Annotated in this window: 55 protein-coding genes (2 of these 55 running past the window's edge); 43 read left to right on the top strand and 12 right to left on the bottom strand. The window is 65.8% G+C overall.

The annotated features are described in order from the left end of the window. A protein-coding gene (locus ACOQPH_RS06365) for an IlvD/Edd family dehydratase (protein ID WP_420624318.1) crosses the window boundary here: on the bottom strand, positions 1-1,341 show its 5' portion. Its footprint begins 450 nt before the window's first position; the window shows 1,341 of its 1,791 coding nt (coding positions 1-1,341); its start codon is at positions 1,339-1,341; its stop codon lies beyond the left edge, outside the window. A 213-nt stretch (positions 1,342-1,554) separates the two neighbouring features. Between ACOQPH_RS06365 and ACOQPH_RS06360 the strand changes: the two genes are divergently transcribed. The 4 genes from ACOQPH_RS06360 to ACOQPH_RS06345 are packed head-to-tail and all read left to right on the top strand — an operon-like array spanning position 1,555 to position 6,105. Further along, entirely contained in the window at positions 1,555-2,562 is a 1,008-nt protein-coding gene (locus tag ACOQPH_RS06360) for a thiamine pyrophosphate-dependent dehydrogenase E1 component subunit alpha (protein WP_419553287.1), read from the top strand. Beyond that, positions 2,559-3,572 carry an alpha-ketoacid dehydrogenase subunit beta gene (locus ACOQPH_RS06355; RefSeq protein ID WP_420623875.1) on the top strand — a complete coding sequence of 338 codons (1,014 nt, stop codon included), beginning with the start codon at positions 2,559-2,561 and terminating at the stop codon, positions 3,570-3,572. Before ACOQPH_RS06360 ends, ACOQPH_RS06355 begins: the two co-directional genes overlap by 4 nt. Further along, the gene (locus tag ACOQPH_RS06350) at positions 3,569-4,600 is read left to right on the top strand and encodes an NAD(+)/NADH kinase (protein ID WP_420623874.1); all 1,032 of its coding nucleotides are present in this window, start codon (positions 3,569-3,571) and stop codon (positions 4,598-4,600) included. The genes ACOQPH_RS06355 and ACOQPH_RS06350 overlap by 4 nt, the downstream gene beginning before the upstream one ends. A 14-nt stretch (positions 4,601-4,614) precedes the next feature. Further along, positions 4,615-6,105, top strand: a complete 1,491-nt coding sequence (locus tag ACOQPH_RS06345) for a 2-oxo acid dehydrogenase subunit E2 (protein ID WP_420623873.1) — start codon at positions 4,615-4,617, stop codon at positions 6,103-6,105. Here the strand turns inward: ACOQPH_RS06345 and ACOQPH_RS06340 are convergent. From ACOQPH_RS06340 to ACOQPH_RS06330, 3 genes are all read right to left on the bottom strand, one after another. After that, the gene (locus ACOQPH_RS06340) at positions 6,102-7,262 is read right to left on the bottom strand and encodes an acyl-CoA dehydrogenase family protein (protein ID WP_420623872.1); all 1,161 of its coding nucleotides are present in this window, start codon (positions 7,260-7,262) and stop codon (positions 6,102-6,104) included. The genes ACOQPH_RS06345 and ACOQPH_RS06340 overlap by 4 nt on opposite strands. 4 nt (positions 7,263-7,266) lie before the next feature. Beyond that, positions 7,267-7,803: a VOC family protein gene (locus ACOQPH_RS06335; protein WP_420623871.1), complete on the bottom strand. Its 537-nt coding sequence runs from the start codon at positions 7,801-7,803 to the stop codon at positions 7,267-7,269. Between the two features lie 121 nt (positions 7,804-7,924). After that, positions 7,925-8,155, bottom strand: coding sequence for a hypothetical protein (locus ACOQPH_RS06330; RefSeq protein ID WP_420623870.1), 231 nt, complete (start codon positions 8,153-8,155; stop codon positions 7,925-7,927). Positions 8,156-8,166: 11 nt separating this feature from the next. On the opposite strand from ACOQPH_RS06330, the gene thrH reads away from it, so the two are divergent. From thrH to ACOQPH_RS06280, 10 genes are all read left to right on the top strand, one after another. Continuing rightward, positions 8,167-8,814, top strand: a complete 648-nt coding sequence (gene thrH, locus ACOQPH_RS06325; protein WP_420623869.1) for a bifunctional phosphoserine phosphatase/homoserine phosphotransferase ThrH — start codon at positions 8,167-8,169, stop codon at positions 8,812-8,814. Between the two features lie 90 nt (positions 8,815-8,904). Continuing rightward, on the top strand, positions 8,905-9,387 hold the full coding sequence (locus ACOQPH_RS06320; RefSeq protein WP_420623868.1) for a peroxiredoxin: 483 nt from the start codon (positions 8,905-8,907) through the stop codon (positions 9,385-9,387). A gap of 58 nt (positions 9,388-9,445) precedes the next feature. Beyond that, the gene (locus ACOQPH_RS06315; RefSeq protein ID WP_420623867.1) at positions 9,446-10,447 is read left to right on the top strand and encodes an ROK family protein; all 1,002 of its coding nucleotides are present in this window, start codon (positions 9,446-9,448) and stop codon (positions 10,445-10,447) included. Then, positions 10,407-11,921 (top strand): D-alanyl-D-alanine carboxypeptidase/D-alanyl-D-alanine endopeptidase, encoded by a 1,515-nt coding sequence (dacB, locus tag ACOQPH_RS06310; protein ID WP_420623866.1) that lies wholly within the window; start codon positions 10,407-10,409, stop codon positions 11,919-11,921. Before ACOQPH_RS06315 ends, dacB begins: the two co-directional genes overlap by 41 nt. After that, on the top strand, positions 11,908-12,648 hold the full coding sequence (locus tag ACOQPH_RS06305) for an LON peptidase substrate-binding domain-containing protein (protein WP_420623865.1): 741 nt from the start codon (positions 11,908-11,910) through the stop codon (positions 12,646-12,648). The genes dacB and ACOQPH_RS06305 overlap by 14 nt, the downstream gene beginning before the upstream one ends. Before the next feature lie 108 nt (positions 12,649-12,756). Beyond that, on the top strand, positions 12,757-13,128 hold the full coding sequence (locus ACOQPH_RS06300; RefSeq protein ID WP_420623864.1) for a hypothetical protein: 372 nt from the start codon (positions 12,757-12,759) through the stop codon (positions 13,126-13,128). Positions 13,129-13,135: 7 nt separating this feature from the next. Then, on the top strand, positions 13,136-13,366 hold the full coding sequence (locus tag ACOQPH_RS06295; RefSeq protein WP_420623863.1) for a hypothetical protein: 231 nt from the start codon (positions 13,136-13,138) through the stop codon (positions 13,364-13,366). Positions 13,367-13,397: 31 nt separating this feature from the next. Further along, complete coding sequence (locus ACOQPH_RS06290) at positions 13,398-13,649, top strand: hypothetical protein (protein WP_420623862.1); 252 nt, start codon at positions 13,398-13,400, stop codon at positions 13,647-13,649. After that, positions 13,646-14,524, top strand: a complete 879-nt coding sequence (locus tag ACOQPH_RS06285; protein WP_420623861.1) for a tRNA (adenine-N1)-methyltransferase — start codon at positions 13,646-13,648, stop codon at positions 14,522-14,524. The genes ACOQPH_RS06290 and ACOQPH_RS06285 overlap by 4 nt, the downstream gene beginning before the upstream one ends. Positions 14,525-14,727: 203 nt before the next feature. Next, the gene (locus ACOQPH_RS06280) at positions 14,728-15,429 is read left to right on the top strand and encodes a S1 family peptidase (protein ID WP_420623860.1); all 702 of its coding nucleotides are present in this window, start codon (positions 14,728-14,730) and stop codon (positions 15,427-15,429) included. Positions 15,430-15,507: 78 nt separating this feature from the next. On the opposite strand, the gene ACOQPH_RS06275 is transcribed toward ACOQPH_RS06280, so the two are convergent. Further along, positions 15,508-15,741 (bottom strand): ferredoxin, encoded by a 234-nt coding sequence (locus ACOQPH_RS06275; protein ID WP_419553265.1) that lies wholly within the window; start codon positions 15,739-15,741, stop codon positions 15,508-15,510. A 175-nt stretch (positions 15,742-15,916) separates the two neighbouring features. Between ACOQPH_RS06275 and arc the strand changes: the two genes are divergently transcribed. The 8 genes from arc to lepB all read left to right on the top strand — a co-directional run bounded on the left by arc (position 15,917) and on the right by lepB (position 24,245). Beyond that, entirely contained in the window at positions 15,917-17,680 is a 1,764-nt protein-coding gene (gene arc, locus ACOQPH_RS06270) for a proteasome ATPase (protein ID WP_419553264.1), read from the top strand. A 79-nt stretch (positions 17,681-17,759) separates the two neighbouring features. Further along, positions 17,760-19,268 (top strand): depupylase/deamidase Dop, encoded by a 1,509-nt coding sequence (dop, locus tag ACOQPH_RS06265; protein ID WP_419553263.1) that lies wholly within the window; start codon positions 17,760-17,762, stop codon positions 19,266-19,268. Between the two features lie 97 nt (positions 19,269-19,365). Next, positions 19,366-19,557 carry a ubiquitin-like protein Pup gene (locus ACOQPH_RS06260; RefSeq protein ID WP_420623859.1) on the top strand — a complete coding sequence of 64 codons (192 nt, stop codon included), beginning with the start codon at positions 19,366-19,368 and terminating at the stop codon, positions 19,555-19,557. A gap of 5 nt (positions 19,558-19,562) precedes the next feature. Beyond that, a complete protein-coding gene (gene prcB / locus ACOQPH_RS06255) occupies positions 19,563-20,408 on the top strand; it encodes a proteasome subunit beta (RefSeq protein ID WP_419554868.1) in 846 nt (281 codons plus the stop codon). Then, entirely contained in the window at positions 20,405-21,145 is a 741-nt protein-coding gene (gene prcA / locus ACOQPH_RS06250; RefSeq protein WP_419553261.1) for a proteasome subunit alpha, read from the top strand. Before prcB ends, prcA begins: the two co-directional genes overlap by 4 nt. Positions 21,146-21,166: 21 nt before the next feature. Further along, positions 21,167-22,525, top strand: coding sequence for a Pup--protein ligase (gene pafA, locus ACOQPH_RS06245; RefSeq protein ID WP_420623858.1), 1,359 nt, complete (start codon positions 21,167-21,169; stop codon positions 22,523-22,525). Between the two features lie 137 nt (positions 22,526-22,662). Continuing rightward, positions 22,663-23,637: a DUF3866 family protein gene (locus ACOQPH_RS06240; RefSeq protein WP_420623857.1), complete on the top strand. Its 975-nt coding sequence runs from the start codon at positions 22,663-22,665 to the stop codon at positions 23,635-23,637. A gap of 80 nt (positions 23,638-23,717) precedes the next feature. Continuing rightward, entirely contained in the window at positions 23,718-24,245 is a 528-nt protein-coding gene (gene lepB, locus ACOQPH_RS06235) for a signal peptidase I (RefSeq protein ID WP_420623856.1), read from the top strand. A 47-nt stretch (positions 24,246-24,292) separates the two neighbouring features. Here the strand turns inward: lepB and ACOQPH_RS06230 are convergent, their stop codons facing one another. Continuing rightward, positions 24,293-25,054, bottom strand: a complete 762-nt coding sequence (locus ACOQPH_RS06230; protein ID WP_420623855.1) for a glycerophosphodiester phosphodiesterase — start codon at positions 25,052-25,054, stop codon at positions 24,293-24,295. 114 nt (positions 25,055-25,168) lie between these two features. Between ACOQPH_RS06230 and ACOQPH_RS06225 the strand changes: the two genes are divergently transcribed. The 8 genes from ACOQPH_RS06225 to ACOQPH_RS06190 all read left to right on the top strand — a co-directional run bounded on the left by ACOQPH_RS06225 (position 25,169) and on the right by ACOQPH_RS06190 (position 32,445). Beyond that, positions 25,169-25,438, top strand: a complete 270-nt coding sequence (locus ACOQPH_RS06225) for a hypothetical protein (RefSeq protein WP_419553256.1) — start codon at positions 25,169-25,171, stop codon at positions 25,436-25,438. A gap of 85 nt (positions 25,439-25,523) precedes the next feature. Next, a complete protein-coding gene (locus tag ACOQPH_RS06220; RefSeq protein WP_420623854.1) occupies positions 25,524-25,835 on the top strand; it encodes a twin-arginine translocase TatA/TatE family subunit in 312 nt (103 codons plus the stop codon). Then, a complete protein-coding gene (tatC, locus tag ACOQPH_RS06215) occupies positions 25,832-26,677 on the top strand; it encodes a twin-arginine translocase subunit TatC (RefSeq protein WP_420623853.1) in 846 nt (281 codons plus the stop codon). The genes ACOQPH_RS06220 and tatC overlap by 4 nt, the downstream gene beginning before the upstream one ends. After that, the gene (locus tag ACOQPH_RS06210) at positions 26,674-29,112 is read left to right on the top strand and encodes a DEAD/DEAH box helicase (RefSeq protein WP_420623852.1); all 2,439 of its coding nucleotides are present in this window, start codon (positions 26,674-26,676) and stop codon (positions 29,110-29,112) included. The genes tatC and ACOQPH_RS06210 overlap by 4 nt, the downstream gene beginning before the upstream one ends. After that, on the top strand, positions 29,109-29,738 hold the full coding sequence (locus ACOQPH_RS06205) for a hypothetical protein (RefSeq protein WP_420623851.1): 630 nt from the start codon (positions 29,109-29,111) through the stop codon (positions 29,736-29,738). Before ACOQPH_RS06210 ends, ACOQPH_RS06205 begins: the two co-directional genes overlap by 4 nt. Before the next feature lie 140 nt (positions 29,739-29,878). Next, a complete protein-coding gene (locus tag ACOQPH_RS06200; RefSeq protein ID WP_420623850.1) occupies positions 29,879-31,516 on the top strand; it encodes an FAD-dependent thymidylate synthase in 1,638 nt (545 codons plus the stop codon). Between the two features lie 27 nt (positions 31,517-31,543). Beyond that, positions 31,544-32,041, top strand: coding sequence for a GNAT family N-acetyltransferase (locus tag ACOQPH_RS06195; RefSeq protein ID WP_420623849.1), 498 nt, complete (start codon positions 31,544-31,546; stop codon positions 32,039-32,041). Then, positions 32,041-32,445, top strand: coding sequence for an NUDIX hydrolase (locus tag ACOQPH_RS06190; protein ID WP_420623848.1), 405 nt, complete (start codon positions 32,041-32,043; stop codon positions 32,443-32,445). The genes ACOQPH_RS06195 and ACOQPH_RS06190 overlap by 1 nt, the downstream gene beginning before the upstream one ends. On the opposite strand, the gene ACOQPH_RS06185 is transcribed toward ACOQPH_RS06190, so the two are convergent. Further along, positions 32,398-33,978 (bottom strand): hypothetical protein, encoded by a 1,581-nt coding sequence (locus ACOQPH_RS06185; RefSeq protein ID WP_420623847.1) that lies wholly within the window; start codon positions 33,976-33,978, stop codon positions 32,398-32,400. The two genes, ACOQPH_RS06190 and ACOQPH_RS06185, sit on opposite strands and share 48 nt — an antisense overlap. A 367-nt stretch (positions 33,979-34,345) precedes the next feature. On the opposite strand from ACOQPH_RS06185, the gene ACOQPH_RS06180 reads away from it, so the two are divergent. Both ACOQPH_RS06180 and ACOQPH_RS06175 read left to right on the top strand, forming a co-directional pair. Then, positions 34,346-36,793 (top strand): DNA gyrase/topoisomerase IV subunit A, encoded by a 2,448-nt coding sequence (locus tag ACOQPH_RS06180; protein WP_420623846.1) that lies wholly within the window; start codon positions 34,346-34,348, stop codon positions 36,791-36,793. Between the two features lie 65 nt (positions 36,794-36,858). Beyond that, positions 36,859-38,949 carry a DNA gyrase/topoisomerase IV subunit B gene (locus ACOQPH_RS06175; protein WP_420623845.1) on the top strand — a complete coding sequence of 697 codons (2,091 nt, stop codon included), beginning with the start codon at positions 36,859-36,861 and terminating at the stop codon, positions 38,947-38,949. Between the two features lie 237 nt (positions 38,950-39,186). On the opposite strand, the gene ACOQPH_RS06170 is transcribed toward ACOQPH_RS06175, so the two are convergent. Next, the gene (locus ACOQPH_RS06170) at positions 39,187-39,639 is read right to left on the bottom strand and encodes a transglycosylase SLT domain-containing protein (protein WP_420623844.1); all 453 of its coding nucleotides are present in this window, start codon (positions 39,637-39,639) and stop codon (positions 39,187-39,189) included. Positions 39,640-39,744: 105 nt separating this feature from the next. Between ACOQPH_RS06170 and ACOQPH_RS06165 the strand changes: the two genes are divergently transcribed. From ACOQPH_RS06165 to ACOQPH_RS06155, 3 genes are all read left to right on the top strand, one after another. Continuing rightward, positions 39,745-39,993 (top strand): hypothetical protein, encoded by a 249-nt coding sequence (locus tag ACOQPH_RS06165; RefSeq protein WP_420623843.1) that lies wholly within the window; start codon positions 39,745-39,747, stop codon positions 39,991-39,993. A 214-nt stretch (positions 39,994-40,207) separates the two neighbouring features. Next, positions 40,208-41,944 (top strand): N-acyl-D-amino-acid deacylase family protein, encoded by a 1,737-nt coding sequence (locus ACOQPH_RS06160; RefSeq protein ID WP_420623842.1) that lies wholly within the window; start codon positions 40,208-40,210, stop codon positions 41,942-41,944. An 11-nt stretch (positions 41,945-41,955) separates the two neighbouring features. Further along, positions 41,956-42,678 carry a DsbA family protein gene (locus ACOQPH_RS06155; protein WP_420623841.1) on the top strand — a complete coding sequence of 241 codons (723 nt, stop codon included), beginning with the start codon at positions 41,956-41,958 and terminating at the stop codon, positions 42,676-42,678. A gap of 61 nt (positions 42,679-42,739) precedes the next feature. Here the strand turns inward: ACOQPH_RS06155 and ACOQPH_RS06150 are convergent, their stop codons facing one another. Further along, the gene (locus ACOQPH_RS06150) at positions 42,740-43,150 is read right to left on the bottom strand and encodes a hypothetical protein (RefSeq protein WP_420623840.1); all 411 of its coding nucleotides are present in this window, start codon (positions 43,148-43,150) and stop codon (positions 42,740-42,742) included. After that, positions 43,147-46,719, bottom strand: a complete 3,573-nt coding sequence (locus ACOQPH_RS06145; protein WP_420623839.1) for an SNF2-related protein — start codon at positions 46,717-46,719, stop codon at positions 43,147-43,149. Before ACOQPH_RS06145 ends, ACOQPH_RS06150 begins: the two co-directional genes overlap by 4 nt. Positions 46,720-47,004: 285 nt before the next feature. Here ACOQPH_RS06145 and ACOQPH_RS06140 point away from each other — a divergent pair, with 285 nt between their 5' ends. From ACOQPH_RS06140 to ACOQPH_RS06105, 8 genes are all read left to right on the top strand, one after another. Continuing rightward, complete coding sequence (locus tag ACOQPH_RS06140; RefSeq protein WP_420623838.1) at positions 47,005-48,717, top strand: proline--tRNA ligase; 1,713 nt, start codon at positions 47,005-47,007, stop codon at positions 48,715-48,717. A 229-nt stretch (positions 48,718-48,946) separates the two neighbouring features. Continuing rightward, positions 48,947-49,669 carry a corrinoid protein gene (locus ACOQPH_RS06135; RefSeq protein WP_420623837.1) on the top strand — a complete coding sequence of 241 codons (723 nt, stop codon included), beginning with the start codon at positions 48,947-48,949 and terminating at the stop codon, positions 49,667-49,669. A gap of 1 nt (position 49,670) precedes the next feature. Beyond that, positions 49,671-50,417 (top strand): DUF1638 domain-containing protein, encoded by a 747-nt coding sequence (locus ACOQPH_RS06130; protein ID WP_420623836.1) that lies wholly within the window; start codon positions 49,671-49,673, stop codon positions 50,415-50,417. After that, on the top strand, positions 50,414-51,349 hold the full coding sequence (locus ACOQPH_RS06125; protein WP_420623835.1) for a dihydropteroate synthase: 936 nt from the start codon (positions 50,414-50,416) through the stop codon (positions 51,347-51,349). Before ACOQPH_RS06130 ends, ACOQPH_RS06125 begins: the two co-directional genes overlap by 4 nt. A gap of 10 nt (positions 51,350-51,359) precedes the next feature. Further along, on the top strand, positions 51,360-53,582 hold the full coding sequence (locus tag ACOQPH_RS06120) for an ASKHA domain-containing protein (protein WP_420623834.1): 2,223 nt from the start codon (positions 51,360-51,362) through the stop codon (positions 53,580-53,582). 52 nt (positions 53,583-53,634) lie between these two features. Beyond that, positions 53,635-55,170, top strand: a complete 1,536-nt coding sequence (locus ACOQPH_RS06115) for a trimethylamine methyltransferase family protein (protein WP_420623833.1) — start codon at positions 53,635-53,637, stop codon at positions 55,168-55,170. 158 nt (positions 55,171-55,328) lie between these two features. After that, positions 55,329-55,853: an AAA family ATPase gene (locus ACOQPH_RS06110; RefSeq protein WP_419553233.1), complete on the top strand. Its 525-nt coding sequence runs from the start codon at positions 55,329-55,331 to the stop codon at positions 55,851-55,853. After that, the gene (locus ACOQPH_RS06105; RefSeq protein ID WP_419553232.1) at positions 55,846-56,124 is read left to right on the top strand and encodes a hypothetical protein; all 279 of its coding nucleotides are present in this window, start codon (positions 55,846-55,848) and stop codon (positions 56,122-56,124) included. Before ACOQPH_RS06110 ends, ACOQPH_RS06105 begins: the two co-directional genes overlap by 8 nt. Positions 56,125-56,218: 94 nt before the next feature. On the opposite strand, the gene ACOQPH_RS06100 is transcribed toward ACOQPH_RS06105, so the two are convergent. Both ACOQPH_RS06100 and ACOQPH_RS06095 read right to left on the bottom strand, forming a co-directional pair. Continuing rightward, positions 56,219-57,043 (bottom strand): EamA family transporter, encoded by an 825-nt coding sequence (locus ACOQPH_RS06100; protein ID WP_420623832.1) that lies wholly within the window; start codon positions 57,041-57,043, stop codon positions 56,219-56,221. Between the two features lie 26 nt (positions 57,044-57,069). Beyond that, positions 57,070-57,347: the end of an MFS transporter gene (locus tag ACOQPH_RS06095; protein WP_420623831.1), read on the bottom strand. 1,012 nt of this gene lie beyond the right edge of the window; the window shows 278 of its 1,290 coding nt (coding positions 1,013-1,290); its start codon lies beyond the right edge, outside the window; its stop codon occupies positions 57,070-57,072.

Here is a 57,347-nt window from a genome sequence, read left to right as displayed (position 1 = left end):
CAGCATGCAGTTCTCGTCGATGTCGAGATCGGGGTCGTCGATGTTCGCCCGGTACTCCTCCGGTCCGTCGAAGACGATGGCGCGTCCCTCGAACGCGTCGGGATCGTCAGGATTGGACAGGTAGCGGTGGCGGAACTCGTCGGAGATGACGCTGGTCTTCATGATGGCGCTGTCGAAGAGATTCCCTGACAGATTGATGAAGCCGGCATCAGCCAACAGCGGCTCGCCAGCGCTGCGGATCACGTCAGCGTCCATGATCTTGGCATCGGCACAGTTGTCGCCGATGCTGTTGCCATTGGCTGTCAGCGCATCGGGATGAGGCAGCAGTCCGGCACGCATCAGCTCGCCGACCACGGCAGGCACACCGCCGGCGTGGTGATAGTCCTCACCGAGATAGGACCCGGCGGGCATCAGGTTCACCAGCAGCGGCACTGCGAAACCGTGCTTCTGCCAGTCGTCGTTGTCCAGCGGGACCCCGAGATGCGCGGCGATCGCGTTGAGGTGGATCGGGGCATTGGTGGATCCGCCGATCGCAGAGTTCACGACGATGGCGTTCTCGAATGCCTCGCGGGTCATGATGTCGGACGGACGCAGATCCTCCCGCACCATCTCGACGATGCGCAGCCCGGTGCGGTACGCCATTTGCGCCCTCTCGCGGTACGGGGCTGGGATTGCGGCGGAGCCTGGAAGCTGCATGCCCAGCGCCTCGGCGAGCGAGTTCATGGTGGTGGCGGTGCCCATCGTGGAGCAGTAGCCCACCGACGGGGCCGAGGACGCCACCAGGTCGATGAAGCCCGTGTCGTCGATCTCGCCGGCGGCATAGAGCTCACGGGCCTTCCACACGACGGTGCCCGATCCGGTCCTGCGGCCCTCGTGCCAGCCGTTCAGCATCGGCCCGACAGACAACGCGATGGCCGGCACGTTCACCGTCGCGGCCGCCATCAGGCATGCCGGTGTGGTCTTGTCGCAACCGATGGTAAGCAGCACACCGTCGAGGGGGTATCCCTGCAGCACCTCGACGAGGCCGAGATAGGCCAGGTTGCGGTCGAGCGATGCGGTGGGTCGCTTGCCGGTCTCCTGGATGGGATGCACCCCGAACTCGAAGGCAATTCCGCCGGCTTCGCGGATGCCCTCGCGTACTCGCTTGGCCAACTCGAGGTGATGTCGGTTGCACGGCGACAAATCAGAGCCGGTCTGGGCGATGCCGATGATGGGCTTGCCCGACTGGAGTTCTTCTCGTGTCAGCCCGAAGTTGGCATAGCGCTCGAGGTAGAGCGCCGACATGAGCGGGTCGCCCTCGATGTCGAACCAGGCCGCCGAGCGCAGACCGCCGCGCCCGATGCCGGGATCGGGTCCGCCGACAGGATGGATCGAACGAGGTTCGGAGGATGAGTGTGAATCTGGTTCGGAAGCCACCGGGCCACACTACGCCTCGCTGCGGGTCGCACAGCAGCCGTGCGGACCCCCGCTGGAGCACACGACGCAGCCACCACGGTGGGCTCACAAGCGCGGAACTAGTGTGTGGCGGGCCGATACCGCGCTGAGGGGGCACGCATGGATCCGAGCCCAGAAGTACTGCTGGATATGCACCGACGCATGGTGCGCATCCGTCATTTCGAGGAGTCTGCCGGGCGGCTGGCCGAGCAGAACCGGCTGCCGGGATTCCTGCACCTGTACGTGGGGGAGGAAGCGGTTGCTGCAGGAGTGTGCGCCAACCTCGATGATGATGACCAGATCAGCTCGACCCACCGGGGCCACGGGCACTTGGTGGCAAAGGGTGGCGACTACAGCCAAATGATGGCTGAGCTGATGGGCAAGGCCACCGGCTACTGCGGGGGCAAGGGCGGCTCCATGCACATCTGCGATCTCGACTTGGGAATGCTCGGTGCGAACGGCATCGTCGGCGGCGGTGTGCCCATCGCTGTCGGCGCCGGGTTCGCGAATAAGTACCGGGGCAACGACCGGGTCTCGGTGGTGTTCTTCGGCGACGGCGCCTCGAATATCGGGGCGTTCCATGAGGCTGCAAACATGGCGGCGGCATTGTCGTTGCCGGTGCTGTTCGTCTGCGAGAACAACGAGTACGGCGAGTTCACGCCACGTGAGCGCACGATGGCCATCACCGATGTGGTGGACCGAGCTGCCGGCTACGGGATGCCCGGGGCAATCGTGGACGGCATGGACGTGGTGGCGGTGTGGGAGGCAGCCAACGAGGCCGTCAGCCGGGCCCGTCGGGGTGAAGGGCCCTCGTTCATCGAGGCCAAGACATACCGCTTCTACAACCACCACGGGGTGCAGACGCTCGGCATGAAATACCGCTCCGACGACGAGCTCGCACAATGGAAACAACGAGACCCGATCGAGCTGTTCGAAGATCGCCTGGCGGCGGCCGGCGTGCTCGATGCCGACGGTGCTCAAGCCGTTCATGATGCCGCCGAGGCCGACATCGAAGCGGCGATCGCATTTGCCGAAGAGAGTCCGCTGCCCGACCCGGACAATCTGCTGGCCGACGTCTACACCGGCGCCAACTTGACCGCAGCCGCGTACTCAGGAGCATCATCATGACCGCCACTGCCAATGCCACTGCCGGTGCCTCAGGACGCAGCATCGCCTATGGAGCTGCTTTCGCCGAGGGGCTCGCACAGATGATGGAGGCCGACCCGAATGTGTTCGTGGCCGGTGAGGACGTCGGTCGAGCCGGGGGAGTGTTCGGTTCGTTCCGCGGGCTGAACAAGCGCTTCGGCGATATGCGGGTCGTGGACACGCCGATCAGCGAACAGGCCATCGTGGGTCTCGGCACCGGGGCAGCGGTCAGCGGCCTGAGGCCGGTCGTGGACCTGATGTTCATGGACTTCATGCTCGTTGCCATGGATCAGATCGTGAACCAGGCAGCGAAGCTGAAGTACATGTTCGGCGGCAAGGCCACGCTGCCGCTCACGATCACCACGAGTGCCGGAGCAGGGCTGTCGGCCGCAGCTCAGCACAGTCAGAGCCTCGAGGCCATGTTGTGCCACATCCCGGGCCTCAAGGTGGTCATGCCGTCGAACCCGTACGACGCGAAGGGCCTGCTGATCTCGTGCATTCGTGACGACAACCCGACGGTGTTTGTGAAGCACAAGCGCCTGCTGGGCATCCGTGGGGACGTTCCCCCCGACACCTACGAAGTGCCGTTGGGCTCGGCCAGCATCGTGCGGCCCGGCGACGACATCACCGTGGTGACGTACGGCCGGATGGTGCACGAGGCCACATCGGCTGCTGATGCGCTCGCGGCAGAGGGGATCGAGTGCGACGTGATCGACCTCCGCACGTTGCAACCGCTCGATATCGAGACGGTGATCCGATCGGCGCAGAGGACAAACCGCGTCGCCGTGGTGCACGAGGCGGTCCGATTCGGCGGCCTCGGCGGTGAGATCGCGTCGCAGATTGCTGAGGAGGCATTCGACTATCTCGATGCTCCGATCGAGCGCGTCGGCGCGCCGTTCAGCCCGGTGCCATTCAGTCCCGTGCTCGAGAAGGAATGGGTGCCCAACGCCGAGATGATCGGCGAGCGAATCCGAGCACTCGCGGCCTCGTGACGAAGGCTGCTGGCCCGACGGTCGGCATCGTTGCTAACCCGCTGGCCGGCAAGGACCTAAGAAGGCTCACCTCAGGGGCCACACCGGTGTCGGACGCCGTCAAGATCGGTGCAATCCGCCGTGCCGTGGTGGGCGCATTCGAAGGCGGAGCTGAGCGGGTGCTGGTCAGCGGCGACCGGGCGCGACTGGGAGATCGGGCGCTGGCGGGATTTGATCCCTCGGGACCGGTGGAGGTTTTGGAGCCGCACGGCTGGCATACCGGCCGCGACTCCCAGTTGGCAGCTGCACGCTTCTGTGAGCTGGGCGTGGGGGCGGTGATCGCGCTGGGCGGCGACGGCACCCAGCGAGATGTCGCGAAAGGCTGGCGAAACGTGCCGCTGGTGCCGCTGGCCGTCGGCACCAACAACGTCTTCCCTTCGCAGTTGGACGCCACCGTTGCCGGCTTCGCGGCAGGAGCGGTGGTGAGCGGTCTCGGGGTTGCGGCAGAGGTGGCAGCCCAGGCAAAGATCATTGACATCACGATGGAGTCGAGTGGCGGCTCAGATATCGCGCTCGTCGATGTGTGCCTGGTGCGGGGCGCGTTTGTGGGTGCACGCGCCGTGTGGGAATCGGCGTCGGTGAGCGAGATTGTCGCTGCCATCGCCGAGCCGGCATCGGTAGGACTGTCAGCCATCGCTGCGGCCGTCGCCCCGGTCGGGCGCCACGAAGCCGGCGGAGTCCATGTCCGCTTGGGGTGCGCGTCGCGCAGTGTGCAACACGGCAGACACATCCGGGCAGCAGTGATGCCCGGCAGCTATTCCGACATCAGCATCGAACATTGCGAGAAGCTGCGATTCGACCAACTGGTCACGTTGCGAGGTCCCGGTGTGCTGACGCTGGACGGAGAGCGCGAGATCGTGCTGGCCCGAGGCGAGAGGGCAGAGGTCACCGTCAATTCCAACGGCCCACAGGTGATCGACGTGGGCGCAGCGGTTGCGGCGGCACAGCGACGGCGCTACCCCGTCGGGCCTGCGGTTGCGAGCGGCTGAGCGAGGGGGCGCCGATGGCCACCGAGTTTGCGATGCCGAAGCTGGGTCTGACGATGGAGTCAGGCACGATCTTGCAGTGGCTGGTACCCGACGGTGCCCAAGTCCGCAGCGGCCAAGCGGTGTTGATCGTCGAGACCGACAAGGTCGAAACCGCGATCGAGGCGTCCGGCAGTGGCGTGCTGGCTCAGACGGGGGATGTCGGCGAGGAATACGCCTGCGGCGTGAGGATCGGTTGGTTCTTGGAACCGGGGGAGTCCCCGCCCGAAGCAGCAGCCGGACCTCGTCAGGCACCAGCGCAGGCTTCCACGGCGCCGCTGTCGCACACGCAGCCGGCAGCCGCCGCTGCGCCGTCTGCAGCACCGGCACGGGTTCCCGGGGAACGTGTCCTGGCGTCGCCTGCAGCCAAGCGTTTGGCGAGGGAACTCGGCGTGGAGTTGGCGGTCATCGCCGGGACAGGTCCCAAAGGCCGCATCACCGAGCGTGACGTGCGAGCAGCGTTGGACGCATCATCTGCTCCGGCCTTGGGCGAAGCAACTCCAATGGCAACAACTGCGCCGGACCTCAGCGCGGCAGTGTCACCGCCAGCAACTCTGGCGGCCCGGCAGCTCGCGGACCTGCTCGGCGTAGACCTACGTATTGTTCGAGCCAGCGCTGCCGATGGCCGTATCTCGCGCGCAGACGTCGCTGTCCACGTACGCGAAGTGCTGGCCCGGCTGAGCCCACCCGTCGAGCCGGCCCGGCCCGCCCCGCCGAGTGCGGCTCCCGAGACGAAGCCCGCCGCAGCGGACGCGGCACCACCACTTGCCCAGACGCCCACGGAGGAGATCCCCTTGCGAGGCATGCGCGGTGTCATCGCGGATCGGATGAGCGCGTCGCTGCGATCAATGGCCCAGCTCACGCTCACGATGGACGTTGACATGAGCGCAGTGGTGGCGGAACGGGCAGCGCTGGCTGAAGCTGACCGCAGCGACAACGGCGTTGGCACCGCCGATGCTGCAGTGCCCGGCTACACCGACTACGTCGTGGCCGCAACTGCCGCTGCGCTGCGTGCCCACCCGCGCATCAATTCCCAGGTCACCGCCGATGCGGTTGCGCTGTTGGGGGACATCCACGTTGGTCTCGCTGTCGCACTCGACGACGGCTTGCTAGTTCCGGTCATCCGCCACACCGACCGATTGAGCCTGAGCGAAATCGCAGCAGAGACGAAGCGCCTCGCCGGCGGCGCGCGCTCCGGAACGCTGGGCTACGACGACTTCCAGGGCGCCACGTTTACGGTCACCGCACTTGGCATGTTCGGCGTCGACGCATTCACGCCGGTCATCAACCCACCGAACACCGCCATCTTGGGCGTGGGCCGTATCCGTAACGAGACCGACTGGTCAGGCGACGCCCCCGCAGCCCGCCCGATGCTCACCCTCTCGCTGACCTGGGATCACCGAGCCTTCGATGGCGCCCCAGCCGCCCGTTTCGCCGGCGCAGTGCGCGACTGGCTCGAATCCCGCTAAGTGTCGATGTAGCTGCGCTTCGCGACCTCTTCGAGCATGACTTCTGTGGCGCCGCCGCCGATGGGCAGCAGGCGCGCATCGCGGCACATCCGCTCGATGGTCGACTCGCGCATGTAGCCGATGCCGCCGTGGAACTGCATGCAGTCGTACATGACCTGATTCACGACTTCGGCGCCGAGCGCCTTGACGCCTGACATCTCTTTGATGGCGTCGATGCCTTGTTCGGTCAGCCAGGCCGCGTGGTACATCGAGGCGCGCACTGCGTCGACCTTGGCCTGGTTCATTGCCATGCGCTGGCGGATTGCACCCAGGTCGTACAGCGTGGCGTCGAAGGCCTTGCGCTGCTGGGTGTACGCGTTGGTCAGGTCGATGGCGACCTGTGCTGCGCCGATGCCCATGCCGACGATCACCATCCGCTCGTTCTGGAAGTTCGCCATGGTGGCGTAGAAGCCCCGGTGCAATTCGCCGAGCAGGTGGTCGTCAGACAGCCACACATCGCGTAGCACGAGTTCGGCGGTGTCCGAGCAGCGCCAGCCGTGCTTGTCGAGCTTGCGAGCCACTTCGAAGCCCTCGGTGTGCGCAGGGACCAGGAACATCGAGATCCCGTAACGGTCATCGGGGTCGGTTCGAGCCGCCAGCACCGTCATGTCGCCGTACACGGCTCCGGTGATGAATGTCTTGGCGCCATTCAGCCGCCACCCGTCACCGTCGTGGACCGCCGTGGTGCGCAGCCCTGCCACGTCGGAACCGGCATCGGGCTCGGTCACCCCGATCGACAGCATGGTGTCGCCGGACTGAATCGAACCCAGCCAGCGCTCAAGCTGTTCGTCGGACCCCGCATTGAGCAGATGGGGCAGCGCCATGTCGGTGTGCACCAGCACATTTGCTTCGAAGCCCGCGTACGTAGAAGTGCCGAGCGCCTCGGAAAATACGGCCGAGGCGAGCGGACCGAGGCCCAATCCACCCCACCGTTCAGGCACCCGCAGCGAGAACATCCCCAGCTCGCCCATCTGTTTGTAGATCTCACGCGGAACTTGGCCGGCTTCCTCCCAGGCATCGCCGACCGGGGTGACCTCGTTGGCGACGAAGGCGACGGTTTGCTCGTAGATCGCCTGCAGTTCGTCGCTCATGTAGATGTTGCGATGGACGGTGCTCACTGATTCAGCTGGCAGATACTGGGGCGGAACCCTGCTTGACCAGTTCTTCGAGCGGGTCGCCGCGGCGGAACCGCTCGACCAGCAGGTCGGCGTCGAAATCCACGCCGATGGGGTTCGCCTCGAAGGTCTCCGAGCGCATGAAGTCCATGCACTCATCCATTGTCGGGTAGTTCTCGATCTGGAACTCCACACCGTTGCCGTCGGGGTCGGCGTAGTACATCGAGGTGGTGGGGCCGTGGTTGATGGTCCGCACCGGCATGATGTCCGCCGCCTTGAGGCGTTCGTAGAGGTCGAGGAGGTCGCCGAAGCTGCCCATTGAGTAGGCGATGTGCTCAAGGGTCCCCTTGCGAGAGTCGTAGCGACCGGGCTGGCCACGGTTCACGAATGCCAGCCGGTGATGCTCGTCGTCGTAGGAGATGAACGAGATGAACCCGCCGTTGTGGACGACCTTGGCGTCGAGCACCGTGCACCACCACGACTGGAGGCGCTCGATGTCGTCGGTGCGAAAGACGGCGTGCGCCATCTTGATCGGCTTTGCCATGTCCAGCCTCCCCGCGGTGGTCGGTATTCGGGGGCGACGCTTCACTCTTGCCGGCAGTGATACCTCTGCATCGCCCTGCCGCTCAGCTTAGGTCGATGCCCTCGAGGTGACCGGTCGAGCGCTACTCGTCCAGTATGCGGAAGAACTTGATCGGGCCGGCGCCATACATAGCAGTGAAGAATCCGTCCGGGTTCCCGAGCTTGCCTTCGAAGTTTCCTCCCGTGTAGTCGTAGTCCCAGCGGCTGGTGTGAAACGTGTGCCCCTCGTAGGAGTCGATGCCACCGATGCCTGGCAGCTTGGTACGCCAAACCGGACACGTCCTGGCACCGACAGGGCAATGGTTCGTGGACAATCGTCCACGGCATGAGAGAATCGGCGCTCGTGCAGAGGGTCATCGCCTTGGACATGGAGGGTGTGCTGACGCCCGAGATCTGGATCGCGGTGGCCGAGCGCACCGGGATCGCCGAGTTGCGACGCACGACCCGCGACGAGCCGGACTACGACACCCTGATGCAGTACCGAATCGACTTGCTCAACTCCCATGAAGTGACGCTGAGTCAGATCCGGCAGGTGATCGCTGAGCTGCCGCTGCTGGAAGGGGCCCGAGAATTCCTCGACGAACTCCGGCGCCAGTGGGTCGTCCTGCTGTTGTCCGACACGTTTGAGCAGTTCGACGACCACTTCCTGGAGCTGATGGGTTACCCACATCTGCTTTGTCACCGGCTCGACGTGGCTGATGGACGCCTGCTGGGATGGCGCCGCCGTGTCGAAGACGCAAAACAACGCGCCGTCGTCGCGTACCGGGAGCTCAACTATCACGTGACCGCGGTCGGAGATTCCTACAACGACCTGACGATGCTGCGAGCAGCAGACGTCGCGAGCCTGTTCAGATGCCCCGCAGCGGTAGCCGAGGCGAATCCGGACCTGCCCGCGGCATCCGACTACGGCGAACTGCTGCGCTGGATCGAGAGTGTGCACGTGCCGACCGAGCAGAGCGACTGGGACGGCTGAGAAGTCCGGAACAGTTCGGGTCGGACCGGACACGCGGATACGCTGCGAGCCACATTTTCCCCGCAAGAAGAACAGGGACGGAGCAGAGCAATGGCGATTGAGGTCGGCGATCAGATTCCCGATGTGACACTGCGTGTACTGGACGAGACCGGCATGCCAGCGCCCGTGCAGTCCAGCGAGATGCTGGGCAGCGGCAAGGTGGTGCTGTTCGCTGTGCCGGGCGCGTTTACGCCCGGGTGCACCAACGTGCATCTCCCCGGCTATGTCGAAGGTGCCTCCGAACTTGCCGGCAAGGGTGTTGACAAGGTCGTGTGCGTCTCGGTGAATGATGCCTGGACGATGCACGCCTGGGCCGAGGCCAACGGTGCGCAGGGCATCGAAATGGCCGCCGACGGCAACGGCGAGTTCGCCGAGGCCATGGGCCTTGTCATGGACGGCTCCGGCTTTGGCTTGGGCTCTCGCTCGCGCCGCTACGCAGCGGTTGTCGAGGACGGAACCGTGACGGCGCTCCAGGTCGAGCCCGGGGGTGGAATCGACGTCTCGAGCTGCTCGTCGATCTTGGGAAAGCTCTGATCCCAGCCGGACGCATGGGGGACTGCGACGCCGCCGCCAGGCCGACGTCGCAGCGCTCATGACAACCGACGCGCCGGCATCTGTCGACGCGTCAATGGTTGCGACATCGAAGTTGCATCTCGGTTTCGACGTCGGCGGGACGAAGATCTTCGGCGTCGCGACCGATGGCGCTGGCACGCTTCAGCGGACGGTGCGCGAGCCCACACCCAGAGGTGCCGGAGCGCTCGTGGAGTGTCTGGTTCAGATGGTCGGCGCGCTGGCGCCCGATCAGGGCCCTGCGTCGGTCGGTGTCGGCATAGCAGGGCTGATCACCAACTCCGGGCGGGTGACAGTCTCGCCCAATCTCGTCGGCGTGGACGGTGCAGACATCGGGGCTCGGCTCAGCGACGAGCTGGGCATGCCAGTTGCCTTGGACAACGAAGTGAATTGCGCCGCTCGTTGGGAATTGGCGGCCGGGGCGGCGCGAGGCGTACGTAATGGCGTCATGGTGGCCGTCGGTACTGGAATCGGCGGGGCCTTCATGCTTGGCGGCGAGGTACTTCGCGGTGCGGTGGGACTCGCTGGCGAGCCGGGGCACATGATTGTGGCCGCTGGCGGGCGCGAATGTGCCTGCGGGCGGAAGGGTTGCTGGGAGGCCTACGCGTCGGGTTCCGCACTGGATCGGATGGCCAGCGAGCGTCTCGGCGATGGCGCGCGTGGCCCGGACGTGACCGAGGCTGCCCGGCAGGGAGACACCATTGCGCTCGGAGTGCTGGACGAGTTCGCATACTGGCTCGCGCTGGGCATATCGAATCTCTGCATCCTGACGGACCCTGAAATGGTGGTGATCGGCGGGGGACTCAGCGAGGACTGGGACCTGCTCGCCGGATCGCTGGATGTGCTGCTGACCGAGATGCTCATTGGTCGATCGGACACCTTGCACCCCAAGGTGGTTCCCTCACAAGCCGGCGAACTCTCAGCGGCTCTGGGTGCCGCCCTTGGTGGCGCCCGTGCGGACAGTGCCGCCCTTGGTGGCGCCCGTGCGGATTCCGGTTCGTGCGTGGCTGCCCCTCGCGAGTGATGTGAGACCACTGCGCGCAGCCGTGCTGGCGTTGTTGACGGCAGCAGCCGGCCTGCTGCCCACGCTGGCGGCCGTGCGCATGAACGCCTCAGCCGATGAAGCCGCCGTCTACGCCGCTGCGCTTCGCACTCCGGTGTTCGCTCCCGCGGACCCTCTCGACCCCGACGATCCCGATGGCGGGAACGAGGCGTTGGCGTCGGCAGTGCCGCTCCTGCGGGCCGAACGCGCACCGGACGCGTTGTGGCGGGCGGCGCAGGAACACCACATCGGGACCGAGATGACGGCGTTCAGCTTGGACTGGCCCGAGCCGCACTGCCTCGCGATCTGGATCGACGGCACCGAAGTGTTCTCGAGCGATGTCGAAGTGGTGATTCCCGCTTCGGTTCAAAAGCTCATTACTGCCGCAGCGGCGCTTGCAGTGGTTGACCCTGCCGAGCAACTGGTCACCCAGGTGCTCACCGATGCCGAGATCGTCGACGGCGTACTCGACGGCACGGTCTGGGTCGTCGGCGGCGGCGATCCGCTGATCATGACTCAGTCGTACGCGGATTCGCATCGTCGCCAGCCGCAATTGCGCACGCCGATGGAGGATCTCGCAGACGAACTCGTCGGCCTGGGCATCCGATCGTTGCGCGGCAAGCTCATCGCCGATGAGTCGCGCTATGACGCGAACCGCTTTCCCGAGACATGGCCTCAGCGATACGTCACCCAGCTGCACAGCGGGCCGCTCTCGGCACTGAGCCTCAATGACGGCATCACGGGCTTCACGACCGCCTTGACCGCGGCCGTACACCCGGCGCGCTGGTTCGTGTCCACGCTGGCGGACCTGCTGACCGTGCGTGGCGTCTCGGTGGATGTCGAAATCGACGTCTCAGCCGCGCCGAGCGGCATGACCGAGATAGCGCGGCTGAAGTCACCGCCGCTCATCGAGATCATCCAGCAGATGCTGCGGGAGAGCGACAACACGACTGCGGAGCTCATGCTGCGCGAGATCGGTCTGCGAAGTGCCGGTGAGGGCTCGACCCCAGCCGGCGCTGCCGCCGCGGCGAGGATCGTGTCGGAGATGCTGCCTCAACAGTCACCACCGGTTGTGGTGGACGGCTCAGGATTGGATCGTCAGAACCAGTTGTCGTGCAGCTTGCTGACAGCTCTGCTCGACAGCTTCGGCACCGACTCGGCCGTGGCAGCGGGGCTCCCGATCGCAGCGCGCACCGGGACGTTGTCGCATCGATTTGCCGAGCACCCGGTGGCGGGCCGGCTGCATGCCAAGACCGGTTTGCTGACGGGGGTCAACTCGTTGGCAGGGTTCGTCCATACAGACAGCGGTACGGTCATGTTCGCCCAGATCCTCAATGGTGTGCCTGTCGATTCCCGGCTGGGTTTGGAACTGCAGGAGTCGTTAGTGGGTCAGCTGTTGCGATACCCAGTGGGTGATGCGGCAGCCCTGCGAGGATTGACGCGTGGCCCCGCCTGAACAAGACCCGGACCCCGGCCAAGGGCGACACGAGGCTCGCGAACGAACCGAGTCCGATGTCGCGCGCGAGTGGGCTGAGTCCGATGTCGCTCGCGAACGAGCGATGTTCCCTCTTGGTTCCCCGCTGCTGCCTGGTGCCGTGCTGCCGCTCCACATTTTTGAGCCCCGCTACCGGGCCCTTGCACGGCGGTGTACCAGCAACGATGAACCGTTCGGCGTCGTCATGATCGAGCGTGGCAGCGAAGTCGGCGGCGGGGATGTCCGTTCCGACGTGGGCTGCTTGGCATCCGTCGCGCAGCACCAAGAACTGCCCGACGGGCGATGGGTGATGCTCGCCACCGGTGGTCCGCGGATCCGCATCGCCGAATGGCTGCCGGACGATCCCTACCCGCGTGCTATGACGATCATCTGGCCCGACGAGCCTTCCGAGGTGGATTCGCAGACGCGCAGAGCGACGGTGGCGCGGCTCCGGCGGTTGCGAGCATTGGCCTCGGAAATCGGTGCCATGGGAGTCACCGCGGCTGAGTCAGCAGCGATCGACGACCACCTGGCGCAACTTGGGGAGGCCACGACGGACGCGACGGACTGGTCGTTCCAATTGGCGGCACTCGTACCTGCAGGTCCCTTCGATCGCTACGCCATGCTCAGCGCACCCGATCCGGCTGACCGTGTCGAGGTGATCGCAGGGGTGCTTGACGGCGTGGAAGAACTGCTGGGCGGCCGGTAGCGTCGCCACACGGGCCTGGGCGGCCCGCTCATGTCCAGCGGCGGACAATGTGCCTGAGCAGGCTGCACTCTCGCAGTCTGTGCCCAGCGGATGGTGCCTGAGCGAGTAATGCCACGACGAGACGTCGGCCTGCGAGCCGAGCTTTCCGAATTGGCCGCCATGTTGCGGGCCTACGTCGTTCAGGAAACGGTGGGCCCGCTGCGTGGGATCGGCCGCTATCTGTTGTTCGGATTTCTCGGTGGGGTCGGAGTGAGCCTCTCGGTCGTGCTTGGCGCATTGGCGCTGGTGCGCGTCCTGCAGACCGAGACCACCGTCTTCGGTGCCAACTGGTCATTCGTGCCGCACTTGGCTGGCGCCGCCGTGCTGATCGTGGCGATTGTCACCATGGCGCGGGCGATTCGGCCCAAGGACGACGCCGCCAGACTGGCGCCGGACATCGAACGGTTCGATGACGGGGCGACCGAACGCGGAGAAGGCTGAGAACGACGTGGCCGAAACTTTCGAATCCAGCACCGACGGGCAGCGCATCACACCTCAGGACATTTCCGATCGCGTACGGCAGCTCATCGGTGGAGCCGGCAATGCTGCAGAGCAAGTGTCGAGTGCCGCCGTCGCGGTGGCCGCCGCGATCGGGACGGGTCTTGTGCTGGCCGCATTCCTGTTCGGTCGGCGCCGTGGGCGCCGCCGCAACACGATCGTCGAAGTCGTCCGGGTGTAGTCCGGGTTCACGACATGCGGTGGGCGTGAACATGGCAGCAAAGCGACGCATCGGAGGGCTGAAGGCTCGGACCATGGATGTCCTGTGGCGGCGAGCGCGGTCGGGCAACGGCAAGTGGCTGGCAGCGGCGATCGTCGTCAGTGGGCTCCGGCTGCTCGTGCGAATATCGAGGCGCAAGCGCGAGGTGGTGTTCAGCGGCGAGCTGGCGCCGGGTGAAGAACTCGCGATCCGGCACACCACACGCAGCTACGGCGAGGACAATTCGTCGGCGGATCAGATGTGAGCCACTCCGAAGCCGCGCCCGAGCACACGGCGCGCGACGACGCCGGCGAACAGCGAGGGGGCGAGCTGCGACCGGGTGAGACCGTGCTCATGATCGATAGTCGCCAGCGGCGATACCTCGTGTCGCTCAGCGAAGGCGGCGAGTTTCACACCCACGCCGGAGTGGTGTCTCACGACGAGATCATCGGATCGCCCGAGGGCTCGCAATATCGCAGTGGCTCGGGAGCCCGGTTCATAGCCATGCGACCGACGCTCGCCGACAGAGTGTTGAAGATGCCGCGCGGGGCCCAAGTCATCTATCCCAAGGATCTTGGCGCCATCTGGATGTTGGCCGATCTTGGAGCGGGCATGCAGGTGTTCGAAACCGGTGTGGGCTCGGGTGCGCTGTCGGCGACCCTGCTTCGCGCGGGTGCAATCGTCACCGGCTACGAGTTGCGGGACGATTTCGCCGAACGGGCTGCGGTCAATGTGGCGAGTGCAGAGGGGTCAGAGGCGCTCGACCGCTACGACGTTCAACTGCGCGACGCCTACGAATCAGTCGATCCCCCTCGACTTGGTTCCAGTTCCCAAGCTCGTGCCCCGGGCTCTGGCAGCGCCCAGTACGACCGGGCAGTCCTGGACATCCCTGAGCCTTGGCGGGTGGCGGTGCATCTGCCCGGTCGGCTGCGGCTTGGCGGAATCCTCGTCGCCTACAACCCGTCGGTGACCCAGGTGCAACAACTTCGCCGAACGCTTGACGACGGTCCATGGGCGTTCGTCGAGACCATCGAGGTGCTGCATCGCAGCTGGCACGTGCAGGGGGCCTCGGTACGACCTGACCATCGCATGGTTGCCCACACCGGTTTCTTGACACACGCCCGATTGATCGAGGAGTGACGCGCCCCATCGCCTCCCGCACACGAACCGAACCCCGGCGCCAGGCACGAACACCCCAACGCGCCGCAGCGTGGCTAACGCGGACGCTGTGCGCAGCTCTGCTGGCTGCCCCAGTGGGAGGCTGCGCTCGAGAACCCGACGATGCCGGACGGGAAGGGTCCCTGGTCCAACCGGTTGCTCGGATCGAGAGCAGCGAGGGACCGTTGTGGCTGGGCGCTCCGCCGGCATCATCGCCGGTCGACGACGATGTGCTCGCCGCGGCGGCTCGGGGAGTTGTTGCCGTGCGGGCGAGAGGCTGCGGGCCAGTGTCGAACGGCACGGCGTTCGCCGTCGCGCCGGGGGTCCTGGTGGGTGCTGCCCATGTGATTGCAGGGGCATCTGCCATCGAGATCGAATGGTCCCCGAGGGGTGCCACTGATCCGAGCACGTACCCAGCGGTCGTGGTGGGCTACGAGGAGGGACGAGACCTGGCATTGCTGCTGATCGACGCCGCGGTGCCGCCACTCGGCATCGATCAGGCACGGCTGGGCGCATCGGGGGTGGTGCTCGGATACCCCGAAGGCGGAGGGGTCGTGGCCTCACCAGCACGCATCGAGCACTACGTGAGCGCAACCGGGCTGTGGGGTGACGGGACTGCTAGAAGCGTGTACGTGGTTGCTGCCGACATCCGAACCGGACAGTCCGGCGCTCCGTTGGTCGATCAGGGGGGAAACGTTGTCGGTGTGGCATTCGGCACGGTGCGAGGCCCCTCGGAGATCGGATTCGCTCTCAGCCGGGCTGAGTTGGTGGGGTTCCTCGTCTCGGCGGGGGTCGATGCCCGAGTGGACACCCTTGGCCGCACTGTGATCAGGGCGAGACCTGGAGACCTCAGCGAAGTCCCCAACGGCGAATGCGGCGGCGGGTAACGAGGCTTACGCCTCGATCTGCGGCGTTTTCCTCATCTCGGCTTACGCCTCAATCTGCGCTTCTTGCTTCATCTCGGCTTACGCCTCAATGAAGATGCACTCCCCGGGGCACTCTTCGGCGGATTCGATCACGGCGTCGAGCTGGGAGTCGGAAAACTCGGCGAGACCTTCGACACCGCCCGGTTCGGCGAAGACCTTGTCGCCTTCCTTCACGTAGGCCAAGCCGTCGTCGAGCAGTGTGAATACATCAGGTGCGATCTCTTCGCAGAGCCCGTCACCGGTGCACAGATCCTGATCGATCCAGACCTTCATCGTGTAGCGACCCTTCCTCCGCGACGGCCCGATAGGCGAGCCCGCGCCACTAATGAAATCTACCGAGTCGGCGCACGTACCGCACGGCACCCGCGAGCGCTCCCGCCGCGGCCCGTCGGCCATCCATACTGCGCGTCACGTCTTCACAGTAGTGCGCGGGTAGTGTCAGCCGCGCATGGACCAGAGCGAATCCGAACCTCAGCGCAGCAGCGCAGCCGATGCGGGGGTCCTCCGCAGTCGCCTGCGCGCGCTCGAGGAAGAGGTCGCTCTGCTCCGACGCAAACTGGCCGACACGCCTGCGCGCGTCAGCACCCTCGAGGAGCGTTTGCTCGAAGCGAAGGGGCAACTGTCGGCGGCGGTCTCACAGAACGAAAAGCTGACCTACACCCTGCGCGAGGCACGCGAGCACATCGCGGCGCTGCGCGAAGAGGTCGACAAGCTGACCCAACCGCCCTCGGCGTACGGAACGTTCTTGTCCCGCAACGACGACGGCACGGCTGACGTGCACGCGAGCGGTCGCAAGATGCGAGTCGCCCTGCACCCGGACCTGGCCGAGACTGAACTGGTCGAGGGCAGCGAAGTCGTTCTCAACGAGTCCTACAACATCGTGCTGGCGCGTGGGCCCGAGATCTCCGGTGAAGTCGTCACGCTGAATGAGGTACTCGAAGACGGTTTCCGTGCCCTGGTCACTGGCCGCGCCGACGAGGAACGCATCGTGGAGTTGGCGGGCGACCTGCGAGGTCAGCCGCTGCGGTCGGGCGACAACCTGCTGCTCGACGTGCGCTCCAACATCGTGCTGGAACGCCTGCCTCGGCCCGAGGTGGACGATCTGCTGCTCGAGGAGGTGCCTGACGTCACCTATGACGACATCGGCGGGCTCGATACCCAGATCGAGCTGATCACTGATGCGGTCGAACTGCCGTACTTGCACCAGGACTTGTTCCGCACCTACGACCTGCCGGCACCCAAGGGCATCTTGTTGTATGGCCCGCCCGGCTGCGGGAAGACCCTGATTGCCAAGGCAGTGGCCAACTCCCTTGCCGCCAAGGTCGGCGAGGTCTCCGGCCAGCAGGGCGCGCGCAGCTTCTTCATCAACATCAAGGGCCCCGAGCTTTTGAACAAGTACGTGGGCGAGACCGAGCGACAGATCCGGCGCATCTTCGAACGGGCCAGAGAGAAGGCCTCCGAGGGTTGGCCGGTGATCGTGTTCTTCGACGAGATGGAGTCGTTGTTCCGCACCCGCGGCAGCGGCATCAGCTCCGACATGGAGTCCACAGTGGTGCCGCAGTTGCTTGCGGAGATCGATGGCGTTGAGGGCCTGCGCAATGTCATTGTGATCGGCGCCTCGAACCGTGAAGACCTCATCGATCCGGCGATCCTGCGTCCCGGTCGCCTCGACGTGAAGATCAAGATCAACCGACCTGACGAGCAGGCGGCGCTCTCCATCTTCAGCACCTACCTCACGCCGAAGTTGCCGATCGACCCGATGGAGGTGGCCGATATCGGCGGCGGAGACCCCCACAAGGCCGTTCGGATCATGACCGAGCGCACGGTCGACGAGATGTACCGCCCCGACGACTTCAATCGCTTCTTGGAAGTCACCTACCAGAACGGCGACAAGGAAGTCATGTACTTCAAGGACTTTGCATCCGGGGCGATGATCGAAAACATCGTGCGCCGGGCTAAGAAGAACGCCATCAAGCGGTCGCTCGCAACCGGCAGCAGCGGCATCCGTCTCGACGATCTCATGGGCTCGATCCGTCAGGAGTTCCGCGAACACGAAGACCTGCCCAACACGACGAACCCGGACGACTGGGCCAAGATCTCTGGCAAGAAGGGCGAGCGGATCGTGTTCATCCGCACGCTCGTCGACCCCGACGACAGCGATGCACTGGGCGGCCGGGCGATCGAGCGGGTCCAGACCAGCCAATACCTCTGAGTGCTGAGGCTCCCGCGGGCGCCGTGCGGGTGAGTCCCGTTTGTCCTGTTCGCGGGCCTGACAGCTAGGGTCCGGGGCGGTGGCGGTTCACAAGGTCGTTGGCATCGAGACCGAGTTCGGCATTATCCATCGCTGCAACGGCGACTCGAATCCGGTAGCGGCGTCGTCGATGATCATCAACGCCTACGTCAACGGATTCCTGTGCCAGCGCGTCAGCTGGGACTTCGAGGACGAGCAGCCGGGCACCGATGCGAGGGGCTTCAACGAGTTCGATGCCCTCGCGCCCGAGATCGAGACGCATCTCGTCAACGCTGTGTTGACCAACGGCGCTCGCTACTACGTCGACCACGCGCACCCGGAACTGTCGACACCGGAGTGCTCGGACGCACGCCAGTGCGTCATCTACGACCGGGCCGCTGAGGAAATCCTGATCCGCTCCATGGAGGCTGCGAACAACCTCCTGCCTGACGGCGAGGAACTGGTAATCCACAAGAACAACAGCGACGGCAAAGGCAACAGCTACGGCTGCCACGAGAATTACCTGCTGGACCGCGACGTTCCCTTCGGCCGCATCGTGACGTACATCTTGCCCTTCTTCGTGACCCGCCAGATTTTCTGCGGGGCCGGCAAGCTGGGCATGGAAGTGCCGATGGGTGACCGGTCCCCGACCCCATTTGGGGACAGGCCATTCCAGATCAGCCAACGTGCTGACTTCTTCGAGGAGGAAGTCGGGCTAGAGACCACGCTCAAGCGGCCGATCGTCAACACCCGCGACGAGCCCCATGCGGATACGCGCAAGTACCGACGCCTGCACGTGATCATCGGCGACGCCAACATGAGCGAGGTCCAGACATACCTCAAGCTGGGCACGACATCACTGGTGCTGGCGATGATCGACGACGACTTCATGTCCGAGCCGCTGACGCCTCTCGTGCCGGTTGCAGCACTGCGCCAGGTGAGCTTCGACACCTCCCTGTCGGGATTGATCGAACTTGTCGACGGCCGACACATACGGGCCATCGAGATCCAGTGGGAGTACTTGGATCTGGCCCGCAAATACGCTCAAAGCCAGGGATTGGAGGCAGTCGGCGGTGACGACATCGGCAACGACATCCTGGATCGTTGGGAATCGGTGCTCGGCGTACTCGAGTCTGATCCAATGAGCCTTGCGACACAGTTGGACTGGGTTGCCAAGCTGCGTCTGTACCAGGGTTTCGCACAGCGGCACGACCTCGATTGGGATGATCCGAAGCTGGCCGCATTGGACCTGCAATATCACGACCTGCGGCCGTCCAAGTCGCTGGCGCGACGCGTCGGTCTTGAACGGATCACCACTGACGACGAAGTCAATGAAGCAGTCTCAGTGCCGCCTTCGACGACACGTGCATACTTCCGAGGCCGCTGCCTCGAAAAATTCGGGGACGAGATCGTCGCGGCGAACTGGGACTCGATGGTCTTCGACATCGGGACGGATCCACTGCGTCGAGTGCCGATGCTGGAACCGCTGCGAGGAACCCGGAACCACGTGGGTAACTTGTTGGACGAATGCCGCGACGCAGCCGAGTTGCTGCGCCGGCTGGGCAACTAGCCGGCCACCAAGAAGGCAGACTCGGCGCATCCGCAGGCGGCAATCGGAACGTCCACGCATTCGAGACCCAGGCAATCGAAACCGGAGGAAGCCCGAGATGGCAGAACGCTCCCAGATGCGACGATCGGCTCCGAGGGAGACTGAGAGCACCGCGCCCGAGGGCGCATCGGCCGAAGGGGCGACCGAGCTCAAGGCGGAGCTCGACGACCTGCTCGACGAGATCGACGACGTGCTCGAGACCAACGCCGAGGAATTCGTGAAGAACTACGTGCAGAAGGGCGGCGAGTGACTCCCATGCCGTTCTTCGCCCCAGGAGAAGATCCAGGGGCGAGCTTCCTCGAACTGCTGCGACGCACCGGCAGCGAACCGTTCGCCGGGTTCGCCCCGGTCTCTGCCGCTGAGGGCGGCTTCGGGTCCTTCGAGGGGTCCCACGCCACCACCGTGCTCGCAGTGCGCAGCGCCACCGGTGTGGTGGTGGCAGGCGACCGGCGCGCCACCAGCGGTCATCTCATCAGCCATCGCGACATGCGCAAGGTGTTTCCCGCTGATTCCTATTCGGCGGTGGCCATTGCCGGCGCTGCGGGCCCGGCGGTGCAGATGGTCCGCCTCTTCCAGCTGCAGCTGGAGTATTACGAGAAGATCGAAGGCAAGCCGCTGAGTCTGGAAGGCAAGGCGAACCAGCTGGCGGAAATGCTCAGAGCACACCTGCCCCAAGCGATGCGCGGCCTCCCAGTGGTGCCGATCTTCGCCGGCTACGACCCCAGCGATGGGCGCGGCAGGCTGTTCCAGTACGACGTGACCGGAGGCCGTTACGAGGAACAGGACTACGCCACGGCCGGCTCGGGAAGCCTGCACGCGGGGACAGTGCTGAAGCTCGGCTTCCGTGACGACTTGAGCGAGCCCGATGCACTGGCGCTGAGCGTTCAGGCCTTGTGGCATGCGGCTGATTCCGACAGTGCCACCGGAGGGCCCGATCCGGTGCGCGGCATCTACCCGGTGCTTGCTGCAATCGGTCCCAGTGGCTTCCGCCAGCTGAGCGATGCCGACTCAGGGGCGGTCTTCGCAGAACTGCAAGCTGATCTCACTGGTGGCACAAGCGGGGGAGCGGCAAACGCCAATCCAGGCGAGGCACCGCGATGAGCATGCCCGGGCTGTACGTCAGCCCCGAACAGCTCATGCAGGATCGGGCGGATTATGCCCGCAAGGGCATCGCCCGGGGTCGCTCGCTGGTGACGCTGGAATACGACCGTGGCATTGCGCTGGTGGCCGAGAACGCCAGCGCGACGCTCCGCAAGGTGTCCGAAATTTATGATCGGATCGCATTCGGCGGTGTAGGCCGGTACATCGAGTTCGATCAGCTGCGCGTCGCCGGAGTTCGCCACGCCGAGCTGAAGGGCTACCAGTACTCGCGCTCGGACGTCGAGGCCCGCAGCCTTGCCAACCAGTACGCGCAGATGCTGGGGCAGTTCTTCACTCACGAGCTCAAGCCGCTTGAAGTTGAGATCGTGGTGGTCGAAGTGGGGATCGGCGACGAGGCCAACCAGCTCTACCGGATCCAGTACGACGGGACCGTCATGGACGAGGAGGCCTATTGCTGTATCGGAGGCGATGCCGATGCAGTTCGCGAGCGGGTCGCGGAGGGCTACGACCGCGAACTCGATGCCGACGCCGCCATCGGGTTGGCTCGAGGAGCGCTGGCAGGTCCTGAACGCGAGGTGTTTGCAGCGGATCTCGAAGTGGCACTGCTTGAGGCGATCGTGCCCGATGGCACCCATCGTCGGCGTTGCTTCCGGCGCCTGGACGATGCCGAGGTGGAAGTTGCCCTCGGCGACGATGCAGAACAGCCCCAGGATGGTTCTGAGCAGGAAGATTCCTAGATCGGAACTACGGTGAGCGCCGTGCAGCGGCGCATCATGGGTCTCGAGAACGAGTACGGGGTGACGTGCACGCTGCGAGGGCAGCGTCGGCTCAGCCCCGACGAAGTGGCGCGCTACCTGTTTCGCAGGGTTGTCTCGTGGGGGCGATCCAGCAATGTGTTCCTCGCGAACGGGGCGCGCCTGTATCTCGACGTCGGCAGCCATCCCGAGTACGCCACACCCGAGTGCGACTCCGTCTATGACGTGGTGTGCCACGACCGCGCGGGCGAGCGCATCCTCGAACAGCTCGTCGCCAGCGCGACCGAGCGGCTGGCCGAGGAAGCCTTCAACGGCACGATTTTCCTGTTCAAGAACAACACCGACTCGGCCGGGAACAGTTACGGGTGCCACGAGAACTACCTGACCAGCCGCGCGGATGACTTCTCGAACTACGCCGAGGTGCTGATTCCGTTCCTCGTGACCCGCCAGATCTACGTCGGTGCGGGCAAGGTGCTCAACACCGCCAAGGGCGCCCGGTACTGCATCACCCAGCGCGCCGAGCACATCTGGGAGAGCGTGTCGAGCGCGACCACGCGCAGCCGCCCGATCATCAACACTCGTGACGAGCCGCACGCCGACGCCGAGCGCTTTCGACGCTTGCATGTCATTGTCGGCGACTCGAACATGAGCGAATACACGTCATTCCTCAAGATCGGTGCCGCTGCGCTGATGCTGCGCATGCTCGAAGACCCGGCGGTGGTGCTGCGGGACATGACGCTCGAGAACCCGATCCGTGCGATCCGCGAGATCAGCCACGACATCACCTGCCGTCGCAAGGTGCGCCTCGCCAACGGGCGTGAAGTGAGCGCCTTCGACATCCAATCGGAGTATCTCGAGCGGGCACTGCGTTTTGCCGAGACGAACGACCTCACTGCAGAAGAATCGCGGGCGTTGGGTATGTGGGAGCACGCCATGACGGTGATCGGTGACGATCCGCTGCTGCTCGACCGCGAGGTGGACTGGGTCATCAAGCACAAACTGCTCACCAGCTACGCCGACCGCGCCGAAGTTGGCTTCGACGACCCCCACATCGCACTGCTGGACCTGCAGTACCACCATGTCCATTCGACGCGCGGCGTCTTCTATCTGATGCAGCGACGGGGACTCATCGAGCGAGTTCTCGATGACGCCGACGTCCGCCGAGCCACTGAGGAGGCCCCGCAGACGACCAGGGCGCGCCTGAGGGGGGCGTTCGTCCGCGAGGCCAAGGCCCGTCGCCGGGACTACACCGTCGACTGGGTGCACCTGAAGCTCAACGACCAGGCTCAGCGAACCGTCTTGTGCAAAGACCCGTTCCGTTCCCACGACGAACGCGTCGACAAGCTGATCGAATCGCTGTGATGAGCGCTGTCGCCCGCCAGAATCCGCGCTGCAACGCAGTCCCGCGCCGACACGCAACTGGCTGACGGCAGCCGATGCCGCGCTTTGCGCGCCTGCGAGCCACCGAGGTGCGTGATGTGAGGCCCGGGCTGGCGCGAATGACCCTGTCAGACGGCAGCGAGGCGTATGCCCTCACTGATCTGTGCGGACCGGTGGGGGTCGGCGATGAACTGCTCGTGAATGCCTCGGCGCTGGAGCTGGACCTCGGCAGCGGGGGGGCACATGTCGTCCATACGAATCTGAGCGCGCCCTATGCCGGTGATGATGTTCCGGGACGGGTCATGAAGGCCCGGTATCTCGCCGAGCAGTTGCCGGTCGATGCTTTCGAGGAGGCTGCGGGCACTGGCTCCGATCACCTTGACGTGTCCGTGCTGCCGTCGCTGGCTGGCGTCCGGGTCGTGCTGTGCGTGCTGCACAGCCATGCACTGGCGCTGGCCGCCACGGTGCGCGATGCCGTCGGCGTTGCACCGGGCTATGTCATGACCGACGGCGGGGCGCTGCCGTTCGTTCTGAGCGATCTTGCGGCCGTGAGCCTTGAGCGGGGCACGATCGCGACAGCTGTGAGCGCCGGGCAGGCCTTCGGTGCGCCGATCGAGTCGGTCACGGTCGCCTCCGGAGTCGCAGCATTGGCGCGCCAGAACATCGACCGTGTCGTCGTCGCGCCTGGACTTGGACACCTCGGCACCGCGAGCCCCCTGGGCTTCTCGGCGCTGGATCTCGTTGGCCACGCCGCCGTGCTGGACGGTCTCGGTGCAGCTACCGCGCTGGCAGTGCGCGCATCGTCGGACGATGAGCGAGAACGACACCGCGGTGTCAGCCATCACACCCGCTCCATGGCCGCGCTGGCCCCCGAACGCACTGTCGTGCCGGTTCCGGCGCGCCGTGCGAAACGTGATGCCGCATGGGTTGAGACTCTGGGAAAGCGGGCGATCCACATGGAGCCGGCCGCGGTCGGTGAAGCGCTTGCCCGCAGCGGGCTGAGCGTCACTTCCATGGGTCGTCCATTGGAACGCGACCAGCAAGCGTGTGAGTGGCTGGGGGCAGCGGCAGCCTGGCTGGCGGCGTCACCATGAGCGTTGCGGGCGAAGGCGGCGATTGCGACCCGGCTGACGGCCGGAGGCCATTAGGTCGCCAGCCGCGTATCGCGCGGGCCATGAGCCGGCGAACACGCAACCTGCTGTCGTGGGCGTGGGTCCTGCTGGCTGCGGTGACGCTCGCATTGCTGATGCGGATGTTTCTGATCGCCGCCTTCTCCATCCCCTCCGAGTCGATGGAGCCAGTGCTCCAGATCGGAGACCGCTTGCTGGTCTCCAAGCTCAGCTACCGCATCGGGGATCCCGACCCGGGTGACATCGTCGTGTTCCGGACGCCTGATGCGCTGAAGCCGTCGAAAACCTCTGAGCTCGTCAAGCGAGTCGTCGCCATCGGCGGTCAGACGGTCGAGGCCGAAGGCGGACAGCTCATCGTTGACGGCGTTCCGGTGCCAGAGGACTACCTCCCGGCCGATACGTACACCAGCAGCTTCACGCAGCAGCTGATTCCGGCCGGGTACGTGTTCGTCATGGGCGACAACCGGCTCTCGAGCCAGGACAGTCGCTTCTTCGGGCCGATCCCCGAGAATGAAATCGTCGGGCGGGCGTTCGCGCGTTTCTGGCCGCCCAATCGGCTCGGTGGTCTGTAGGACCGCCTGTGCAGGGTTGAGGGGGGCCGATCCGGCAGAGCGGCTGTTCAGGCGGGTTGTGCCTCGCAGATGTCGCCGTCCGGTGCCGGTTCGGCTGGTTCGCTCGGTGAAGTGACACCGGCGATCAGCCGGTCGACGTGGTCGCCGTACAAGCCGTCGAGGCCCATGTCGCGCAGTGCTGCGGCCAACCGGATGTGCTGGACATCCCACCCGAAGCAAAGACGTCCGAAGCGGTGGAAGAGCGCTGCGAGTCCTCCGGTCCAGTCCTTGGCGGGGAGGTTGACTGCGTCGATGCCGCTGTCGGCCATCGCCGCCGCCCGGCGCTCCGGACCTTCCTTCATTCGTCGTACGCGGGTCGAGTCGACAATGTGTGCAGTGGTGCGATTACGCAACTCGGCGAGCAGCTCCCAGTCCGCGTGGCACAGCCACAGGCGGTCTTCTGCCCCGGCGGATCGGGCGGCCTCGATGACTGCGTCAGCCGCCGCGGGGTCTTTCACGTCAACCGAGAGTTCGAAGTCGGTACCGCAGGACTGATACACGTCTGCAAGCGTTCCGACGTCGGGACCGATGCGTTCACGGGTGAATGAGCTGAAAGGACGGCGAACGCCCCGGTGCCAGACAACTCCGTCGTGGTCCAGCATCGGATGACCATCTCTGCTCAGCCAGACATCGGTCTCGAGGCCCGTTGCTCCCAAGTCCAAGGCCACGGCGAACGTCTCAAGCGCGTTGTCAGGGCCATGAGCACGCCCGCCCCGATGCGCGAATGTGATCGGTGGCGTGCACAATGACGGCAGCGGCTGCGGGGGCACGGCTCTATCGTGCCAATTTGGATGCCGCGTGCCGCGGAATTCACCAGATGTGGCCGATGTACTGCGGTTTACGACGGACGTTTCGGTCGTCTGTCGCGCCGTAGGGTTCGGCTCATGGGGGCGATCTGGCTGCTGCCGACTGTCGCGTTCGGCGTACTCGTCGTTGTCAGCACGCTCATGATTCGGCGGCTGGCCGTCGAGTTGCGGGCTACGGCTGAGGGGCTGGCATCCATCACTGAAACAACTGCTTCGGTGCGCGCCGACGTCGTTCGGGCTCGAGCCGCCATCGACAGCCTGGACCTGCCGTCGGTACGCGAAGCCACGGCCGAGAGAGCGCTCGGCATGGTGGTGCGATGGGCGGCCCGCCGGATGCTGCCGTTCTGAAACGCTGCCGTCTGGACCACCAGGGCCTGTGTGCTCGGCAGCAAAGCAGAACCGCCGCGCAGGGCCGGGGTTCTACCATCGAGCCGTGAGCCTGCAGCCCAACGAGGTGCTGATCATCGCATTCGTGGCCCTGATTGTGCTGGGGCCCACGCGTTTGCCGGGCGCAATCCGCAGCATCGGCCGCTTCTTTCGGCAGGTGCGGGACTTCTCGACGACCGTTCGTCAGGAGATGGACGCCACGCTGTCGCCGCCGAATGTGGAACCTGCATCGTCGCCCGATCCACCGACGCCAGCAGACCCGGCCGAGGCCCCTGGTGCGCAGGGTGAGGGCGAGTCCTCCCAGTCCGACGCGGCCGATCCGGCGGCGGATCGCTCGACCAGCGACGGCCCTGCGTGAGGCTCTGGCGACGGCGCCGGCCTCGGCCGGCCGTGATGGGCTTCTGGGATCACGTCGCGGAGCTGCGTTTCCGGCTCATCTGGGGCATCGTGGCTGTCGGCGGGGGCATGGTGGTGGGGCTCTTCCTCTACGACTGGCTGCTTGCCGAGATCTTCCTGCCGCCGTACTGCAACGTGCTGGAGGCTCAGGAGATCGATCGTCCCTGCAGCCTGGTGATCACGACACCGCTGGAGGGCTTTCGCACCCGCATCAAGGTGTCGGTCTATCTCGGTGTGGTGCTGGCCATGCCGGTGCTGCTGTGGCACCTGTGGCGATTCATCACGCCTGCACTTGATCGCCGGGAGAAGCGCTGGGTGGTGCCGTTCGTGATAGCGGGATTCCTGCTCTTTGCGGCGGGTGCCTTGCTGGCGTACTTCACCTTCGAGCGGGCGCTGGACTTCCTGATCGCCGTCAGCGGTGACGCCGTCGACCCGTTGCTCGGACCTGGCTCGTACCTCGGCTTGGTGACCTTCATGATGCTGGCCTTCGGCATCGGTTTCGAGTTCCCGATCGTCCTGGTGTTTCTCCAGATGGCCGGCATGGTGACGCCGCGGCAGCTGAGCCGGGTCCGCCGTTATGCCATTGTCGGCATCGTGGCCGGCGCGGCGATCATCACGCCGTCTGGCGACCCTGTGACACTCGCTGCACTGTCGGTGCCCCTGTACGTGTTCTACGAGCTGTCGATCCTGGTTGGCTTTGTGATCTTGCGACGCCGCAGCGGGTCTGCGGGGTGGCGATTTGGTCGCCGTCGAGCGCAGGAATCCCGGACACCCGCAGCCAGCGTGACGGACTCCTCTCCGTGAGTGCAACGGACGGTCAAGCGGATCCAGCGGGGCGATGTCCCGAAGCCACCAAGCCAGAGCAGCCGCCACCGCTCGTCGACCTGTTGGTAGCGCGGGGAATCTCGCCTGACGGCTTTCAGATCGAGGCATTCGAAGCGGTCGAGCGGGGCAACTCGGTGCTCGTGGCCGCACCGACGTCGTCGGGCAAGACGCTGGTGGCCGAGTACGCGATCGCAGCGACCCTGCAAGCCGGCAAGCGTGCGGCCTACACGACGCCAACCAAAGCCCTGTCGAACCAGAAGCTGCGCGAACTGCGCTCATGGTTGGGATCTGAACGGGTGGGGCTGCTCACCGGTGACAACGTGGTCCGCCCTGAAGCCGACGTCGTCGTCATGACCACCGAAGTGCTGCGCAACATGATCTACGCCGGGTCGCCGCACGTGGCCCAATTCGGCGTGGCGGTGCTGGACGAAGTGCACTACTTGCAGGATCCGTACCGGGGGGCCGTCTGGGAAGAGGTCATCATCAGCACTCCTGCACACATGCGCTTGGTGTGCCTGTCGGCCACGGTCAGCAACGCGTACGAACTCGCATCGTGGATCGAAGCCACCGCCGGCCGGTGCGAGGCGGTGGTGTGCACGCAGCGGCCCGTGCCCCTCGAAGACCGTTACCTGCTGTTCGAGCGGCACAGTCGGCGTCTGGTGGATCTGCCCACCTTGCGGGATGGTCAGCCCAATCCCGAGATCGAACGGTTGCTGGAACGTGCCCGTTCCCGTTCGGGAGGCCACCGTCGCCAACGTGGCGCAGGTGTGCGACCGGCGAGACCACGGCGCACTGAGATCGTGGAACACCTTGCCACCACCGCAAAGCTGCCCGCAATCATCTTTGTGTTCTCCCGCCAGGGTTGCGACGATGCCGCCCGGGCGCTCGCGGCGCAGGGCGCGGCCTTCCTGGATGCCTCCCAGCAGTACCGGGTACGCCAGATCGCTGCAGCCCACACCGCCTCCCTGGAATCAGGTGACCTCGACGCACTCGGCTACCACGAGTGGCTTGAGGGACTCACCGCAGGCGTCGCAGCCCACCACGCAGGTCTGGTGCCGGCCTTCAAGGAAGCAATCGAAGACTGTTTCGCCGCGGGGCTGTTGGCCGTGGTGTTCGCGACCGAGACACTGGCGGTTGGAGTGAACATGCCAGCCCGATCAGTGGTGATCGAACAGCTCAGCCGCTTCCGTGGGGAGGGCTTCGCCGCATTGACGCCGGGCGAGTACACCCAGCTCACCGGCCGTGCAGGTCGCCGCGGGATCGACGAGATTGGCTACGCCTACACGCTGTGGCACCCGCACACGGCGTTCGGCGAGGCGGCTCGCCTGGCTGCGAGCAACGACTTCGAACTTGAGTCCTCGTTCCGGCCGACATACAACATGGTTGCCAACCTCATCGCCAGCCGAACGCGCGACGAGGCAGTCGAGATGCTGCAGCGGTCGTTCGCCCAGTGGCGGGCGGATCGGCGGGTCGGCGAATGGACCGCTGCGCTCGAAGTCGAGCGCCGGGAGCTGCGTGAAGCCCGTGCACGACTGCGGTCGATGGGCGGTGGCCGCGCTCGCCCAGAGGCACACGCCCCGCAGCGTGGAGGTTCGGGAGTTGGTCATCGGCATCGACGCGGCAAACCCACCGATCGGCGCCTGGACCGAGCGCTTGTCGACGCAGAGCGGCAAGCCGAACGAACCGGAGCGCGGGTCAGCCGCTTGAAGGACCGGATCAAGCTCGCAAAGGGGGGCCTGGCCCGGCAGCTCGATGCCATCAACGAGATACTGAACATCTTCGGCTGCGCGGACGGCTGGTCGCTCAATCCGGCGGGTGAGTGCTTGAAGTCCGTGTTCCATGAATCGGACTTGCTGACGGTGCTGTGTCTGCGTGAGGGCGTGTTCGACGGTGTCGCACCGGCTCGACTAGCCGGCCTGGTCTCGGTGCTGACCTACGAGCATCGAAGCAGCCGGCCGCCGCCCGCCCCCCGGTATCGGGACAACGATTGTCGGGATCGGGCGGCGCTCATTCTTGAGCTGGCGACACAGATCAACCGCGCCGAACGCCAGCACAACGTGGTGGCCTCTCGCCCGCCTGATGCCTCGTTCTTCGCTACGGCACACGCCTGGGCGGACGGAGCAACCTACGTCGAGCTGTGGCAGGGCGATCTCTACGGTGGCGACGCACCTGCGGGAGGTGACTTCGTTCGCCAGATGCGGCAGCTGATCGACTTGGTGGACAGAATCGCAGAGGTTGCTTCGAACGGCGCCACACGACGCACAGCGGCTAACGCACGCTCGGCGCTCGACCGCGGAGTGGTCGCAGCAGCGGCGCGGGTCTCCGACGAAACCGTGGGCACGCCAGCTGCGACGGCGTCGGGAGAGGGATTCGTCCCAGCTCCTGTGGTGACCCGTACTCGCAGGCTTCCATGACGATTCAACGCAACCAGCCGTGGGGAACGGCCGCAACGCTGCCCGAGGGGGCACCGATCGCTGGCAGCAACGCGGAACTGCGTAGGTTGATCACCTGTCAGCGAGCGGCGGATCGCCCACCGTCGCCGATCGGCGTGACGGGCGGTGACCTGTGGCGGGTGGTGGGCGCACCAGCGGGCGGAGCGGAACGCCTGCGTTGCGAGATCGCCCGGACTGCACCGGTCGACCTCATCGAGGTGGTGGCCGATGAGGTGGTCCACTGGGCGTGCGTGCACGCCATTGCACGCAACTCGTGGTGGCGCGGACCCGCCATGGCGGCAATGAGCGCCGACCTTGCGGGGGAGTTTCGTCTCGCGCCCGCTGCCCATCCCAACGACGGGCGACTGCACGTGCTCACCACGGGAATCGATCAGCCGGCGCTGAGCTTGGCACAACGAGTGCTGGCCCGGCGGCGCCTGCGGTCGGGAGCCCACCTGCCGCATCCGGCCATCGCCATGCGGCGTGTGACAAGTACGGAATTCCAGTTCGGCAAACCCTTGGGGCTGTGGCTCGATGGAGAGCGGGTGGGCAGATGCCTTGAGCTGACTGTCACGATCCAGCCAGACGCCGCGCTGATCGTGTTCTGATCCGCGAACGCTTGCTCGGTGTACCTGTGGCCTGCCGCAACGGGCTGTGCCCCGGCGGCGGCCCGGGAACGAAGGTCCACGGAGGACAGGCCGGTGCGCCATACCATCGGCGCGGTGTCGTCGCTCGAGTTGACCTGCCGGTGATCCACTACGCCGCCGAGACGTTCACTCCTGATGAGCGGGACGTCTTGCGGCGCTATGTCACCAACCTGCGCCAGCCGGTATTCGCCCTCGTCAACCTTCCCGAAGTGGTGAAGGGGGCGTTGTTCGCTCGCTACTCCAGGACGCACAAGACTCTCCGACGGCTCCTGCTTGACGAGTTCGTCGACGATCTCGACATCTCCGGCGATGAGACCATCGACGCCACCGTCGGCGTCGAACGTGCCGAACAGCTCTACCAGCGCGTATTTGTGGAATACGGCGACGACTCGGTGGCCCAGCTCGGAGCAGTGCATCTCGCGTGTGAGCAGGCCTCCAACTTGCTCACCAAGATTCTCGAACGAGGACGGCTGATGTCGTACCTCGAGCAATCCACCCGCTACCTCGCCTACGACGAGCGTGTCCAGGGTCGTTACCGGTATCACCGACCGCCAAGCGTCATGAGTTCAGCCGTCGGAACACGCTTCATCGGCGATGTCGATCGCATGTTCGACGCCTACGGCGACATGGTCCGCCGGATGACCGCATGGCTGACCGACCACCACGACGCCGCCAAAGGCGGCACTGTGTCGTCTGTCACCGCCAAAGGCGGTGATCTTGCCCGTCGCCGGGCGATTCGAGCTCAGGCTTTCGACGCGGCCCGTGGGCTGCTTCCCGCAGCCAGCTTGTCCAACGTCGGCATCTTCGGCAGCGGGCAGGCCTATGAGGCGCTTCTGCTGCGGATGAGGGCCCATCCGCTGCCCGAGGCGCGCAGTTATGCCCAGTTGATGCTGACCGAGCTTCGCAAAGTCATCCCGTCGTTCCTGCGGCGTGTCGACCAGCCCGACCGGGGGATCGTGTGGTCGGACTACCTGGAGGCCAACCGCGTCGCGATGGACGAGTTCGTCGCCGAGCTGTTCGACGATGAGACACCCGAACCGGTGCCCGAGGTCGTCTTGACCGATTGGGACCCCGTCGGCGAGGAAAAGATGCTCGCGGCGATGCTGTTCCCCTACACCGACCTGCCCGAGTCGCAGATTGCTGCGCGGGTGAGAGAGATGACCGAGGCCCAGCGCTTGGACTTGGTGCAGCGCTATGCCGGTGAGCGAACCAACCGCCGTCACCGACCGAGCCGAGCGCTCGAGCGAATCGACTACCGGTTCGATGTGCTCGGCGACTATGGGAGCTTCCGTGACCTGCAGCGGCATCGCCTGCTGACGATCGAATGGCAGCCACTCGGGCCGCGTCACGGTTACGTCGTTCCCGGTCTCGTCGATGCCGCTGGTGGGGGAGAGGCGTACGACGAGGTCATGGAGCTGTCGGCGGAGATGTATGACGCGCTCGCCGACGCCGTAGGACCGCTGGAGGCCTCCTACGCAGTCGCCATGGCGTACCGGGTGCGCTACAGCATGCAGTTCAACGCTCGCGAGGCGATGCACATGATCGAGCTGCGATCCCAGCCGCAGGGGCACGAGGACTACCGGCGCATCGTGACCGAGATGTATCGCCAGATTGCCGAAGTGGCAGGCCATCGCGCCGTCGCTGCGATGTTGTCGCATGTGGATCTGTCCCAAGGCGTGCTGGGGCGTCTCGGTGCCGAGGAGGCCACCGAGCGCCGCCGCTCCGCCGAACCGGCCTGATGGACCCCGCCACATGAGCCCCCCAGCATGGACATAGCGGCCCGCCTCGCCGGTCGGGGAGATCTCGAAGCGCTCGCCGGTCTTGCTGCAGATGCCGTCGCCGAGCAGGTCGATGCACGTGGCGGCTGGGTCTGGTCGCGCCGGGAAGTGCGTGCTCGCCCGTTCGAGATGAGTCTTGAGGCCGCCTTGAGCGACCCGGATCAGCAGCTCTGGATCGGCACGATCGACGGCACTGCGGTTGGCTATGCCACAGCCGCCATCGAGGTGCTGCAAACCGGTGAGCTCCTCGGTCGGGTGCTCGATTTGTATGTGACTCCGGGCGCGCGGGAGGTAGCGGTCGGCGAGGCACTCATTTCAGAAATCCTCGGCTGGTGCGATCAACACCGTTGCGTCGGCATCGATGCGTTGGCCTTGCCGGGAAACCGAGCCACGAAGAACTTCTTCGAGACCTTCGGGTTCACCGCCCGCCTTCTCGTACTGCACCGAAAGCTGGAAGGTGAACCGCCCGCGAACGCGGGGGAGTGATGGGACTGAGACCGGAGATCTGCGTCGGGGGCATCGCAGTGCGGGGCCGCTCGGTGCTGCTCGTCAAACGAGCCCGTCCGCCCGCAGTCGGGATGTGGGCGTTTCCAGGGGGTCGAGTCGAAGCTGGGGAGCGCCTGCGTACCGCCGTGGAACGAGAGCTGGCAGAAGAAACGGGACTGACGGTGGAGTGCGGTGATCTGGTCGGCGTCACTGAGCACGTCAGCGCAACGAATCACTTCGTGATCCTGGACTACGCCGTTCGCTGCGGTTCTGACGCGATGCCGATTGCCGGTGATGACGCCGCAGCTGCGCGTTTCGTCAGCTTTGACGAGATCGGCGACGGCTTGATCCCGCTCTCAGGCGGGATGCGCGACTTCCTCGACCGCCACGTCATCAGGGGTTGAGTTGTCGTCCGACTCCTTCGGAGCGGCATCGCCCAACGCTGGGGAAGCGTCGTCGCCTGACTCGGGCGAAGCGTCGTCGGCCAACGCTGGGGAAGCGTCGTCGGCCGGCGTTTCGGCAGTGTCCGTCTCGGGTGCAGGATCGTCGGCAGTGTCGGCCTTGGGTCGGTCTGCGTCGGCCTTCTTGGACAGAGCGGCGGCTGACTGCTTCTTGGAGCCGCGGCGTGGCCGGCCACCCCGTCGAGCGGCAGTGGGGTCGATCCCGAGCGCCGTGGCGACTTCGGGCAGCCGGTCTGCGATCCTGCGCACGACTTCGAGCAGCTCGGCCTCGGGTTTGTCCGGAATGTTCGGGAGCACGACGTAGGGCCGAACAGGTGAGTAAGCAACTGCCTCGAGTACCACGGCGATCCGGTGCTGTGAGGCCCCAGAGCCGAGTGCGGCATTGGCCTGGGCCGTGAGTTCCTGTGCGATCTCGGGCGGCAACGGCGCACCGGCCTTGGGCGGACGAGAGCTCAGCCGCAGTGCACGCACGACGCGGCCTTCGGTCAGTGTCAAGCGCAGATCGTCATGCCATTCACGCTGACTGCTTTCGAGCCGATCGTTGAGGCCGTCTCGAATTCGATCTGCGAGTTCGCGAGCCTCAGCGTCTCTGGCGAAGTCCTCCGCGGCGACGAGAACAGAGCGAAGATCTCGCAGGTCGAGCTTTTCGATCTGGCTGATTGCGGCGTCAGCGCGGTCGCGCCACTCGGCAATCTGCAGCGGACCGACGAGGGATTCTGCCAACGAGATCAATCCTTCGGCCGGGACCTCTGGATTCCCTTCGTCCGCAGCTCTTTGATTTTGCGCATCGATTTCGGTACGTACTGCCGCGAGCCCTCCCCGAGCCACTTGTTCGGCTACGACCTGTTGTTCGACAGGCAGGGCGGCGATGAGCGCGTCTCGATGCTTGCGGCCCGGACGCAGTTTGCGGGCTTTTGGACGAGGGGGGCGATCAGGGGTTTCGGGTTTCGGTGCGGAGCGCTCTGATCTCTTGGCGCGATCTGCGGATCGGCTGCGCGGCGCTCGGTTGTCTCCGTCACGCTGGCGGCGTTGCTTTGACGCCTTGCCGCGTTTGGCGGTCGCGACCTCAGGAGCACCGTCACCATCGGAGCGCTCGCCGCGCGGCTTGCGCCGCGAGCGAGGTCCGCGATCGCCGTCACGTCGACCGGTTCGCTCCCCGTCGCGTTTGCGGCCGCCTCGGCGTGCCCCAACGCCGGTTGTCGTGACCGAGCCGCCTCCCCGCTCGGGCGGTCCGAGCAATTCGATCCGCTCGGATTCCGGCTTGCCGCTTCGGGACTTGGGCGGCAGCACCGCAGTGACGGTGATCCCGTCGATCTCGAAGTCGGCATCGACCCGCACGACATCGCCCGCAGCAATGCCCGCCGGCACCAGTTCGCCGTTGAGGGTTCCTTTGGGCTGCTTGGCTCCCGCAGCGCGCCATGTCCACGAGCCGTCGTCGCGTCGACTTGTCAGTTCGACCTCGATGCGTCGGCTCATCGTCGCTCCGCACGTCGGGCATCCTGCGCTGTGCGCAGCGGGTGCACGGGCTGTGGTGATGGCACGGCCAGCGTGCCGACGACGCAGCGTTGCGTGGGGGCAGCGAATCCCGCCGCAGGCCTCACCGACACGTGCCGGAGGGTAGTCCTTGCTGGCTCGTCAACGGCAATGAGAGCGAGGGGCGGGCCTCGACTGAGCCGATCCAGCGCAATTGACTCAGCGCAGACGCGCAGGGGTCGTACCCTCGCAAGTGCCGGCCGAAATGGTCCTCTGACAAATCAGATCACCTCGGCCGCGATGTTGCGCGCTCGCCGCGCGAGAACACCCAAGTCGCTGCAAGGCCAGCCACAGAAAGGAATCGGTGCTGATGGCCGGTCCGACTGCTCCAACGTCAATCGCCAGCGAGATCCACGAGGTGGATGTCGCTGATGAGATGCGCGACTCATTCATGCCCTATGCGCTCTCGGTCACCACAGCCCGCGCGATTCCGGACGTCCGCGACGGTCTCAAGCCCGTGCAGCGCCGGATCCTGTACGTCATGGACGACCTGGGCTTGCGCCCCGGCACGCCGTTTCGCAAGTCCGCCGGCGTGGTGGGGGAGGTGATGGGCAAGTACCACCCTCACGGCGACGGCGCGATCTACGAGGCAATGGTCCGCATGGGCCAGGCCTTCGCGATGTCCGCTCCGCTGGTGGAGCCCAAAGGGAATTTCGGCAGCCTCGACGACCCGCCTGCTGCGTACCGCTACACCGAGGCCCGCCTGAGCGCCCTGGCAATGACGATGGTTGCCGGCATCGATGAGGGCACGGTGGACCTCGTGTCGAACTTTGACGGCGAGCGCACCGAACCTGCGTGCTTGCCGGCGCTGCTGCCGAATCTGCTCGTGAACGGCGCCAGCGGCATCGCCGTGGGCATGGCCACCAATATGGCGCCGCACAACTTGGCCGAAGTGGCGTCGGCGATCAAGCTGGTCCTGCGCCAACGCCGGCCCAAGCCCACAACCGCAGAGCTGATGAGCCTGGTGCGGGGACCGGACTTCCCCTCGGGCGGCACTGTCATCGTCGACGACGGCCTCGCCGAGGCGTACGAGTCGGGCCGGGGCACGATCCGGATCCGGGCAAAAGCCCACATCGAACCGATCACGTCGAGGCGGGACGGCATCGTGGTGACCGAGTTGCCCTACATGGTGGGTCCCGAACGTGTGCAGGCCAAGATCCGCGAATTGGCCGCAGGCGGCCGGATCGAGGGCGTCGCAGCGGTGAACGACCTCTCTGACCGCAACCACGGGCTTCGCCTCGTCATCGAATGCAGGCCTGGTGTCAACGCCCAGGGTGTGCTCTCGCAGCTCTGGGGGCTGACGCCGCTCGAGGACACTTTCGGCATCAACAACGTGGCACTGGTGGGCGGCGTGCCTCGCCAGCTCGGGCTGAGGGCGTTGTGCGAGCACTACATCGAGCACCGTCTCGATGTCATCATCCGCCGGACGCAGCACCGGCTGGACCGGGCGCTCGAGCGCGAGCACATCGTGGCTGGTCTGCTCATCGCGCTCGACAACATCGACACGGTCATCGCCATCATCCGCTCTGCTTCCGATGTCGCTGCAGCACGGACTGAGTTGATGGCCCGTCTCGACCTGACCGAGATCCAGGCCAATCACATCCTCGACATGCAGCTGCGGCGGCTGACCGCGCTCGAGACCCAGCGCCTGCGGGACGAATTGGGGGAGTTGCGCGATGCCATTGCCCAGTACCGCAGGATTCTCAAATCAGACGCACGACGCCGGACGATTGTCGAGCGCGAGCTGGACGAGCTGGTGGAGGAGTTCGCGGTCCCGCGTCGCACAGAGATCCGGCATCGTGACGACCTCGTTGAGTTCGTGCCGCCATCCCCTCACGCCGATGCCGCAGGCTCGCTCGAATTCGACGGAGAGCGCGAAACGGCCGAGCGAACGAGCGTGATCACGCTCTCGACATCGGGCCTGCTTGGTCGGCGCCATTCCGAGGACCCGCTCAGCGCCAAGCCCGGTCGCCACGACGTCTTGGTGGCCACCGCGGCGGCTTCAGATCTCGATGCGGTGCACCTCATCACCGACCGTGGTCGTGTGCTTCGCACGGAGGTGCGAGCGGTGCCTGAGATGCTGCGCGGCAGCAGGGGAGCGCCCGTTCGCGAGATGTTCTCGTTGGCGCGTGGCGAGCAACCCGTCGCACTGTTCGGCGACGTCAGCGGACCGATCGCGATCATCACCCGAGGGGGCATCGCCAAACGCCTCGATGCGGCTGTGCTCGGCTCGATTCGCAGTGGAAACACGGTGATCTCGCTGAACGAGGGGGACCGCGTCGTGGCTGGCTTCGGGGCACCGGACGGAGGGGAAGTCGCGATGGTGGCCTCGACGGGCCACGTGCTTCGATTCGCCGCCGATTCTGTGACGGTGAGAGGGCCGAACGCTGCCGGGGTCACGGGCATGAAGCTGCGGCCGGGGGCCACGGTGCTGGCGGCTGCGCCGATCGCCTTTGGCACGCTGGTGGCGGAGGTGACCGATGAGGGGGCACTGAAAGTCACGGAGATGTCCGACATCCCGTCCCGCGGCCGAGGTACCTCAGGCTCGCCGACGGTTCGATTGTCAGGGTTCGAGACACAAGTGGCCTACGCGTGGGTGGGCGTGAACCGGCAAGTCGCGGCGATCACGGCACCCCATGGCGACATTTCGTCGCCCGATCCGACGCCAGTGCGGCCGCAATTGGAGTCGACCCGGCGCAACGGTGCAGCCCGAGGGGCGCAGACCCGGATCGTGACGTTGGGGGAGTACCGATTCTGATGGCCGCGGCCCCCACACCGGTTGGCACAGATTCCCGCGCGGCGACGGAAGGAACACCTCGCAAGATGGCAGACGAAGCTGATCGCGATGCCAGGTCCGAGCCCCCCGCACGCGCTGCCGATTCGAGTGCGGCGGCTGTCTACGACGCCGGCGCCATCGAGGTGCTTGAAGGGCTCGAAGCGGTGCGCAAGCGGCCGGGGATGTACATCGGCAGCACCGGCTCGACAGGTCTCGTGCACCTTCTGTGGGAGATCATCGACAATGCCGTCGACGAGGCTGCTGCTGGCCATGGTCGCAGCATCGAGATCACTCTGCACGATGATGGCTCCTATGAGGTCGTCGACCGGGGTCGAGGGATCCCCGTCGGCGTCAAGCACGACAACATCACCGCTCTCGAAGTGGTGTTCACCGAGTTGCACGCCGGGGGGAAGTTCGGCACTGGGGCGTATGGGTCTTCGGGAGGTCTGCACGGTGTCGGAGCATCGGTCGTGAACGCACTGTCGAGCCACCTCGTTGTCGATGTGAACCGCAAGGGCGTCACCCACCGCCTGGAATTCAAGGATCGAATTGCCGGACACACCGACAGCGCCGGCCGCTTCCGCGCCGGGCACAAGCTCAAGCGGGTCGGACGGGTGTCGGCGGGACGCACGGGCACTCGCGTGCGGTTCTGGCCCGACACCGGGATCTTCGACCCGTCGGCTGTCGTGGATTTCGACGAGGTGCGCGAGCGCATCGAACAGGTGTGCTTCCTGGTGCCCAAGGTCAAGATCACCCTGGCCGACCGCCGGGCGGATCCGCCGGTCGTCGAGCAGGTTGTCTCAGCGGGCGGCTTGGCAGACTTCGTCGACAAGCTGTGCGGCCATGACGCACCGGTGACCGGGCTCATCCGCCTGACCGGCTCGGAGGAATTCACCGAGCGGGTGCCCGTGGACGGCGAGCTCACCGACGTCACGCGCCAGTGCGATGTCGAGGTGGCACTGCGCTGGACGCAGGCCTACGACAGCCGCATTGTCGGGTTCGTGAACACGATCCCGACACCCGAGGGCGGCACGCACATCGCGGGATTCGAACGAGCACTCACGACAGCGGTGAACGCAGCGCTGGCCGAGGCCGACCCGCGCAAGCTGCGGCGCCTGCGCGACGATGCCCGTGCACAGCGAGAGGATGCGCAAGAAGGGCTTGTCGCCGTAGTGCGGGCCACTCTTCCCGAACCGCAGTTCCGGGGCCAGACCAAGCGCGAGCTGGGGACTCCACAGGTGCAGCGGATCGTGGCCAATGTGGTGCGCGAAGGATTGCGTGCGTGGTTCGACGGCAGCGCGGCGGGCTCGAAGAAGGTCCATGTGCGAGCGCTGATCGACAAGTTCGCCAATGCGGTCGTGAACCGTGTGGAGTCGCGTCGAGCCCTCGATCAGAAGCGCAAGGCGGCGTCACTCGGCAATAACGGACTCCCGGACAAGCTGGCTGACTGCCGGCTGCATCCGGCCGGCGAGTTGCTGATCGTGGAAGGCGATTCCGCCGCCGGCCCGGCAAAGCGGTCACGCGACAGCGCATGGCAAGCGGTGCTGCCGTTGCGAGGCAAGGTCGTCAATGCCAGCAAGGGAACTCTGAAGGCGGTTCTGGACAACGCAGAGGCCACGGCGCTGTTCACGGCACTCGGTGCGGGTTCAGGTGCTGCCTTCGACCTCGATGCATGCCGCTACGAACGTCTCATCCTGCTCGCCGACGCCGATGTGGACGGCAGCCACATTCGGTGCCTTGTCCTGACGCTCATCTACCACTACATGCGGCCATTGCTGGCCGCCGGGCGGGTGTACGCAGCGCAGCCGCCGACGCATGCGTTCAGCATCGGCACGCAGAAGAAGTTCGTGTACTCAGAGGCCGAGCGGGCAGCGTTCGTCGATGAGCTTGATGCAGCAAACCGGAGGTACCGGCTCACACGGTTCAAGGGTCTCGGCGAGATGGACGACGACGAGCTGTTCGAGACGACGCTCAATCCGCAGACCAGGGTCCTGCGCAAGATCAGCCTTGGAGAAGCCCACAGCGCTCAGGCACGCGCAGACGACGCCTTCACCGTCATGATGGGCGCCGACGTCGCACCTCGACGAGATTTCATCATCGAGCACAGCCAAAACTACGGCCAATCCCTCGACATCTGAACCTCAGCTGGGCACGACAACAGTCCAGTTCGGGTGCGACTGTCGATGGCGGTGACGCAGGTCTTCTTCGCCTTGGGGGCGACAGTACCTGCCATGGTGTCGTTACAAGACGCCGATAATAGACATTATGTAAAGTTAATGTCTTCCGGGGCCACGGCGGCTCCCGTGAGGAAGTCCCCCGGTCGACCGCAGGTGTACGAGAGCTCTCCGAAGGTGTCGTCAGTGAGCATGCGGCAGCTAGTGCGCTGTCTGTTGAGCCTTGGGAGCAACAGCTGCGGCTTGGCACGCAGGCGTAGCTCGGCTGGTGTCGTCGAAACACCACGGTTGCCATCCTGCGACGCGCCAGATCTCATACGCGGTCTCGAGGTTTGTCGCAGGGTTGAGCCAGGCATCGCAGGGTGACGACGGTCGGCGGCCGGTGACGATGGCTTCCTCTTTGGCGTGGAAGCACCATTGCGCGGTGGGTGTGGCATCAGTGGCGCCATCGCACTGGAGATCGGGCGGGTCGATTCCATCGGGCAGGTGTCTGACACGAGAAAGTCCATCGATGCCTTTTCCGGCCCAACAGGTTGCGTTGAGTTGAAGCAGCCCCCAGTCGTTGGTCGGTGAGACGGCGCGTTCATTGCAGAACGATTCCCGCCAGATCAAAGCGAGGACGACATCGGGATCCCAGTCCCCGGTGTCGGCCACCAAGGGTCGGTAGCGATCGCATTCGATGGGAACGCCTGGAGCCACGGTGCGGCGAAACTGGTCTCCGGGTTCAACAACGACGTGGGCGGTGGCGATCGGCGACGGGTGCAGATTTGGGTGCTCTCCAACCGCATCTCCCTGAACTCCGATTCGGCGGGGAAGCTCGGGCCCGGAGCTGTCGAAGAGGACCGGAGGCTGAGTCAAGGCACTGCTGGTGGCCTTGACGGAATCAGCCCTGGGTTGGAACGTCGGCTGTTGGGTGTAGCGATGTGCTGCGGGGGAACGCTCGGCTCGGGTGGTGGCGCCAAGGCTCAGAGCCAGCAATACAACGAGGACGACCAAGGCGACCGCTGAGGTCACCAAGGAATTGGCCGGAACGTGTCTCCTTTGGCCAGTACCCCGCATGCACCACTCCGCTGTTGCCAAACGGGTCGGAGGCTATGGGGCGCAGGTGACAACTGGTTGTCATTGCTCCGGCGAGCACCCCAGTGCGCGAGTACCTTGAATATGCGGCTTTGGCGCGTTATTTGCGCGCCTGTGGCCAGTTCGGATGATGCGGGGGCGCGCAATGAGCAGCGAGTACGACATTCACATCAAGGGCGGCACGATCGTCGATGGCACGCGAGTGCCGCGCTACAAGGGCGACGTCTGGATCTCCGACGGCAAAGTGGCCCAGCTCGGCGGTCGTCCCCGAGGCACTGCGGGGCGGGTGATCGACGCCACGGGGAAGATCGTCGCCCCCGGTTTCGTTGACCTTCACACCCACTACGACGCCCAGATTCGCTGGGATCCGTGGTGCACGATCTCGGGCTATCACGGCGTGACGTCGGTAGTGCTGGGCAACTGCGGTTTTGGATTCGCGCCGGTGAAGCCGGAATTCCGCGACCGCTCCATGCTGACCATGACACGCACCGAGGCGATCCCGTATGAGTCCATGCGGCTGGGCATGAACTGGGACTGGGAGACCATCCCGGAATACCTGGATTCGCTCGAGCGGGCCCCCAAGGGCGTCAACGTCATCCAGTACATGCCCACGGCCTCGCTCATGACCTACGTGATGGGACTCGAGAAGGCCAAGGCCGGCGAGCCGGCATCGACCGCAGAGCGCAAGGAGATGGCGCGCCTGTTGCACGAGGGCATGGATGCCGGGCTGTGCGGCTTCTCCATCCAGCGACTCGGTCCCGACAGCGTGCAGGCCGACTACGACGGCTCCCCCATGGTCACCGACATCATGTGCGACGAGGACATCTTGAACCTGGCGCGTGTGCTGGCGGAACGGGACGAGGGCTTCATCCAGATCACCCAGGGCACCGGCGACATTCGGGCCGACATCAAGTTCCTCGAGGTACTTGCAGCGACAGCCCAGCGGCCGATCCTGCACAACGTGGTGGTGCCTGCCCGCAAGGACCCTGAAGTGCACCGCCGTCCGTTGCGTTGGATCGACAAATGCTGGTCTGCCGAGCTGCCGATCTACGCGCAGTGCGGGACCGGTCGCGCAGGCTTTGCCTTCACGCTCGAGCACTGGAACCTCTACGACGCCTCCCCCGCTTGGCGTACGGTCACCACGGGCACCAAGGAGGACAAGATCGCCAAGATGTCCGATCCCGAGCTGCGCGCCGCACTCGTGGCTGAGGCCGCCGAGGCAGACCGCCGCCTGCAGGTCATCCAGGCCGGTGTGGGCGGCAATCCGAAGGGTCTCGTCGTACAAGGCGTGAACCGCCAAGCTGACATGCAGCAGTACGTGGGCCGCTCTGTCGGCGACCTCGCCGAAGAACAGGGCAAGCACCCCATCGAGGTCATGCTGGACCTGTCGCTCCAGGGCGATCTCAACGTGGAGTTCCTCGGCCCTGACAAGGGCTCAAATGCCGAGTTCATGGGCGAGATGATGCAATCGCCGTACGCCATCCCCGGCGTATCAGACGGTGGCGCGCACACCAAGTTCTTCAGCGGCGGCTCCTACACCACCGACTTCCTGGCGTGGCTGGTGCGTGACGAGGGCACTGTGACGCTCGAAGAGGCCCACTACCGGCTTTCGGCGCTCGCAGCGCACGCGGCAGGTTTCAAGGACCGTGGAACGCTGCGAGAGGGCGCTGCGGCAGATGTCGTGGTCTACGACATGGAAGAGCTCGAGATCGACCCGCCCTGGATCGGCAACGTCGAGCACGACCTGCCGGGCGGCGAATGGCGCCGTATCCAGCGGGCCAAGGGATACGACCAGATCATCGTCAACGGCGAGGTCACGTTCACCTCCGGCGATTGCACCGGCGCCACCCCTGGCCAGCTGCTGCGCCACGGCCGCGGTTAAAGGGAAGCCTCATGAGCACAATCAATGCAGACAACTACACCGGCCCCACCGAAGTGGATTTCCATTTCGATGTGATGTGCCCGTGGGCGTACCAGACGTCGTTGTGGATGCGAGACGTCCGTGACCGGCTGGGGTTGCAGGTGAACTGGAAGTTCTTCAGCCTCGAAGAGGTGAACTTGCGCGAGGGCAAGAAGCACCCGTGGGAGCGCGACTGGAGCTACGGCTGGTCGATGATGCGCATCGGAGCGATCCTCCGGCGCGATTCCATGGATCTGCTCGACAAGTGGTACGCCACGTCGGGGCGGGCCCTGCACGTCGACGGCAACCGCCCCCACAACCCTGACGTCGCCCGTCACTTGCTTGAGCAGATTGGCGCCGATCCCGACATCGTGGATGTCTCGATCTCCGACGAGACAACCCATGACGAGATCAAGGCGGAGCACCAGCGTGTCGTCGATTCCGGCGGATTCGGTGTGCCGACGCTGTTCTTCGATGACCAGGCCATCTTCGGACCGGTGCTGCTCGAGCCGCCTACTGGCGACGCCGCGCTGCGAATGTGGGACCTCGTCGTGGGCTGGCTGGAGTTCCCGCGCCTCTACGAGGTACAGCGACCCAAGATGGAAGATGACGAGCGCGCCATCTACGAGACGTTCAAGCCGTACCTCGAAGCGCGCGACTGGGTCAGCATCAATCGCGGCAAGGAAGTCGGTTTCGAGTCCCAGGCCGCCGACTGAGCCGCACTGCGGGCCACTACTACGGGCCATTGGGCACGCGCGGCGTGCCCCACCACGACGGTCAGGACGCCGTGCGCCCCTCGCCGTCGGGAGCGAGCAGCCCACCCGCTGCGGCGAGGGCACCCGCCATGGCTACGGCGCGCTTATAGACGGCTTCGAAATAGTGCTCCGCAACCGTCTCGCGTCCTGCGAGCGGCGGTTTGCCGAGCGAGCGCACCGTTGAGGTCGGGTCGGTCGTGATCGAGATGCGGCGCGCCTCGGTACCGATATCGGCGTGCGGAACCGCAGCGTCTTCGGCGCTGGCCGTCGTCGCCGCCGAACTGGCGGCAGCATCAGCGTGTTCCGGCGAAATCGCAGCTCTGGTTGAGCCATGCCAGAAGGCTGCGCTCGCCTCAGCAGCCTGCCGCTGCTGGACTTCGGCACCGTCAAGGCGCCGGGTGCGCGAGGTCTTGCGGCGGCGACGGCTGCTCATGACCCACCTGCAACTAAAGCACCGGCGGGCACCATCTCGGCGATCTCCGGCGTGTCGGCATCGATTCCGTCGAAGTCGTCGGCGAGCAGAGCATCGGCATCGATGCCCAGGGCGTGCCGGAGTTGCTCAGAGTCGAGATCGCCGATGGAGCTGGACTTCGGCAGCACCATGTCGGCAATGCGCCGTTTGCCAGCCACAACCTCTTCCACCCGTTCGTCGACGGTGCCTGGACAGACCAGGCGGTGGCAGATGACTGTGCGCGTCTGGCCGATGCGCCACGCCCGGTCGCGGGCCTGATCCTCCACCGCAGGGTTCCACCAGCGGTCGTAGAGCACCACATGGCTCGCTGCGGTCAGGTTCAGTCCCGTGCCGCCTGCTTTCAGCGACAGCACCATCGCCCCAGGTCCGTCCTCGGTCTGGAAGCGGTGCACCATGCGGTCGCGGGCTGTGCGACCCAGACCGCCGTGATAGCAGTCAATCTGCAGTCCGGTCCGTCGCGTCAGGTGGGTCGCCAGGCGTTCGCCCCAGGTGGCGAAGTGCGTGAATACCAGCGCCCGCTCCCCCGCCGCGAAGACTGCCTCGAGAATCTCCTGCAAGCGGTCGAGTTTGCCGCTGCGTCCGGCGATCTGGCTGTTGATGTCGTCGGGGCGGTAGTTGAGCGGGTGGTTGCAGATCTGCTTGAGCGCGGTGATGGCCGCCAAGACGGCCCCCTTGCGCCTTTCGCCTGCCTGCTCGCTCGCCGCGGTGTCGACGATCAGCTGGTCCAAGACTGCCTGGTACAAGCCGATCTGTTCGGGTGTCATGGCACAGTGCGCGAGCTCGTCGATTCGGTCGGGCAGCTCAGCGGCGATCTGGGGCTCCACCTTCGTGCGGCGGAACACCAGCACGCCATTGAGTGCATGCAGGGCTGATTCGGCAGCTCCTCGAGCGTCACCGGGCTGCTGCAGCTGAGCGATGAACGGCGTCCTTGAGCCCACCAAGCCCGGATTGCAGAAGTCCATGATCGCCCACAGGTCGCCGAGCCCGTTCTCGATCGGGGTGCCGGTCAACGCCACACGGATGCGAGCAGACAACCGCCGAAGCTGCTTGGCAGTCTCGCTGGTGTGGTTCTTGATGACCTGTGCCTCGTCGACCACGATGCGGTCCCACGTCACCTCTTCGAGTGCGTCCATGTCGCGCACTGCGGTGCCGTACGTCGTGATCACCACATCGATCTGTTCGCTGCGGTTACGCAGAGCGCGTACCAGCTCTGCGGGTTCGCGCCGAGCCGGACCGTGGTGGATGATCGCTGACAGCCCAGGTGTGAAACGTGCTGTCTCAGCCGCCCAATTGCCGACGACCGCCGGTGGCGCGATGACGAGTGCCGGCGCTTGACGCTGGTCTGCCGCGATGCGAGCGAGCATTGTTGGGGTCTTGCCCAGACCCATGTCCAGCGCGAGACAACCCCCAAGACCAGCCCCGTCGAGAAACTCCAGCCACGCGACCGCTTCGGCTTGATAGTGGCGCAGCTCGCCGACGAAACCTTCGGGGCTGGTCCGCGGCGCAGCGGAGATCTCAGCTGCGGAGCGCAGCAGGTCAGCCGCCCAGCCGCCTCCTGAGATGGTGACGCCGCCACGTACCGTCGGGCCCTCGAGGCCCAGTACCTGGCGCAGCATCTGCGAACCGGTGAGTGCGGTGACGTCTGCTCGTTCGGCAAGCGCAGCAGCCGCTTCGGCCAGGTCGGCATGATCGAGCGCGATCCATTTGCCCCGGTCTCGTACGAGTGGTCGTGCTTGTGAGGCCAGCTCGTGAATCTGATCCGCTGTGAGCTCCACATCTCCAAAAACAGCGGTCCAGCTCACTGCGGTGAGCTGCTGCGCGCCCAGAGCGCTGTCAGTGGCCTCGGTGGCGGTGAGACGCAGCGACGGAGCCGGACGCTCACGCGAGAGGTTCGGGACTTCCACCTTGAAGCCCGCGGACTGCAGCGCCGGGCCGGTGAGAGACATCAGTTCCCACGCCTCGTCCTGGCTGAGCACGACCTCCCCGCGTCGCTTGCCGCCAGGGCGCATCAACACCGGCAGCAGCCGTTCGAGGCGGGCGAGCTGGTCGCGTACTTCGGTGCGATGCGAGCTGACGCCGCTCACCATCGCCACCTCGACGGGCTCGGCCGTGCCCTCGGGGCTGAGGGCCAGCACTTGCATATGCCAGGCTCCGGCGTCATCAGGCTCGTCGAGCCGCACCACGAGCGACTGGCGCGCGGCGGCGGTCACCGGCCTGGCCCACAGCTCGATACGCCGGGCAAGATCCGAGCCTTGACTAGCTGAACCGACGAAGCGAGTGCCATCCAGGTAGGCCAAGAAGGCCTCTGCCATCTCCGCCCGGCTGCGGGGCTCCGGAGATGCTGCTGGAACGTCAAGGCGCTTTGCGGCGCTCGTCACGATGGCGTCCACCATGCCGGCCAGGGCCGATTGCACCGTCGTGCGCGGCTCTGCTTTCGGTTCGGGAGCCGAGACTGCACCCGGCAAGCGGTCGATGAGCGCTGCCAACCGGTCGGCTTCGGCCGAAGCCGGCTGCCACTGAACCGAGAATTCCGCCGTGTCGGGCCGCTTGCGATTGCGACGCTTTCGAACCCGGTGCAGCCGCGGCACCGTTCGTCCCCCCGCCACCAGTTCCACCGCCATGCGGGCAGTGGTCCGCATCCACAGCGCACTGGCACTGAGGAGGCGATCGTCGTTGGGGTCGCCGACGGTTCTGTCGAGATGCTCATTGCCGTGCAGGGATTCGTCGTCGTTCCCCAGACCGTTCTCGGAGATGACGGCAGAGGAAGTCTCGGCCGCTTCCGGAGATGCCGCCCCAGGACTGGTGACGGGTCCGTCGAGACCGACCAGCCAGCCCAGGACGTCGCTGACATCGGCCACGACTGCCTCGGCGCTGGTGCCCTCGGGCAGCTTGATATTCGGATGCGGGCGCCAAACGCTGTCCGGCGCGCCTGTAGCGACGAGACGGTCCATGACTCGCTCTGTGGCGTCGGGTTCGGTGCCAGCCCCCGAAGCCCACGCCACGATCCGCCCGGGCTGCCACGACAGCTGCAGCGCCGCTGGCTCCCGCAGTGGTCCCGCAGCGGCACCGGGGGCATCGTCGCTGGCCGTGCCGGAGGGGGTGTCATCGGGTGCATGCGTGGCGTCGAGACCTGTCAGGCGTTCGTAGGCGGCGGCAAGCTCACTGAAGTCGGCCTCGAAATCTCGTACCACCTGCCGCCGAATCGGACGCGGCAGACGGCGTGCCCCCGACAGGGAGGTCTCCGTTTGATCGAGCAGGTCCAGCAGGACCCGTTCCCAGCGCTGCGGATCGGTCTCGAGCGTGGCGACCTCTGCCAGCCCGGCGGTGCCATGCGCCTCTGCCCACACAAGACGAGCGATCTGCTCCCAGCGCATCGACGCCAAGGCAGAGACCGTCGCGCCATTGCGGAGTTCTGCGGCTGCCGCCACGGTGACGCCACCGTTGCTGACAGCAGCTGTGGCGCGTGTGAGGACCGCAGGCGCCGCCGCGCCATGGTTCGGAACCAGTGTCTGTGAGTCTTCGTCGCTCATTGCGTCATGAGGGGTACCAACAGGTGCACTACGCCGCCCGTCCGGACTGCGCTGCGCGCTTGGTCCGAGCTGTCGATGCAGGACCCGCTGCGGGCACAGTCACCGTGGTCGGCACTGTGGCCCCGGTCCGCTGCCGAGACTGCACGATTGATGTGCAGTCGTGGCTAGGCAGGGTGAGGGTACTGGACACGCTTCGCATCGCAACGCAACCCTCAGCGCCCCTAGGGCCCCGAATCTGCGAAGTGGTCAAAGCATGTGACGGGTCGCACGCTTACGCTGCGTCGGATGCGATGGTCCGATTCGTTTATCCCGACGCTGCGTGATGCGCCCGCAGAGGCTGAGGCCGTGAGCCATCAACTCCTCATCCGGGCCGGCTTCATCCGTCAGCTGCACTCGGGGCACTACAGCCTGTTGCCGCTCGGTCTGCGAGTGCACACCAAGGTGGCCGACATCGTGCGGGCAGAAATGGACGCCATCGGCGCGCAGGAGTTCTTGCTGCCGGCGATGCATCCCGCCGATCTCTGGCGGCGCAGCGGTCGATGGGCGCTCATGGGCTCGGAGATGTTCCGCCTGCGCGATCGCAACGGTGCTGATGTCGTGCTGGGCATGACACACGAGGAAGTCTTCGCAACGCTCGCGGCGGAGATGAGCTCGTATCGGGAACTGCCCCAGACCTGGTACCAGATCCAGACCAAGTTCCGTGACGAACCGCGCCCGCGCAGCGGACTGTTGCGCGTGCGCGAGTTCATGATGAAGGACTCCTACAGCTTCGACATGGACGAAGCGGGTCTGGACGCCTCGTTCGAGGCACACCGCGAGGCCTACTTGCGGATCTTCGAACGTCTCGATCTCGAGGTGATGACCGTGCAGGCCTCCTCGGGCGCCATGGGCGGCGATGCCAGTGTCGAGTTCATGGTGGCGTCGCCCGTAGGTGAGGACGACGTGGCCCGCTGCAGCTCATGCGGGTACCGGGCCAACGTGGAGCGAGCCCTCGCGGCGGTGCCGACCGTCACCGACCCGCCGTCGGTCACCGCACCCGAACGCTTTCCCACTCCAGGGGTTCGCACGATCGATGCGCTCGCCTCCTTCGACGGCGGCGCGCCGGCTGACCGGCAGATCAAGACCATGGTGATGGTCCTCGACGATCAGCTCACCCTCGTGGCCCTGCGGGGCGATCACCAGCTCAACCTGCAGAAGCTGGCCGATTGCAGCGGCGCCACCGATGTGCGACCCGCCACTGCACCCGAGACGCTCGCTCAGCTCGGTGCCAACCCCGGAAGTCTCGGCGCAGTCGGCGTCGACGATCTGCCGGTCTACGCCGATGAAGCGTTGCGCGGCCGTCGGTCCATGACGACCGGAGCCAATGAAGACGACTGGCACCTGCGTGGCGTGGATCCTGAGCGCGACATCATCGATCCGCGTTGGGCCGATCTGCGCGAGGTGTCGGCAGGTGAACCGTGCATCTCCTGCGGCGCTCGGTTGGAGATTGTGCGCTGCATCGAAGCTGGGCACATCTTCAAGCTCGGCCGAAAGTACTCCGAAGCGATGGGCGTGTCGGTGCTCGATACGAATGGTGTCGCCCAGACCCCCATCATGGGCAGCTACGGCATTGGGATCGGGCGGGCGATGGCCGCCGTGGCCGAGACGCATCACGACGAGCGGGGCCTGTACTGGCCCGTCGCCGTCGCCCCGTACGAGGCTGTTGTCACCGTCCTCGACCCGTCTGATGATGCGCAGTCGCAGGCTGGCGAGCAGGTCTACCGGACGCTGAGCGACCACGGTGTCGACTGTCTCTACGACAACCGGCCGCTGCGGCCCGGCGTGAAACTGGCCGATGCCGAGCTCGTGGGTATCCCCTACCGCGTCACGATCGGAGCTCGCAGCTTGGCGCAGGGCAACGTGGAGATCACTGAACGCTCGTCCCGTGACACGCGACTGGCAGTGCTCGCAGTCGCCGGTGCCGAACTCGCTGGAAAGATCCGCGCGAGTCGCCGCTGAGAGCTGCCGGCCGACGGCTCCAGTTGAGCCCGGCGCGATGTTGCCGTATGTAGACGTTTGCGCAAGGTACGTGATACCGTACCGCTGTACCGTTCTGCGGCACAGTTCCACTATGCGGAACAAAGGCTAGGTGGAACAACCCTTCCGCAGGACTCCACGCTAGATGTGGTACAGGCGACCGGGACGGGGGTGCCCGGCACACGTCATGACGATGGCGAGGGGGCAGTGCATGGCCGACGCGGCGACCGTCGACACCGACGATGCTGATGAAGAGATCGATCTCTCAGCCCTTGACGATGACGATCTCATCGCCCAGATGCACGACGATCTCTACGACGGGCTCGGGCCCGAGATCGTGGAGGGCACCGAGCTGTTGCTCGGGCGCGGTTGGGGAGCCGACAAGGTCCTCAATGAAGCGTTGGTCGAGGCCATGCGCATCGTCGGCATCGATTTTCGCGACGGGATCCTGTTCGTCCCTGAGGTACTGCTCGCGGCGAATGCGATGAAGGCCGGCATGGCGCTGCTACGGCCCCTGCTCGCAGAGACCGGTGCCGAGCCCATCGGCAAGATTGTCATCGGCACGGTCAAGGGCGACATCCACGACATCGGTAAGAACCTCGTGGGAATGATGCTCGAAGGCGCGGGTTTCGAAGTCATCGACCTGGGCATCAATACCGATGTCGACCAATTCCTCGCTGCTCTCGACGAACACCGGCCGGACATTTTGGGAATGTCGGCACTGCTCACCACCACGATGCCGTACATGAAGGTCGTAATCGACACGCTCATCGAGCAGGGCTTGCGCGACGACTATCTCGTCATCGTCGGCGGCGCCCCGCTGAACCAGGAATTCGGCGAAGCAGTCGGTGCCGATGCCTACTGCCGCGATGCGGCAGTTGCGTCGGAGACCGCCACTGACCTGATTCGCGTCCGGCGGGCGGCCGCGGCCTGAGATGGCCACCCCCAGCGCTCCCGCGGCGATTCCCAGCAGCAGTTCACCTGCTGCGAGCGGCGTGCATGCGTCGGCCGAACGCATCCTCGTGCTCGCCTGTGGTGCGCTCGTCAACGAATTGCAAGCGATCGTCGGCGTCCACGGTCTCGACCATGTGGATGTGGAGTGCCTGCCCGCCAAGCTGCACAACCGGCCCTCGCTCATCGCTGGAGCCGTGCGCGAGCGCATCGCCCGCCTGCAGGCCGCGGGTCGCACTTATTCCCAGGTGCTGCTCGGCTATGCCGACTGCGGCACCGCTGGCGCTCTCGATGATCTCTGCGAAGAGTTCACGGCGAAGTCTGCGACGGGAGGTGCTCCTGCGGTGTCGCGTATCGAGGGCGCCCACTGCTACGAGTTCTTTGCCACTGCTCAGCGCTTCGCCGAGATGTCCGAGGCCGAACCGGCAACCTTCTACCTCACCGATTACCTCGCCCGGCACTTCGACCTGCTCGTGTGGCGAGGTCTCGGCATCGCCGATCACCCCGAGCTGGCCGAGTTGTACTTCGGCAACTACCAGCGGGTTGTCCTGCTCACGCAGACACCCAACGGCACGGAGCGGGCTCGTATCACCGAGTACGCACGTGCGGGAGCGGAGCGTCTGGGACTTCCGCTGGAGATCGTCGAGACCGGCTACGGCGACCTTGAGACCGCGCTCACCCACGTTGCAGCACCGAGGGGCCGCTCTGTGATTGCCCAGGTGCCCGCGTGACCGACACCGTCATCAGCTCCGCCACGCGTGAAGTCGTCATCGGCTTCGACCGCCCCTTCGTGATGATCGGCGAACGCATCAATCCCACCGGCCGCAAGATGCTCGCAGAGGAAATGCGGTCAGGCGACTTCAGCCGGGTCGAAGCCGATGCGCTCGCTCAGGTTGCTGCGGGTGCCCACCTGCTCGACGTGAATGCCGGAGTGCCGCTGGCCGACGAACCGGCGATGCTCGCCGCTGCGGTCAAGCTGGTCCAGTCCGTCACCGACGTGCCCCTCAGCATCGATTCCTCAGTGATTGAGGCACTCGAAGCCGGCGTCGATGCCTACGTCGGCAAGCCGCTCATCAACTCGGTGACCGGTGAATTCGAGGTCATGGAGCGCATCCTGCCGCTCGTGGCACGAGCCGGGGCAGCCGTTGTCGCGATATCCAACGATGAGACGGGCATCAGTGAAGATCCCGATGTTCGCTTCGAGGTGGCACGACGCATCGTGAACGCAGCGGCCGACTACGGCATCCCGCGTCACGACGTGGTGGTGGATCCTCTGGTGATGCCTATCGGTGCCATGGCGACGGCGGGTCGCCAGGTGTTCCAGCTTGTGCGACGCCTGCGAGACGAACTGGGCGTGAACACCACATGCGGCGCGTCGAATGTGAGCTTCGGCCTGCCCAACCGCAACCTCATCACCGGCACGTTCCTGTCGATGGCGATCGGTGCCGGAATGACCTCAGCCATCATGAACCCGCTCCACCCCGAAGTGAAGGCAGCCGTGATGGCCGGCGATGTCCTGGCGGGCAACGATCGGAACTGCGCAGCCTGGATCTCCGAGTACCGAGATCGCAGTGCCATGGGGGCGAACAACGTTGCCGGCGGCCGAGCAGGCGCCGGCGACCGTCCTCGCCGGCAGGGCGGACGTCGCGCTCGCACTGGTTAGCGAGGTCCCGATGCCACCGGGCCCGTTCCCGCCTGCCGACCTCAGCCCAGGTTCGGTGATTGACGCCGACCGCGCGGCGATCGCAGTGGGCGAAGCGGTGGGTGACGAGGCTGGCGTTGAGACCCTGAGGTGCAATGTGGTGTTCACCCCTTCAGGCCGAGCAGGCACCGTGAGCGCAGGCACAACTGTGCTCGACGCAGCTCGCGACCTCGGAGTGGATCTCGACAGCGTGTGCGGCGGGCGCGGCATCTGCGGCCGCTGCCAGATCGTCCCCTCCATGGGCTCATTCCCGAAGTGGGCCATCACGGCCCGTGCCGACGCTCTCAGCTCGCCGGGCGCAACTGAGACTGCCTATGGGGGCCGTCGACCGCTGGGTGCCGATGCCCGACTCGGTTGCCAGGCCCGTGTGTGCGCCGACCTCGTCGTCGACGTGCCGCCTGAGAGCCAGCTGCACGGCCCTGTGGTGCGCAAATCGATCGATGTCGGCGACATTGCGCTGGACCCGCTGTCGACCTTGCACGCGGTCACCGTGCCGCCGCCGACATTGGACGAGCGCCGTGGTCTCGCTCAGATCGTGATCGACTGTGTGGCCGCCGAATGGGGTGTTCGTCTCGCTGGGATCCTGCCCGGGGCGCTTGCGGAGCTCCACGCGTCGGTCGCCGCGGGCACTCCCGACGATGCCGGCAACCGGCTGGTCACGGTTGCCGTTCGTTGGAGCGGGCCAGAACCGTCGGAGCGCAACGGAATGGTGGCAGCGGTCTGGCCCGGAGTCGTGACCGCAGCACTCGGTGTTGCCATCGACATCGGCTCGACGACCGTCGCGGGCCATCTGACCGACCTTCACAGCGGCGAAGTGCTGGCCTCGGCAGGCCGGATGAATCCCCAGATACGCCTGGGCGAGGACCTGATGAGCCGGGTGTCGTACGTGATGATGAACCCCGGAGGGGCGCCCGAGCTCACCGCGCTCGTTCGCGACGCCCTCGCAGCGCTGATCGCCGAGTTGTGCGCAGACGCCGGCTTGGAGCCGGCCTCGGTGCTGGAGGTCGTGCTTGTCGGCAACCCGATCATGATCCACATAGCGCTCGGCATCGACCCGACCCCACTCGGGCAGGCTCCGTTCACCCTGGCGACCGACGCCGCCGTCGAGCTCGACGGATCCGAGTTGGACCTGCCATGCTCAGCGGCTCGGGTCTACGTCGGGCCGGCAATCGCCGGGCACGTGGGCGCGGATGCCGCAGCAGCGGTGCTCGCCGGCGGACCGCACCGAGATGAGGCAATCACACTCCTGGTGGACGTGGGCACGAACGCCGAGATCGTGCTGGGCAGCTCGAACGGACTGTGGGCAGCCTCCAGCCCGACCGGTCCCGCGTTCGAGGGAGCGCAGATCAGCTGCGGCCAGCGAGCGACACCGGGGGCGATCGAACGGGTACGCATCGATCCGACGACGTGGACGCCCCGCGTGCGCGTCATCGGCTGCGACCTGTGGTCCGACGAACCCGGCTTCGCCGAGGCGATCGAGCGGCAGGTGGCCGCCGGTTCTCGCAGTGCTGCTGCAGGGGTGACTGGGATCTGCGGCTCCGGGATCATCGAAGTCATCGCCGAGATGTATCTCGCGGGCGTGCTCTGCGCCGATGGGGTCATCGTGGCGCCGCCGAGCGGGGGCGAGCGGGCAACCCGGGTGATCTCCGAGGGCCGCACGTCGTCGTTCGTGCTGTACGAGCCGCCCGAAGGCACCGGCGGCCCGACCATCACCATCACCCAGAACGATGTCCGGGCGATCCAGCTGGCAAAGGCAGCACTGCGCGCCGGCATCGATCTGCTGTGTGAGCGTGCCGGCATCGCAGCACCCGATCGTGTGCAGCTCGCTGGAGCGTTCGGCGCACACATCGATCCGGTGCGGGCGATGGTGCTCGGCCTCATCGGCGACTGCGACCCGGACGCAGTGTGCTCTGTCGGGAACGCTGCGGGCACGGGGGCAGTTCGAGCGCTGCTGTCAGGCAGTCAACGCGCCGAGATGGAACGGGTGGTCCGCGACATCCGCAAGATCGAGACCGCTACCGAGCCCCGTTTCCAGGAGCTCTTCGTGGCAGCCATGGCGCTCCCCCACGCCACAGCCCCCTCTCCGAGGCTCTCGACGGTCATTGAGCTGCCGGAACGAACGGACCCCGGTGCCTCCGGTGGCGCACGCTCTGATCGATCCCCACGCCGCTCCCGGCAGCGACGGCGGCGATGAGTGAAGGTAGGTCTGCAGTAGAAGGTTCTGCAGTGGAAGGCAAAAAGCAACGATGACTGAACGAACACGACGGCGAGGAGGCGGGCGGGCGGCCCGCCAGGCTCTGCGGGCGGCCAGTGACGAAGTCACGTACACCCACCTGACCCGCAGGCTGGCCCCGGTCAGTGTGCTGGACTCCGAAGGTCTGGCCCAGATTGAGGCGAATGCCGAGACGATCCTGTCCGAGGTTGGTATCGCCTTTCAGGAATTCCCTCGCGCCTTAGAGCTGTGGCGCGAAGCGGGTGCCGATGTTGATGGGGAGCTCGTCCGCTTTCCACGCGGTCTGTGCCGGCAGATCGTTCAGGACAACGCGCCCTCGGAATACATTCAGCACGCCCGCAACCCGGCTCGATCCGTGCCGATCGGCGGCGATGCGACGGTCTTTGCCCCGAATTACGGATCGCCGTTCGTGACCGACCTCGACAAAGGACGTCGCTACGCCACGCTCGAAGACTTCGAGAACGTGGTGAAGCTGACGTGGATGCTCCCCCACCTGCACCACAGCGGCGGCACCGTGTGCGAGCCGGTGGACGTGCCGGTGAACAAGCGCCATCTCGACATGGTGTATTCCCACCTGCGGTACAGCGACAAGCCGCTCATGGGTTCGGTCACCGCGGCCAAGCGAGCCGAGGACTCGGTCGAGCTGTGCCGTATTGCGTTCGGCGGCGACCTGGGCGACCGCGCGGTGCTGACGAGCCTCATCAATGCATCGTCGCCCCTGCGCTGGGATGCCACCATGCTCGGTGCAGCGGAGGTCTACGCGCAGCACAACCAGGCGTGCGTGATCTCGCCGTTCATCCTGGCCGGGGCCATGTCGCCGGTGACGGTGGCCGCGCTCGCGGCGCAGTGCCTGGCCGAGGCGTTGTCGGGCATGGCGTTCTGCCAGCTGGTGCGCCCGGGCGCGCCGGTGATCTTCGGAACGTTTGCCTCGTCGATGTCGATGGCGACCGGAGCCCCGACCTTCGGCACGCCCGAGGCAGGTCTGGCCATCTACGTCATGGCGGAGCTCGCCCGGCGCCTCGGACTGCCCTTCCGTTCAGGCGGGCAGTTCACGTCGTCCAAGGCTCCCGATGCACAGGCTGCCTACGAATCGGCATCCACGCTGCTGCCCACGATGGCAGCGGGCGTGAACTTCGTGCTGCATGCAGCGGGTTGGCTTGAGGGCGGCCTGGCCCTGAGCTACGAGAAGCTCATCATGGATGCCGACCAGCTCGGAATGATGGAGGTCTACGCCAAGGGCATCGACATGTCGCCCAACGGGCAGGCCGTCGAAGCGTTCCTCACGAACCCTCACGGCAATCATTTCCTGGGACACCCGCACACGCTGGAGAACTTCGAGTCGGCCTTCTACCAGTCCTCCATCGCAGACAACAACAGCTTCGAGCGTTGGTCAGACGACGGCTCGCTCGACGCAGCCCAACGCGCCAATGCGGTGTGGAAGCAGATGCTGGCCGACTACGAGCCGCCGCCGATCGACGACGCCATCGACGCAGAGCTCCGCGACTACATCGCCCGCCGCAAGGCCACCGAACCCGACGCCCTCGTCTGATCCTTCCTCGCGCCCAGTCGACGTCACACGCCCAAGAAGTCTGCGGCCGCCACAGTCGCGCGCGTCTGCGGACTCAGAGGAATTGACAATGAGCCTGCTGGGTACGCACCGCGAGTTCACCGTGTACGACGGTCCAGCGATCAGTACGGTGCGGGCGGGTGGATGGCAAGGAGATTCTCATCGTCGCTGGCCCCAACGGCGCCGGCAAAACAACCTTCGCGCTCGACTTCTTGAACGTCGAGGCGCGTGGCCTGGCCTTCGTGAACGCCGACCTCATCGCCGCAGGCCTGGCACCGATGGAACCGTGGCACGCCGATATACGTGCGGGCCGCTTGATGCTGACCGAACTCGACCGGCTTGCGGCGGAGGGCCGCAGTTTCGCCTTCGAGACCACGCTGTCAGGGCGCGGCTATCTCCGCAAGATCCGTCGATGGCGCAGCGACGGCTACCGGGTCAGGCTGGTTTTCCTCTCGCTGCCGTCAATCGACGACGCCATCGCTCGGGTTCAGCTGCGCGTCTCCCGCGGCGGGCACAACGTTCCGGAGGATGTCATTCAAAGGCGCTTCCGCGCAGGCTTCGACAATTTCCGACGCGAGTACTCCGCTATGGTTGATGAGTGGATACTCTTTGACAATCAAAGAGACGAACCCCGGGTTCTCGAATGGAGCATCCGCATTGACTGAAGCAGCCACAGCGAATGCAGCGGGTCAACTTGGCGGCGACCCGAGCAGCAACGGCAACGGTCTTCCCTCAGGGGACGAGTTCATTGCGAGTGTCACCAGGTCACTCATCCGGGCAGCGAAACAGGCGCATCTGATCGCCTACCAGACAGGCACGGGCGTGGCCTATTCGCGCGACGGCGTGTTCGGCGTGTACAAGCCCGACCCAGCGATGTACGAAGACCTCATCCCGCCTCCTTTCGAAGACGAACGGGTGCTGCACGTCGAATCCTGAATCTGGTGCGGGGCGCTGGGCATCGATGCTCGAGGCGGCCCTCGCGCTGTCACGTGCGACTGCGGACAGACCGCTTTCGGCGAGCTGAGACAGCTCAGGACGCGACGACGGCGGTGACGCCTACCACGGCCGCGGCGATGCCGATGGCCTGGCGCACGTTGATGGGATCGTTGTAGACAGCCCGGCCGACCAGGACGCTCATCACCGGGAACATGGACGCGCCCACGACAGTTGCCGGTGGGTCGAACCAGATGCCGACGATGTAGAAGATGGTGGCACCGGCGCTAGCGATTCCCGTCAGCACGGCGTAGCCCATCACCTCGGGCGGAGGCAGTGCCGGCAATCGGCGGATCGCAACCAGCGCAGCCATGGCCGCCACCGAGGAGAGCCGTTGCCCGACTCCCGGCCAGGCACCCGAGCTCTCGGAGAGGTCCACCAGGATCCCGAGTCCCACCCCGTACGCGAGACCCGACACCAGTGCCCATGCCGTTCCGGTCGCCACGTGAGTACCGCGGGTGCCCCCGGCGGTCACCAGTCCAAGGCCTCCGAAAGCCACCGCTGCGCCGACGATGGCGATGAGCGGCGGATCGTGGCCTCGCAGCGTGGTGTAAGCGAACGGGATGACGGCTGACAGCGTGGCGACGATCGGTGCAGCCACTGCCGACCCGGCCCGATCCAGCGATGTGTAGTAGCAGGCAAGACCCGTGCCCAAGCCGACGCCCGAGACCAGGCCGCGCAGGAAGTCGTCGCTGGCGAACGATCCTGGAACGAAGGGCACAATTGCGAGCGAGATGATCGCTGCGGTGCCCTGAAACGTGATCATCGCCGAGAGGACGTGGCACCGCAACACCACACGGCGTCCGAACAGGTCGCTGGTACCGATGCTCACTGAGGTGAGCAGACCGAACAGTGCCCCCATTGATCCTGCCTAGGGCCGTTGCGCCATCACCGGCGCCGGCGCAGCAGCGAAGCCACCGCAGCGGAGGCCCGTGCCGGGATCGGGAGGAACTGGCCTTGCTGTGCCACGGTCGGACCGGCAACGAGCAGCATGCGGGCAGCGACGAACACTGCGACCGCGACATACGCCGCCGCCATGACGAAGTAGAACGCGTTGAGCGTGACCGACATAGCGATTGCCGCACAGATCGGGCCCACCGTGGCGCCGACCCCGTTCATGCGCACCAGCACAGCGCTGGCTCCGGCTCGCTGGGAACCCCGAAGCC

The organism is Candidatus Poriferisodalis sp. (genome assembly GCF_965221945.1).
In the GTDB taxonomy this organism is placed as follows: domain Bacteria; phylum Actinomycetota; class Acidimicrobiia; order Acidimicrobiales; family Poriferisodalaceae; genus Poriferisodalis.
Note: the sequence above shows the minus strand (reverse complement) of the source record. Positions and strands in the feature narration are given on the sequence as shown.

Bases quoted from the DNA above. Each gene is read 5' to 3' on its own strand.
- ACOQPH_RS06360 (WP_419553287.1), top strand. From the start codon at position 1,555: ATGGATCCGAGCCCAGAAGTACTGCTGGATATGCACCGACGCATGGTG.
- ACOQPH_RS06355 (WP_420623875.1), top strand. From the start codon at position 2,559: ATGACCGCCACTGCCAATGCCACTGCCGGTGCCTCAGGACGCAGCATC.
- ACOQPH_RS06345 (WP_420623873.1), top strand. From the start codon at position 4,615: ATGGCCACCGAGTTTGCGATGCCGAAGCTGGGTCTGACGATGGAGTCA.
- ACOQPH_RS06335 (WP_420623871.1), bottom strand. From the start codon at position 7,803: ATGGCAAAGCCGATCAAGATGGCGCACGCCGTCTTTCGCACCGACGAC.
- thrH (WP_420623869.1), top strand. From the start codon at position 8,167: ATGAGAGAATCGGCGCTCGTGCAGAGGGTCATCGCCTTGGACATGGAG.
- ACOQPH_RS06320 (WP_420623868.1), top strand. From the start codon at position 8,905: ATGGCGATTGAGGTCGGCGATCAGATTCCCGATGTGACACTGCGTGTA.
- ACOQPH_RS06315 (WP_420623867.1), top strand. From the start codon at position 9,446: ATGACAACCGACGCGCCGGCATCTGTCGACGCGTCAATGGTTGCGACA.
- ACOQPH_RS06300 (WP_420623864.1), top strand. From the start codon at position 12,757: ATGCCACGACGAGACGTCGGCCTGCGAGCCGAGCTTTCCGAATTGGCC.
- ACOQPH_RS06290 (WP_420623862.1), top strand. From the start codon at position 13,398: ATGGCAGCAAAGCGACGCATCGGAGGGCTGAAGGCTCGGACCATGGAT.
- ACOQPH_RS06275 (WP_419553265.1), bottom strand. From the start codon at position 15,741: ATGAAGGTCTGGATCGATCAGGATCTGTGCACCGGTGACGGGCTCTGC.
- arc (WP_419553264.1), top strand. From the start codon at position 15,917: ATGGACCAGAGCGAATCCGAACCTCAGCGCAGCAGCGCAGCCGATGCG.
- ACOQPH_RS06260 (WP_420623859.1), top strand. From the start codon at position 19,366: ATGGCAGAACGCTCCCAGATGCGACGATCGGCTCCGAGGGAGACTGAG.
- prcB (WP_419554868.1), top strand. From the start codon at position 19,563: ATGCCGTTCTTCGCCCCAGGAGAAGATCCAGGGGCGAGCTTCCTCGAA.
- prcA (WP_419553261.1), top strand. From the start codon at position 20,405: ATGAGCATGCCCGGGCTGTACGTCAGCCCCGAACAGCTCATGCAGGAT.
- ACOQPH_RS06240 (WP_420623857.1), top strand. From the start codon at position 22,663: ATGACCCTGTCAGACGGCAGCGAGGCGTATGCCCTCACTGATCTGTGC.
- lepB (WP_420623856.1), top strand. From the start codon at position 23,718: ATGAGCCGGCGAACACGCAACCTGCTGTCGTGGGCGTGGGTCCTGCTG.
- ACOQPH_RS06225 (WP_419553256.1), top strand. From the start codon at position 25,169: ATGGGGGCGATCTGGCTGCTGCCGACTGTCGCGTTCGGCGTACTCGTC.
- ACOQPH_RS06205 (WP_420623851.1), top strand. From the start codon at position 29,109: ATGACGATTCAACGCAACCAGCCGTGGGGAACGGCCGCAACGCTGCCC.
- ACOQPH_RS06195 (WP_420623849.1), top strand. From the start codon at position 31,544: ATGGACATAGCGGCCCGCCTCGCCGGTCGGGGAGATCTCGAAGCGCTC.
- ACOQPH_RS06190 (WP_420623848.1), top strand. From the start codon at position 32,041: ATGGGACTGAGACCGGAGATCTGCGTCGGGGGCATCGCAGTGCGGGGC.
- ACOQPH_RS06185 (WP_420623847.1), bottom strand. From the start codon at position 33,978: ATGAGCCGACGCATCGAGGTCGAACTGACAAGTCGACGCGACGACGGC.
- ACOQPH_RS06180 (WP_420623846.1), top strand. From the start codon at position 34,346: ATGGCCGGTCCGACTGCTCCAACGTCAATCGCCAGCGAGATCCACGAG.
- ACOQPH_RS06175 (WP_420623845.1), top strand. From the start codon at position 36,859: ATGGCAGACGAAGCTGATCGCGATGCCAGGTCCGAGCCCCCCGCACGC.
- ACOQPH_RS06160 (WP_420623842.1), top strand. From the start codon at position 40,208: ATGAGCAGCGAGTACGACATTCACATCAAGGGCGGCACGATCGTCGAT.
- ACOQPH_RS06155 (WP_420623841.1), top strand. From the start codon at position 41,956: ATGAGCACAATCAATGCAGACAACTACACCGGCCCCACCGAAGTGGAT.
- ACOQPH_RS06150 (WP_420623840.1), bottom strand. From the start codon at position 43,150: ATGAGCAGCCGTCGCCGCCGCAAGACCTCGCGCACCCGGCGCCTTGAC.
- ACOQPH_RS06145 (WP_420623839.1), bottom strand. From the start codon at position 46,719: ATGAGCGACGAAGACTCACAGACACTGGTTCCGAACCATGGCGCGGCG.
- ACOQPH_RS06140 (WP_420623838.1), top strand. From the start codon at position 47,005: ATGCGATGGTCCGATTCGTTTATCCCGACGCTGCGTGATGCGCCCGCA.
- ACOQPH_RS06135 (WP_420623837.1), top strand. From the start codon at position 48,947: ATGGCCGACGCGGCGACCGTCGACACCGACGATGCTGATGAAGAGATC.
- ACOQPH_RS06130 (WP_420623836.1), top strand. From the start codon at position 49,671: ATGGCCACCCCCAGCGCTCCCGCGGCGATTCCCAGCAGCAGTTCACCT.
- ACOQPH_RS06120 (WP_420623834.1), top strand. From the start codon at position 51,360: ATGCCACCGGGCCCGTTCCCGCCTGCCGACCTCAGCCCAGGTTCGGTG.
- ACOQPH_RS06115 (WP_420623833.1), top strand. From the start codon at position 53,635: ATGACTGAACGAACACGACGGCGAGGAGGCGGGCGGGCGGCCCGCCAG.
- ACOQPH_RS06100 (WP_420623832.1), bottom strand. From the start codon at position 57,043: ATGGGGGCACTGTTCGGTCTGCTCACCTCAGTGAGCATCGGTACCAGC.